The sequence below is a fragment of the Trichocoleus sp. FACHB-90 genome (assembly GCF_014695505.1).
In the GTDB taxonomy this organism is placed as follows: Bacteria; Cyanobacteriota; Cyanobacteriia; order Cyanobacteriales; family FACHB-T130; genus Funiculus; species Funiculus sociatus.
On record NZ_JACJOK010000023.1, the window covers coordinates 54,230 to 111,900 of the forward strand.

The 57,671-nt window shown below is 46.5% G+C and carries 43 protein-coding genes and 1 pseudogene; 26 read left to right on the forward strand and 18 right to left on the reverse strand.

Going from position 1 to position 57,671, the window contains the following annotated elements; translation table 11 throughout:
• Positions 1 to 271: 271 nt before the first annotated feature.
• From H6F74_RS07200 to H6F74_RS07210, 3 genes are all read right to left on the reverse strand, one after another.
• Positions 272 to 1,381 carry an S-(hydroxymethyl)glutathione dehydrogenase/class III alcohol dehydrogenase gene (locus tag H6F74_RS07200; protein WP_190438330.1) on the reverse strand — a complete coding sequence of 370 codons (1,110 nt, stop codon included), beginning with the start codon at positions 1,379 to 1,381 and terminating at the stop codon, positions 272 to 274.
• 110 nt (positions 1,382 to 1,491) lie between these two features.
• Positions 1,492 to 3,036: an NAD(P)/FAD-dependent oxidoreductase gene (locus H6F74_RS07205; protein ID WP_190438332.1), complete on the reverse strand. Its 1,545-nt coding sequence runs from the start codon at positions 3,034 to 3,036 to the stop codon at positions 1,492 to 1,494.
• 141 nt (positions 3,037 to 3,177) lie between these two features.
• Positions 3,178 to 3,747 carry an SRPBCC family protein gene (locus H6F74_RS07210; protein ID WP_190438334.1) on the reverse strand — a complete coding sequence of 190 codons (570 nt, stop codon included), beginning with the start codon at positions 3,745 to 3,747 and terminating at the stop codon, positions 3,178 to 3,180.
• Between the two features lie 306 nt (positions 3,748 to 4,053).
• Here H6F74_RS07210 and H6F74_RS07215 point away from each other — a divergent pair, with 306 nt between their 5' ends.
• The 6 genes from H6F74_RS07215 to H6F74_RS07240 all read left to right on the forward strand — a co-directional run bounded on the left by H6F74_RS07215 (position 4,054) and on the right by H6F74_RS07240 (position 8,567).
• Positions 4,054 to 4,248: a hypothetical protein gene (locus tag H6F74_RS07215; protein WP_190438336.1), complete on the forward strand. Its 195-nt coding sequence runs from the start codon at positions 4,054 to 4,056 to the stop codon at positions 4,246 to 4,248.
• 133 nt (positions 4,249 to 4,381) lie between these two features.
• Positions 4,382 to 5,173 carry a ChaB family protein gene (locus H6F74_RS07220; RefSeq protein WP_190438339.1) on the forward strand — a complete coding sequence of 264 codons (792 nt, stop codon included), beginning with the start codon at positions 4,382 to 4,384 and terminating at the stop codon, positions 5,171 to 5,173.
• A 370-nt stretch (positions 5,174 to 5,543) separates the two neighbouring features.
• On the forward strand, positions 5,544 to 5,705 hold the full coding sequence (gene rd, locus H6F74_RS07225; protein WP_190438342.1) for a rubredoxin: 162 nt from the start codon (positions 5,544 to 5,546) through the stop codon (positions 5,703 to 5,705).
• A 23-nt stretch (positions 5,706 to 5,728) separates the two neighbouring features.
• Positions 5,729 to 6,997: an aminoacetone oxidase family FAD-binding enzyme gene (locus tag H6F74_RS07230; RefSeq protein ID WP_190438345.1), complete on the forward strand. Its 1,269-nt coding sequence runs from the start codon at positions 5,729 to 5,731 to the stop codon at positions 6,995 to 6,997.
• A 56-nt stretch (positions 6,998 to 7,053) separates the two neighbouring features.
• Positions 7,054 to 8,097: a UDP-3-O-(3-hydroxymyristoyl)glucosamine N-acyltransferase gene (gene lpxD / locus H6F74_RS07235; RefSeq protein ID WP_190438348.1), complete on the forward strand. Its 1,044-nt coding sequence runs from the start codon at positions 7,054 to 7,056 to the stop codon at positions 8,095 to 8,097.
• Positions 8,098 to 8,264: 167 nt separating this feature from the next.
• On the forward strand, positions 8,265 to 8,567 hold the full coding sequence (locus H6F74_RS07240; RefSeq protein ID WP_190438352.1) for a WGxxGxxG family protein: 303 nt from the start codon (positions 8,265 to 8,267) through the stop codon (positions 8,565 to 8,567).
• Between the two features lie 137 nt (positions 8,568 to 8,704).
• Here H6F74_RS07240 and H6F74_RS07245 read toward each other — a convergent pair whose 3' ends face one another.
• From H6F74_RS07245 to H6F74_RS07255, 3 genes are all read right to left on the reverse strand, one after another.
• Positions 8,705 to 9,256: a peroxiredoxin gene (locus H6F74_RS07245; RefSeq protein WP_190418402.1), complete on the reverse strand. Its 552-nt coding sequence runs from the start codon at positions 9,254 to 9,256 to the stop codon at positions 8,705 to 8,707.
• A gap of 212 nt (positions 9,257 to 9,468) precedes the next feature.
• The gene (locus H6F74_RS07250; RefSeq protein ID WP_190438356.1) at positions 9,469 to 10,551 is read right to left on the reverse strand and encodes a DUF3474 domain-containing protein; all 1,083 of its coding nucleotides are present in this window, start codon (positions 10,549 to 10,551) and stop codon (positions 9,469 to 9,471) included.
• A 377-nt stretch (positions 10,552 to 10,928) separates the two neighbouring features.
• A complete protein-coding gene (locus H6F74_RS07255) occupies positions 10,929 to 12,368 on the reverse strand; it encodes an RtcB family protein (RefSeq protein ID WP_190438357.1) in 1,440 nt (479 codons plus the stop codon).
• 334 nt (positions 12,369 to 12,702) lie between these two features.
• On the opposite strand from H6F74_RS07255, the gene H6F74_RS07260 reads away from it, so the two are divergent.
• Both H6F74_RS07260 and H6F74_RS07265 read left to right on the forward strand, forming a co-directional pair.
• Positions 12,703 to 13,059, forward strand: a complete 357-nt coding sequence (locus H6F74_RS07260; protein ID WP_190418406.1) for a hypothetical protein — start codon at positions 12,703 to 12,705, stop codon at positions 13,057 to 13,059.
• A gap of 74 nt (positions 13,060 to 13,133) precedes the next feature.
• Positions 13,134 to 14,213 (forward strand): spore photoproduct lyase family protein, encoded by a 1,080-nt coding sequence (locus H6F74_RS07265; protein ID WP_190438360.1) that lies wholly within the window; start codon positions 13,134 to 13,136, stop codon positions 14,211 to 14,213.
• Between the two features lie 260 nt (positions 14,214 to 14,473).
• Here H6F74_RS07265 and H6F74_RS07270 read toward each other — a convergent pair whose 3' ends face one another.
• Positions 14,474 to 15,037: a Uma2 family endonuclease gene (locus tag H6F74_RS07270; RefSeq protein WP_190438363.1), complete on the reverse strand. Its 564-nt coding sequence runs from the start codon at positions 15,035 to 15,037 to the stop codon at positions 14,474 to 14,476.
• A 148-nt stretch (positions 15,038 to 15,185) separates the two neighbouring features.
• Between H6F74_RS07270 and fusA the strand changes: the two genes are divergently transcribed.
• Together fusA and H6F74_RS07280 are read left to right on the forward strand one after the other, a co-directional pair.
• Positions 15,186 to 17,255, forward strand: a complete 2,070-nt coding sequence (gene fusA / locus H6F74_RS07275) for an elongation factor G (RefSeq protein WP_190438365.1) — start codon at positions 15,186 to 15,188, stop codon at positions 17,253 to 17,255.
• Between the two features lie 133 nt (positions 17,256 to 17,388).
• A complete protein-coding gene (locus H6F74_RS07280) occupies positions 17,389 to 17,955 on the forward strand; it encodes a Uma2 family endonuclease (RefSeq protein ID WP_190438367.1) in 567 nt (188 codons plus the stop codon).
• Positions 17,956 to 17,995: 40 nt separating this feature from the next.
• On the opposite strand, the gene clpB is transcribed toward H6F74_RS07280, so the two are convergent.
• Positions 17,996 to 20,617, reverse strand: coding sequence for an ATP-dependent chaperone ClpB (gene clpB / locus H6F74_RS07285; RefSeq protein WP_190438369.1), 2,622 nt, complete (start codon positions 20,615 to 20,617; stop codon positions 17,996 to 17,998).
• A 389-nt stretch (positions 20,618 to 21,006) separates the two neighbouring features.
• Between clpB and H6F74_RS07290 the strand changes: the two genes are divergently transcribed.
• Positions 21,007 to 21,738 (forward strand): hypothetical protein, encoded by a 732-nt coding sequence (locus H6F74_RS07290; protein WP_190438370.1) that lies wholly within the window; start codon positions 21,007 to 21,009, stop codon positions 21,736 to 21,738.
• Between the two features lie 60 nt (positions 21,739 to 21,798).
• Here H6F74_RS07290 and H6F74_RS07295 read toward each other — a convergent pair whose 3' ends face one another.
• Positions 21,799 to 22,563 carry a Uma2 family endonuclease gene (locus H6F74_RS07295; protein WP_190438371.1) on the reverse strand — a complete coding sequence of 255 codons (765 nt, stop codon included), beginning with the start codon at positions 22,561 to 22,563 and terminating at the stop codon, positions 21,799 to 21,801.
• 131 nt (positions 22,564 to 22,694) lie between these two features.
• On the opposite strand from H6F74_RS07295, the gene H6F74_RS07300 reads away from it, so the two are divergent.
• Entirely contained in the window at positions 22,695 to 23,174 is a 480-nt protein-coding gene (locus tag H6F74_RS07300) for a pentapeptide repeat-containing protein (RefSeq protein ID WP_190438372.1), read from the forward strand.
• A gap of 350 nt (positions 23,175 to 23,524) precedes the next feature.
• On the opposite strand, the gene H6F74_RS07305 is transcribed toward H6F74_RS07300, so the two are convergent.
• A complete protein-coding gene (locus H6F74_RS07305) occupies positions 23,525 to 24,151 on the reverse strand; it encodes a D-Ala-D-Ala carboxypeptidase family metallohydrolase (RefSeq protein ID WP_190438373.1) in 627 nt (208 codons plus the stop codon).
• Positions 24,152 to 24,419: 268 nt separating this feature from the next.
• On the opposite strand from H6F74_RS07305, the gene lepB reads away from it, so the two are divergent.
• On the forward strand, positions 24,420 to 24,995 hold the full coding sequence (gene lepB, locus H6F74_RS07310; RefSeq protein ID WP_190438374.1) for a signal peptidase I: 576 nt from the start codon (positions 24,420 to 24,422) through the stop codon (positions 24,993 to 24,995).
• A 103-nt stretch (positions 24,996 to 25,098) separates the two neighbouring features.
• Complete coding sequence (locus H6F74_RS07315; protein ID WP_190438376.1) at positions 25,099 to 25,887, forward strand: Uma2 family endonuclease; 789 nt, start codon at positions 25,099 to 25,101, stop codon at positions 25,885 to 25,887.
• Between the two features lie 309 nt (positions 25,888 to 26,196).
• Here H6F74_RS07315 and H6F74_RS07320 read toward each other — a convergent pair whose 3' ends face one another.
• Complete coding sequence (locus H6F74_RS07320; RefSeq protein WP_190438381.1) at positions 26,197 to 26,970, reverse strand: HAD-IIB family hydrolase; 774 nt, start codon at positions 26,968 to 26,970, stop codon at positions 26,197 to 26,199.
• A 25-nt stretch (positions 26,971 to 26,995) separates the two neighbouring features.
• Here H6F74_RS07320 and H6F74_RS07325 point away from each other — a divergent pair, with 25 nt between their 5' ends.
• The 3 genes from H6F74_RS07325 (at position 26,996) to fghA (ending at position 30,900) form a co-directional block, all read left to right on the forward strand.
• A complete protein-coding gene (locus H6F74_RS07325; RefSeq protein ID WP_242021887.1) occupies positions 26,996 to 28,735 on the forward strand; it encodes a D-Ala-D-Ala carboxypeptidase family metallohydrolase in 1,740 nt (579 codons plus the stop codon).
• Positions 28,736 to 28,827: 92 nt separating this feature from the next.
• Positions 28,828 to 29,634, forward strand: coding sequence for a hypothetical protein (locus tag H6F74_RS07330; RefSeq protein WP_190438384.1), 807 nt, complete (start codon positions 28,828 to 28,830; stop codon positions 29,632 to 29,634).
• 417 nt (positions 29,635 to 30,051) lie between these two features.
• Positions 30,052 to 30,900: an S-formylglutathione hydrolase gene (fghA, locus tag H6F74_RS07335; RefSeq protein ID WP_190438387.1), complete on the forward strand. Its 849-nt coding sequence runs from the start codon at positions 30,052 to 30,054 to the stop codon at positions 30,898 to 30,900.
• 59 nt (positions 30,901 to 30,959) lie between these two features.
• Here the strand turns inward: fghA and H6F74_RS30895 are convergent.
• Positions 30,960 to 31,232, reverse strand: a pseudogene (locus H6F74_RS30895) (DUF6745 domain-containing protein); the annotation flags it as partial.
• Between the two features lie 224 nt (positions 31,233 to 31,456).
• Here H6F74_RS30895 and H6F74_RS07340 point away from each other — a divergent pair.
• Positions 31,457 to 31,756 carry a helix-turn-helix transcriptional regulator gene (locus H6F74_RS07340; RefSeq protein ID WP_190438389.1) on the forward strand — a complete coding sequence of 100 codons (300 nt, stop codon included), beginning with the start codon at positions 31,457 to 31,459 and terminating at the stop codon, positions 31,754 to 31,756.
• Between the two features lie 7 nt (positions 31,757 to 31,763).
• The gene (locus tag H6F74_RS07345) at positions 31,764 to 37,013 is read left to right on the forward strand and encodes an ATP-binding protein (protein WP_190438392.1); all 5,250 of its coding nucleotides are present in this window, start codon (positions 31,764 to 31,766) and stop codon (positions 37,011 to 37,013) included.
• Positions 37,014 to 37,132: 119 nt separating this feature from the next.
• On the opposite strand, the gene H6F74_RS07350 is transcribed toward H6F74_RS07345, so the two are convergent.
• Positions 37,133 to 37,843, reverse strand: a complete 711-nt coding sequence (locus tag H6F74_RS07350; protein ID WP_190438395.1) for a gamma-glutamyl-gamma-aminobutyrate hydrolase family protein — start codon at positions 37,841 to 37,843, stop codon at positions 37,133 to 37,135.
• 167 nt (positions 37,844 to 38,010) lie between these two features.
• On the opposite strand from H6F74_RS07350, the gene H6F74_RS07355 reads away from it, so the two are divergent.
• The 5 genes from H6F74_RS07355 to H6F74_RS07375 all read left to right on the forward strand — a co-directional run bounded on the left by H6F74_RS07355 (position 38,011) and on the right by H6F74_RS07375 (position 41,880).
• A protein-coding gene (locus tag H6F74_RS07355) for an ISKra4 family transposase (RefSeq protein ID WP_190438397.1) occupies positions 38,011 to 39,080 on the forward strand; the annotation gives its coding sequence in 2 pieces (ribosomal slippage) (positions 38,011 to 38,167 and positions 38,167 to 39,080; 1,071 coding nt in all).
• A 213-nt stretch (positions 39,081 to 39,293) separates the two neighbouring features.
• Positions 39,294 to 40,418 (forward strand): RNA-guided endonuclease TnpB family protein, encoded by a 1,125-nt coding sequence (locus H6F74_RS07360; protein WP_190438400.1) that lies wholly within the window; start codon positions 39,294 to 39,296, stop codon positions 40,416 to 40,418.
• 68 nt (positions 40,419 to 40,486) lie between these two features.
• A complete protein-coding gene (locus H6F74_RS07365) occupies positions 40,487 to 40,687 on the forward strand; it encodes a hypothetical protein (protein ID WP_190438401.1) in 201 nt (66 codons plus the stop codon).
• Between the two features lie 149 nt (positions 40,688 to 40,836).
• Positions 40,837 to 41,022: a hypothetical protein gene (locus tag H6F74_RS07370; protein WP_190438404.1), complete on the forward strand. Its 186-nt coding sequence runs from the start codon at positions 40,837 to 40,839 to the stop codon at positions 41,020 to 41,022.
• A gap of 33 nt (positions 41,023 to 41,055) precedes the next feature.
• On the forward strand, positions 41,056 to 41,880 hold the full coding sequence (locus H6F74_RS07375; protein ID WP_190438407.1) for a hypothetical protein: 825 nt from the start codon (positions 41,056 to 41,058) through the stop codon (positions 41,878 to 41,880).
• A gap of 122 nt (positions 41,881 to 42,002) precedes the next feature.
• Here H6F74_RS07375 and H6F74_RS07380 read toward each other — a convergent pair whose 3' ends face one another.
• The 5 genes from H6F74_RS07380 to H6F74_RS07400 all read right to left on the reverse strand — a co-directional run bounded on the left by H6F74_RS07380 (position 42,003) and on the right by H6F74_RS07400 (position 54,215).
• Positions 42,003 to 44,147, reverse strand: a complete 2,145-nt coding sequence (locus H6F74_RS07380; protein WP_190438410.1) for a response regulator — start codon at positions 44,145 to 44,147, stop codon at positions 42,003 to 42,005.
• A gap of 198 nt (positions 44,148 to 44,345) precedes the next feature.
• Entirely contained in the window at positions 44,346 to 44,918 is a 573-nt protein-coding gene (locus tag H6F74_RS07385) for a chemotaxis protein CheB (protein WP_190438413.1), read from the reverse strand.
• 160 nt (positions 44,919 to 45,078) lie between these two features.
• Positions 45,079 to 45,903 (reverse strand): protein-glutamate O-methyltransferase CheR, encoded by an 825-nt coding sequence (locus H6F74_RS07390; protein ID WP_190438481.1) that lies wholly within the window; start codon positions 45,901 to 45,903, stop codon positions 45,079 to 45,081.
• Positions 45,904 to 46,319: 416 nt separating this feature from the next.
• On the reverse strand, positions 46,320 to 53,030 hold the full coding sequence (locus tag H6F74_RS07395) for a HAMP domain-containing protein (protein WP_190438416.1): 6,711 nt from the start codon (positions 53,028 to 53,030) through the stop codon (positions 46,320 to 46,322).
• Positions 53,031 to 53,363: 333 nt separating this feature from the next.
• On the reverse strand, positions 53,364 to 54,215 hold the full coding sequence (locus H6F74_RS07400) for an Npun_R2479 family HD domain-containing metalloprotein (RefSeq protein ID WP_190438419.1): 852 nt from the start codon (positions 54,213 to 54,215) through the stop codon (positions 53,364 to 53,366).
• A gap of 610 nt (positions 54,216 to 54,825) precedes the next feature.
• Here H6F74_RS07400 and H6F74_RS07405 point away from each other — a divergent pair.
• Together H6F74_RS07405 and H6F74_RS07410 are read left to right on the forward strand one after the other, a co-directional pair.
• Complete coding sequence (locus H6F74_RS07405; RefSeq protein ID WP_190438422.1) at positions 54,826 to 56,778, forward strand: AAA-like domain-containing protein; 1,953 nt, start codon at positions 54,826 to 54,828, stop codon at positions 56,776 to 56,778.
• A gap of 43 nt (positions 56,779 to 56,821) precedes the next feature.
• Positions 56,822 to 57,598 carry a DUF4058 family protein gene (locus H6F74_RS07410; RefSeq protein ID WP_190438425.1) on the forward strand — a complete coding sequence of 259 codons (777 nt, stop codon included), beginning with the start codon at positions 56,822 to 56,824 and terminating at the stop codon, positions 57,596 to 57,598.
• Positions 57,599 to 57,671 lie beyond the last annotated feature (73 nt).

The window sequence follows — 57,671 nt, forward strand, 5'->3', positions numbered from 1 at the left end:
AAGAGGATGTCCCAGAAGTGTCAAAACTTAGTTTGATCCCCCCCAGCCCCCCCTTAAAAAAGGGGGAGAATCAAGTCTTAGTCCCCCTTTTTAAGGGGGATTTAGGGGGATCTCCACCCTCTAAGCGTCTCGATTATGACTTTGCAGACATCCTCTAAAAATAGCTTTCACGAACCACTCCAGCCAAAAGAAGATGTAGAGGGAATTTGAGAGAAAAAGGGATAATTTCAGGGGAAATAAGAGTTGGTAGGCAATGCCTACGCTACTAAATCTAAAATGTGACGACGCTGCGGATAGATTCGCCGTGGTGCATCAAATCAAAAGCATCATTGATGCGTTCAATCGGCATAACATGAGTAATTAAGTCGTCAATGTTGATTTTACCTTCCATGTACCAATCAACAATTTTTGGGACATCTGTGCGACCTCTAGCACCACCGAAAGCGGAACCTTTCCAAACGCGCCCGGTGACAAGTTGGAAGGGACGAGTGCTGATTTCTTGTCCAGCAGCAGCAACGCCGATAACAACACTAACTCCCCAACCTTTATGGCAGCATTCTAAAGCTTGGCGCATGATATTAACATTACCAACGCACTCGAAGCTGTAATCTGCACCGCCTTTAGTTAAATCTACCAAGTAAGCAACTAAATCGCCTTCGACTTCTTTGGTATTTACAAAGTGAGTCATGCCGAATTTTTCAGCAAGCGATCGCTTACTCGGATTAATATCAACACCCACAATCATATTAGCGCCAACCAGCCGCGCCCCCTGAATCACATTTAAACCAATGCCGCCCAATCCAAACACTACAACATTGGCTCCCGGTTCTACTTTTGCAGTGTTGATAACTGCGCCAATGCCAGTAGTAACGCCACAACCGATGTAGCAAACTTTATCAAAAGGGGCATCTTCACGGATTTTTGCAACGGCAATTTCCGGCAATACTGTATAGTTGGCGAAGGTCGATGTCCCCATGTAATGATGTATCATTTGACCATCAATAGAAAAGCGACTCGTGCCATCAGGCATTACACCGCGTCCTTGCGTGGTGCGAATAGCTTGACATAAATTAGTTTTTCTGCTTAGACAGTATTCGCACTGACGGCATTCTGGAGTGTAGAGGGGAATTACGCGATCGCCTTCTTTTAAACTACTCACTCCTGCGCCAACTTCCACAACAACGCCAGCGCCCTCATGTCCTAAAATCGCCGGAAACAAACCTTCAGGATCGTTACCAGAAAGCGTGTAAGCGTCCGTATGACACACCCCACTCGCCTTAATTTCTATCAGCACCTCGCCCGCCTTGGGGCCATCCAGCCGTACCGTTTCAATACTTAACGGTTTACCCGCCTCAAATGCTATTGCTGCTTTAACGTCCACGGTCGCGCTCTCCTGTCTAATATCTATAAACACAAAGGTAGCGCTGTCGCGCCGCTTTGCTACCGCAAAGCCTCCCTGCTCATTTGCGATTACCTTAGCGTACCTTTGCTTTAAAAACTAAAGTCTCGCAACACGCGCTGGGCTGAATTATAACCCGCCGCACCAATCACAGAACCAGCGGGGTGACAAGCTGCGCTAGCAGAATAAAGTCCCGGTATCGGTGTATTGTAAGGCAACCTGTCAGCAAAACCAAAAGAGTTATCAACGTGATGAATGTGTCCCCGCGTCAAACCAAAGTGTTGTTCTAGCTTCTGGGGATGGAGAGGAAACACTTCTTGAACTAATTGTGACGTGTTGGGGGCGAAGCGATCGCATATTTCCAGCAAATGACTAATATATCTGCTTTCTTCCTCATCCCAAGTTGTACCCTCTAATTCATAAGGCACCCACTGCACAAACAGCGCTGAATTGTGGTGTTTCTCAGCATCCTGCATAGATGGATCGAGGGTAGTGTGAATATACCACTCAATCGCCGGAAAATCCGGAAGGCGACCAGCTTGCACATCAGCGAAAGTGCTACGCAACTGCTGCATCACTTGTGCCTCATCTGGAAGCAGGTGAATTGTAGTGCCATACTGACCGCAATCTTCAGGCAGACAGGTAAATTTTGGCAATCCTTTGAGACATAAATTCACCTTAAAGGTAGAACCGTCTTTGCGATAATTATCGATTCTGGCGTTGTAATTTGCTGGCAAATTTTCCACACCAATTAAATCGCGCATTCGGAAGGGATCGGCATTCACAATTACAGTATTAGCAGATATTTCCGTATTGTTTTGCAAAACAACGCCTTTAGCAACGCCATTTTCCAGCAGAATTTGCCTCACACCGCATCCCGTTTCTATCTTCGCACCAGCTTTAATTGCTGCATCCGCAAGACGTTGAGTTACTGTACCCATACCGCCTTTAATCATCATCCAAGTGCCGTCACTACCTGGAAGTCTGCACATATTATGAATTAAAAAATTCATCCCCGTACCGGGAGTGTCCCAAGTGCCATAGAGTCCCGAAAAGCCATCAGTCACGGCGTACATTGCTTTTAGCAAATCGCTTTTAAACTCAAAGCGATTGAGATATTCGCCTACTGATTTTCGGCACAAATCAATGAATACCTGACGCAAAGATGGACGCAGGTAGCGTTCTGCTGTCTCTTCAATTGAAAGCGGTTCTTCTAGCCAAGTTGGTGCAATATCTTCCCGAATCTGGGCAATTTCCTCTTGCAACTTCTGGTTAGCTTTCCAGTCAGCTTCAGAGAAGAATTCGGTAAATTGTTGCTGCATCGCCTCTACGTCTGAACCGAACAGCAGATAACGCTTGTCTGTAGTGGGGAGAAAGTAGTGCGGGTCACGGCGGATGAGAGGCAAATCTATATCTAAAATTTGCAGGAGTTCGGGCGGCATTAATCCCAGCAGGTAAGCACCAGTTGAAATGTTTAATTGTGGCGCAGTTTGAAATGGTTTTTCTGTACGACAAGCACCGCCAATAACTGCTTTTTCTTCGACTATTAAAACATCCAATTTTTGGCGTGCTAGTAGTAGTGCTGCTACCAAGCCATTGTGACCGGAACCCACGACGAGGACATCAACTTTTTTCATGAGGTCATTGAATTGGGGATTGTGGATTGGGGATTGGGAATTGGGAATTGGGAATTGAGAATTGGGGATTAGAAAAAAGTCTTACCCAGTCCCCAGCCCCCAGCCCCCAGTCCCCAGCCCCCAGTCCCCAGTCCCCAGCCCCTAACCCCCACAAAGAACCTGCCGCATTTTTCGCATATTAGCAGGCAATTCCAATTGCATTGCCTGTTCAATAAAAAGTGACGGTACTGGGATAGTGGGCGTTGCTTGCACAGCATAGGTGAGCAAAGTTCCATCCGCGTAATCTTGCAGACTTAAATCGGCTGAGAAATCAACAAAACTGCCTTTTTCTAACCGAAACTGAATTTGCTGCTGAACAATTTCAACTACCCTTAAATAAGCCTCAACCTGGATACTGAGAAACAGGAAAGCTTTATTGGCAACTTGATAAAGACGCTTGCAACCTTGATTTAAAGCATCTGGTGGGTGAAGAACCTCCGAACGAATGACATCCGGGAAATAATGCACCCATCGGGGGTAATCTGTTAATTGGGGCCAGATAAGCGATCGCGAAGAAGGCAAATACATTTGGGCTGTGACAGCACCACCCCAAGCAGAATGCTTTCGGGTTTCCAACAAAATCTCGCCTTTTAAAAGCGCCGCTGAGCATCCCCTACTCAGCGGTGAGTCTGAGAAGGCATCCATCGAGTCCGACGGAGAAAGTATACTCATGCTGACTCAGCCACTCCTAGATCAATTTTCCTGAGATTATACTAATTCCATGTCTAGTTAACGTTGCTCTGCCCAAGGGCAATAGTCAAAGCAAATCAGTTTATCTACTGATTATCCCACTCAGTCTCATTTCAGGAGTCAACGAAAGTGAGCCGTCCTAACGCCGGAACGTCAACCGTGTTGTATATTTTTGGCATGGCCAGAGCGATCGCATCCACTATCGTGATTCAAAAGAGCGCCATAAACAACCTGAGCAGACGTTAACTAATCGTATACTCTGTTTTACCATTTATTTTGTCAAGGAAAGTGAGTCGATCTCCTAATTCCGAAAATCTGATTTCTGCTATTTTTGCTGGTGTTCTAGGGCTAACCGTCGCTGTCTATGTGCTGAGGGGCTTTGGCATTCTCACCTTCCTACCAGGCGGCGTAATTTGGATGTTAATCCTGCTTTCGATTGCTACTGGTATTTTCTTTGGAATTGAGAAAACTAGGCGATACTAGCTCAATTTCTTAATTATTATCAGTATCTAAAAGTACAATTTTTTAATCAATCTTGGGGGCCATGCAGCGCGCTGCATCGTTACATAAACTCCTAGAAGACTTAACAAAAGTTAAAAATTCTCAGGAGAAGTGAATGACAGCCATAGACACCACTGCACAGTCAACAGTTTCCACTGTTGAAAAAACTATATCAGCCGTTTTCAAAGAGCGCGAGCAAATTGATAAAGTAATTCCCCGCTTGCTGGATCGTGGGGTTTCCCGTGATGACATTTCAATTATCGGCAAAAACTTTCACTCGGAAACCCGGATTACTGGCTTCCTCACCAAAAAAGATGTAATCTTGGGTGGACTCAAACAAGGCGGAATCTTTGGTTCCTTGTTTGGTTCAGCTCTAGCTTTGCTGACAGGCGTGGGAGTGCTATTCATTCCGTTTGTGGGGCCAGTAGTCGCAGCAGGTCCATTGGGTGCAGCGTTGCTGGGTGCAGCTAGTGGAGCGATCGCAGGAGCAGCTGGTGCTGGCTTAGTCTCAGCTTTAATAGCTGTGGGAATGCCAGAAGAAAAAGCCGCCATCTATCAAACCCGCGTGGAAGCCGGAGACTTTCTGTTAGCTGTGGAAGTCCCCGCCGATAAAAGTGGTGAAATTCAGCTACTACTAGAAAGTGCTGGTGGCGAAGAAGTGCATACCAGCGAAACAACATTACCCCGCAAACGTTCCGGACAACTGGAAAACCCCAGCGATTTGTCCCCGGAAGTTCGCTCTCACCTTTCAGAAGACGCTCAAAGAACATTTATCGCCAATTACAATCAAGCTTTAACTGAATCTGGCGATGAATCTAAGGCAGAACATCATGCTTGGGATGTAGTTTCTGAGCAATTTGAACAAGACGAAAATGGCTATTGGTCGAAAGCAAAAGCCAAGCTGTAATTTTGTAGGTCTTGAATCGATTAACCCTACAGCTAAAATCAGCCCCCCATTTACCCTAGGGTAAATTGCAGAGTGGTTTCATTTATTACAAGAAAATTTTGTAACGTTGATTTTGGTCGGCGGTAGGGGCTTTTGGATTGTCATGCCCCTACAAAATGTCGCAATTGTCGATATTTTCTAAGGGTTGTATGAGCCACCCTGCTGCCTTCAAAAGAGGGGTAAGGCTAATAAAATTGCATAGCAGGTTCAATCTTGCACCAGCATTAATGGAGGCGGGAGCCTCCTGATTAATAATCCTTTGCAATAAGCCTCTGGAGTTCCGACTTCAGGGGCTTTACTATACAGAAGAATTGTGAGGAAAACAGATAAAATGAAAAAGTATCTATGTAAGATTTGCGGATACGTTTACGATCCCGCAGAAGGCGATCCAGATGGAGGTATCCCACCAGGCACACCTTTTGAAAATATACCCGATGACTGGGTGTGTCCTCTGTGCGGTGCCACCAAAGAGGATTTTGAACTAGAAGAATAGTAGTTAGATATTACCTTTTGATTGTGCAACCTTTACGAGTCGTGGTAATTGGCGGTGGGGCAGCAGGGTTTTTTGGTGCCATTACCTGTGCCAAAGCTAATCCCCGCGCCCAAGTTATTTTGTTAGAAGCAGGGAGACAACTTCTGAGCAAAGTTCGCATTTCTGGCGGCGGACGATGCAACGTCACTCATGCTTGCTTCGACCCCGCCGGATTGGTGCAAAATTACCCCAGAGGCGGAAAAGCTCTGCGGGGTGCTTTCAGTCGGTTTCAAGCCAAGGATACAGTAGAGTGGTTTGCTACTCATGGCGTAAAGTTGAAAACTGAGCCGGATGGTAGGATGTTTCCGGTTACAGATAGTTCAGAAACGATTGTGAATTGTTTGATTAAGGCAGCAGACGCAGCTGGGGTCGAAATTCGCACGGGGATACCTGTGGCATCGATTTTACCGTTGAATCCTGTTGATGGAATCGAGGCTGAGGCTGGGAAGGAGGAGGGGGGAGGATTCGAGATAGTGTTGAAGTCAAAAGAGAGAATAAGTTGCGATCGCATTCTCCTCGCAACTGGCAGCAACTTTCAAGGCTACCACTGGGCAAAAGATTTAGGACACACTATAGAACCACCAGTCCCCTCACTATTTACCTTTAACATCCCCGACTCCCGCCTAAAAGATTTGCCTGGAGTCAGCGTAGAAAACGTGCGCCTGCGGTTATTAACTTCTGGTAAAACCCCGCTAGAACAAACAGGGCCATTGCTAATTACCCATTGGGGTGTAAGTGGCCCCGCCGCGTTGAAACTCTCTGCTTGGGCTGCCAGAGTGCTGCACGATTGCAAATATCAGGCGACTTTGCAAATTAACTGGCTTCCCCAGTACAATCCAGAAAGTCTGCGGGAAATGCTATTAGCAGTAAAATCCCAACTACCCCAAAAAGCAGTTTCCACCAGTTGCCCAGTTCCCCTACCGCGTCGCCTGTGGCAAAGTTTAATTGCCGCTGTTGCCATTAGTGCCGAACAACGTTGGGCAGAACTATCCAACAAAACCCTCAACCAGTTAATTCAAGAACTCACCCAAAGTCAATACCAAATTAAAGGCAAAGGAGTCTTTAAAGAAGAATTTGTCACCTGTGGCGGTGTCACCCTCAAAGAAGTAAACTTCAAAACGATGGAAAGCCGCATTTGTCCCGGACTTTACTTTGCCGGAGAAATCCTAGATATCGACGGAGTAACAGGCGGCTTTAACTTCCAAAATGCCTGGACAACAGCTTACATAGCAGGAAATGCGATCGCCTCCTAACCTTTCTCTGTTCCTCTCTTGTCTGTGCGGTTTATTCTCCTAAATCTCTAGCCACAATGCTCAAATTCAGCGAAATCGTCCAAAAACTCAATGCCACCAACACCAGCCTCACATCCCACAGCGATCGCGATCCAGAAATCACCGGAATAGCCGCAGTCGATGAGGCACAATCAGGCACCCTCAGCTACATTGAAGGGGGAAAATTTGCCGCTTTCGTGGAAAAAACTTCAGCCAGCGCCTTAATCTTACCCAAAGATGAAAAATTACAACAGCAAGCCAGCGATCGCAATATTGCCTGGATAGCCGCATCCGATCCGCGATTGGTATTTGCAGGCGCGATCGCACTCTTCTACAAACCCTTTCACCCCGCCCCCGAAATCCATCCTACAGCGGTAATTCATCCCGACGCAGAAATTGGCAAAGACGTTTACATCGGCGGCCATGCAGTAATTCAAGCCGGGGCGAAAATTGGCGATGGGGTAGTGATTCATCCCAACGTTGTAATTTACCCCGATGTGGAAATAGGCGATCGCACCGTCTTACACGCCAACTGTAGCATCCACGAACGCACCCGCATCGGCGCAGATTGCGTAATTCATAGCGGTGCAGTTATTGGTGCCGAAGGCTTCGGTTTTGTCCCCACCGCGACAGGTTGGTTCAAAATGGAGCAGTCTGGCTACACCGTGCTAGAAAATGGTGTCGAAGTTGGCTGCAACAGCACCATCGACCGCCCCGCCGTAGGGGAAACTCGTGTAGCACAAAATACGAAAATTGACAACTTGGTACATATTGGTCACGGCTGCAAAGTGGGGTCTAACTGCGCGATCGCTGGACAAGCGGGCATGGCAGGCGGCGTAACAGTGGGGAATCGGGTGTTGCTGGCAGGACAAGTGGGGATAGCGAATCAAGCGCATATTGGAGATGGCGCGATCGCTACCGCCAAAGCAGGCATCCACAACAACATCGAACCCGGAGCCATTGTTACAGGTACCCCAGCCATTCCCCACAAAGTATTTCTCAAAGCAGCAGCGATTTACCACCGCCTCCCAGAGATGTATCAAACTCTCAAGCAGCTACAGCGATTAGGGGAAAAGAAATAATTAGTAATAAGTATATACTACTAAAGCCGTAGAGTGATATATACTCTAACGGCTTTTTCTATCTCTTGGGCAGTAACAAAGAAGCGGTTTATTTTCCAGCTTCAGATGGAGTTAATTGGAGGTGTGCGATCGCTATTCTTAGTAGTAAGAGAAGAGGAGATTAACACATGAAATTTTCAAACGTTTCCAAATTTGTTAGTGCTAGTGCGATCGCAGCCAGCGTAGCCGTTCTACCCCTAGCCCTACCTGCCGTTTCCCAGACAGCCGATACAACAACTGGCGATACTACTACCACTACTACTGCCCCCACTACAGGCGTTTACGAAACCCAGGAAGATAACAGTTTTGATTGGGGTTGGTTAGGTCTATTAGGCTTACTAGGTTTGGGTGGTCTTGCAGGTCGCAAGAACAGCGAACCAGCCCGTTACCGTGACCCCGAAGAAGTTGGTTCTACAACCTATCGTCGTTAAGGAAAAAAAGCGATTTCTTTTGGGTTATTGAGTGATTAAAACTAGGTTTTAGATTGTAGGTTGCTGGTGAAAGAAAGTTCACCAGCAATTTTGCTATTTGCTAATAGCCATTTCGTTTATTGCCATTCGCCATTAGCTTATGTTGTCTGCAATTCATCCAAGCGAGACAACACCTCGGTACTGTGAATCGCTGGGTTTACTCCGGTAAATGTTTCCCGCAGCATTCCCTGTGGATCGACAATGAAAGTATGGCGCATTGAGACAAAGCCAATCCAAGACCCGTAAGCTTTACTTACTTTGCCATCGATATCAGCTAAAAGCGGAAATTTTAACTTTTCAGAATCGCAGAATTTGGCGTGGGAATCTACAGAATCCGCACTCACACCAATGATTTGAGTATTTTTGTCTAGGTATTTCGGCAAATCCTGCTGAAATCTGCGGGCTTCCAGAGTGCAACCAGAGGTGAAGTCTTTCGGGTAGAAGTAGAGAACCACCCACTTACCCCGGTAGTCCGACAAAGAGAGTTCGCGATCGCCGTTGTTGGTTGGCAGCGTAAACTCTGGAGCAGGTTGATTTACAGAGGGCAGCTTGCCGCCTAGTGCAGATGCAGATGGTGAGATGTTAAACCAGGCAATTAAGGCTAAACAACTGGCTAGTAAAACATTCACAAAGGTGCGACGGGAAATCATAGTGAAAACTAAGGACTTTATTTAACATAAGTTTACAATTTTCCACCACCTCTCTATAAAAAGGCAATACGTTAATACTGTTTTCTCCTTCCCCGTGAGATGCTGGAAATGCCTACGATTCAGGTGCCTGACTCAAAATAGACTTTCAGGCATAAAAAAGGAGGCTCTTCGCCTCCTGCAATACGTTCAGAGTCTCTGACTAGGAACGAGGATTAATTGTCCTTCATTAGTTCCTTTTTGGACTTGTAGTAAACTACTGCGCCTGTATCCGGCACAAAGTGGCAGGAAGGATAGGAACGCAGGAAGGCTTGGAAGACAGACACGTTGGATTTTCGGTAGTAATCCCCCAAAATCGGTTTAAGCGCCTCAGTTGCTGTTTTCAGATTGTAGTGAGGAATGTTTAAAAACAGGTGATGAGCGACATGGGTGCCGATATTGTGGTGAATCCCATTGATAAACCCATAATCGTGGTCAATTGTGGATAAGGCACCTTTGAGAAAATACCAGTCTTTGCCACGATACCAGGGGATATCCGGGTCGCTGTGGTGTAAAAATGTCACAAAATCAAGCCAGGTTATAAAAACCACGTATGGCCCCAAATAGTATTTTACCAGCCACATCCAACCCCACTGATAGGTCAGCAAACCCAGCAAACCTACCATCAATGTCCAGAGGGTGGTGCTAGTAATTACATCCCATTTTTCTGAGGGTTTAAACAGAGGGCTATCGGGGGAAAAGTGGGAGCCTTGCTTCCCTGGAGAACGCTTAAACAGATACAGCGGATAGGCAAGCAGTAAGGCATCGAAGCGGACAAATTTTTCAGCCCACCCCATCTCCTTATACTTGGTTTCCGTTACTGGATACCAGCTTTCATCAGTATCAATGTTGCCAGTATTCTGATGGTGAGTTCGGTGGCTGATGCGCCAAGCGTGATAGGGAACCAGTATGGGAGTATGAGCTATATGACCAATCAGATCGTTTAGCCATTTTTTCCTAGAAAAGGAACCGTGACCGCAGTCGTGTCCGACGACAAACAACGCCCAAAACATCGTTCCCTGCATTAGCCAGAATACTGGCCAGAACCACCAGGAATCAAGGTAGCTGGCAACTGCATAAAGGATGCCAATTATGGATACATCCAGCAAAAAGTAGGAAAGCGATCGCCCAACAGATGGCATAAAGCAATCTGAGGGAATTGCAGCTTTCAATTGTTGCAGGGTGAAGGGGGGTTCTGTGTTACCAGAATATGACTCCTCTTCAACAGGATTATTTAACTTTGCAAGATTCGATTGCACGTAGTTTCCAATTTAACCTGACTTGTAGACCAAAGTGCATTATTCTACAGCCATCCAATAGACGCAATAGCGATCATAAGTGCTGTTTAGTCAACAGTAGCCGGTTGTGTATTCCCAAAACCAAACTTCCGAATTAATACGGTTGCTTATGTACTATTTAATATGTTATAGGATTTTGTATACGCGATCGCGTCCTTATCTTAATTGCTGGAGGAGAGCGATCAAAAATTCCAAAAATGCGATCCCCCTCCCTATCCAGCTTCTACTAACTCAATCAATTTACAGGGGATAGAAGAAAAGCGTGCGATCGCGATCGCATTATTGGATAGCAGTTATCCCATACCGCGATCGCTCCAATCCCTTAGTATTCTTCTTTCCTACGCCTTAAAAGTCAATACAGGTTTCATCGTTGCCACTACGCTAACCATTTTTTCTTCAACTTGGGCATCAATTACAGGCACAATTGGCTTGTAAGCTGCCGGTGCTTCTTCGATTCTGCGTTCTTCGCGCAAAGTGATGCAGTCTACTTCCGTTAAACCCAAAGTTGCTTCAGTTTGGTCTGCACCTTGGCGGGTGAGATCGAAACGCGACCGCATCCTTCCCGCACCATGAGAAGCAGAACTTAAAAATTTTGGGTTTCCCTTGCCAATCAGCAAGTAAGACGCAGCACCCATCGAACCGGGAATAATCACAGGTTGTCCGGGATGCGCTGGACAAGCACCCTTACGAGTTACCCATCCAGCCCCTTCTTTTAGGGTGATATTATGTGGCAAGTCGTAGACTAGGGGAGCCTCAACATTACCGTAAACTTCCCGCAGACGCAGGCGTAACAGTTCCGCCAACAGCAATCGATTAATAAAGGCATAATTCGCAGCAGTCGCCTCAGCTTGCAGGTAACTGGTGACAAGTTCGGGATTTGCGGCAACTGAGAGGGGAAAAAGAGCAGATTCGGGGTATTTTACACCTTTAGCCCATGCTGATTTAGCGCGATCGCGCCACATTCCCCCAATGTACTTCCCCACGTTGCGCGAACCTGAGTGAATCATAAAAGCCAGTTGTCCTTCTCGGACACCCCAGGCGTAAGCTGTCGCTTTGTCTTCTACCCGTTCTACTACCTGAATTTCAACAAAATGGTTCCCACCGCCGATGGTAGCTAGTCCACCATCCCGCACTAACCCGTCTTCTGGAATTAGTTCCTCTGGTGCAAACTTGACATCGCCGTTCATGGAACCGCCTAAGTAGACGCGATCGCATTCCGCCGCCAATTGGTCTAAGTCAGACTTGGTAATACTACCCGTAGGGGAATCTAGCATTGCATCTAGCCAGCCGGGAATCCCGTACTGGAACAAGGCGCGAGCAGTTTTGGCTGTCATGGTGACATCACGGGTTCCGAAGAAATAATCGCCTTTCATCAATTCCACGAAGCGATCGCGCTTTGCCAAAAATTCCTCAAGCGATAAGTCTACAACGTGCGATCGCATCCCGCAGTTGATATCCGAACCGACAGCAGCAGGGATTAGCATCCCTTGAGTTTCCACAATTGAGCCGATAGCAACCCCAGCATCACCAGGATGAAAGTCAGGCGTAGCACAGCACTTGCAAACATGACCGCCGCTAGGATGGCGCACATTAGCTAGATTTGCTAGTTGCTTAAGCGCCTTAGCTTCTACGAGGAAATCTTCGGGAAGCAGAACTTCTGCTGTTGGTGCGTCGAGAGAATTATTTAGGCGAACCGAGTAAGTTCTATTTTCGTAACTTACGTCAAGTCCCTCACGAGTCAAAGCCCGGAGGAGTCTATTCAGATTTTTTGGCTGCATGAATAAGTTCCTTTACGGGTCACACTGTGACCCCAATTTTGTGAAGAGTTTAGGAGACTTCGGTTCAGCAGCCGCAGTCTGGATGCAAAGAAGTTGAAGGCAACATCCTTACCGTAATCTCAAAGTTGCACAGAATTTGTAATTAGTCAAGGTTTAGATAACTATTTTTCATAAACAGATATTTTATCGCCCATGATATCCGTGTCAAAAAGTCGCGCGATCGCCACCGGATACTACTACTCTTAAGAGAGTAAAACCCGCTCCAGTTCTAGGCTTCAAGTCGTTTTGTAGGCGTTTAAAATAGAAGTAAGCGAGAAAATAAGCATTCTTCTAAATGAAACTACAGTCAGCGGTCTTAGTCCATCTTGGATTTGGAAAATACGTGCGTTCCGACCAGGTGACAGCAGTTATCCCCATTGAGGAAGAGCGCGGGCCGGGGCGACGAACCTTCGTTCATCTACAGGGGGAAGCTGACCCCATCGTTGCCTCGAGGGCTGAAGATACCATCGTTCGTGACTTGGTACAAGAACCGCGTGAAGTCACCCAATCACGTCAACAGCAAGAAATTCTCCAAGATTTATTGGTAGATTTGGGCAACGTTAACTCAACTGTGCGTCGGATTAGTCGGGATGAAGGCGGTCTGGATCTGGAACGGTTGGAACGCCGCATCCGCCAAGTTTTAGAGAATTAAGGTCATCGGTAAGGGGTAATCAGGATTACCCCTTACTTAAGCTCCAAGTTGATAAATCCGGAGAACCTGACAGTATGCACGCGATCGCAGACAACATTTCATCTCCTGAAGCGCCATCCACTCGTTTGTGGATGCCGGAGCGAGTTTTATTCACACCAGCTGCCTTAGATGAGTCTTACGGTCAGCAGATACTTTCTCGCGTCCAGGCGCTCAATTTACCTATCGAAGAGTTACCGCGAAACCGCCTGACTGGTTTGCGTGGCGAGAGCGATCGCGATACCTACAACATTGCTAAGCGTACCCTCGCCGTCGTTACTGCACCGCCTAGTTCCTTCAAACTCAGCCCTATCCCTCCATCGGCTGACTGGCAATTTCACCTCGCGGAAGGTTGCCCCGCACACTGCCAATACTGTTATTTAGCAGGTAGTTTATCAGGGCCACCCGTGATTCGCGTCTTTGCGAATTTGCCCCAGATATTGGAGAATCTGGCAGCTTACGAAGGACAAAGTGACGCCACAAGTTTTGAGGTTAGCTGCTACACTGACCCCCTGGGTATCGAGCATTTAACAGGCAGTCTTGCTGAATGTATCCGCTACTTTGGCACGCGGACGAACGGATATCTGCGTTGGGTTTCCAAGTTCGATGCGGTGGATGAATTACTCGACTTGCCCCACAATGGTCACACCCGCTGTCGGATTAGTGTGAATGCCGATCCGGTGTCTCGTCGGTTTGAAGGCGGTACAGCGTCGGTAGCTTCCCGGCTTCAAGCTTTGCGGCGGTTAGCTTTACCTCGATCTTCTGGTGGTGGCGGGTATCCAGTGGGTTTAGTGATTGCGCCCATTATGCCTATCGAGGATTGGGAGATACATTACACTCGTTTGTTTGACTCGATTAGCGAAGCACTCGATTTTGATTGTGATCTAACTTTCGAGTTGATTTCCCACCGCTTCACGCCTGGATCTAAAGAGGTTTTGCAAACTTGGTATCCCCAGTCAAAGCTGGACATGGACGAAGAAACACGCACTGTGAAGCGCAACAAGTTTGGCGGCACCAAGTATGTTTATGACACTGACACGATGAAGACGCTACGGCGCTTTTTTGAGGGTGAGATTACTAAGCGCTTTCCCCAAGGTCGTATTCTCTACTGGACTTAAGATTTCTAGCTAAATCTAATCTTATGAGCTGACCAAATTCTAGGTCAGCTTTTTTATATTTTGAGCGAGTTTGCAAAGGGAGAGAATGCGATCGCTCTGGAGAGCTGATCCAGATAATCCCTATTTTTCGGCGTCTACACACTTTGCTTTAGCCGATACTACGCGATCGCGCTGACTCACTTTATCTGGGACAAAGGGAAGGAAGCGATCGCGCTAATTTTTTTTCAAATTTTTCACTACTTCCTCCATCACTTCTTGTATCAAAAGAATTTAGATACCAAGCAACTAAAATTAGACAATAAAGGTGAACTTATTTCATCATTGCTAAATAATGTTGCTATTAATTGCAACGCTGAGTTACTACGGCGATAAACTTCTATTTTTTGCAAGCGCCAATCAACAATCCAGTATTCTTGTACTCCTCGCACTGAGTATAATTTAAGTTTAGCTTCTCTATCTCGGCGTTCATTTTGCACTCCCGAAGATAATACCTCTACAACTAACTCTGGTGCGCCTGTCAAGTGTCCTGAATCATCTACCAGAGCAGCTAATTTTTCCTGACTAATCCAAATCACATCCGGCTCTACATTATCAGCTTCCGTGAAAATAATGCCCGGATTAATAAACGCCTCCCCCAGTCCAGTGTCTTCTGACCAGTCTTGTAACTTTCGGTACATATTGCCACAAGTGCGTTGATGGCTCAAGTGGGGGGATCTAGACATAAATAACTCTCCATCAATAATCTCGTAGCGCGTACCGTTGTCTGGCAATAGTTCCAAATCTGCGGTAGTCCAGCGTACCCCTTGATTTACTGTTTGACTCATAAAAGCAATCCTTGTGAGTAGCCATATCTTCTACATTACCTGCGCTTCCCACATTCTTGACATTGTTGTATTACAAATGTAGTATAAATATTGCCGCACAAGTGGCAAACGTCTTTTCATGGCTCTGGTAAGGCAGAGTATTTGTCCTATGATTCCCCGAACGCGCATCCGTAATATTGGAATTTCCGCTCACATCGACTCTGGTAAAACCACCCTCAGCGAGCGGATTCTGTACTACACGGGCAAAATTTACAAGATTGGCGAAGTTCGGGGAGGTAGCGATCGCGCTACGTTGGACTACATGGAGTTGGAGCAACAAAAAGGCATTACCATCACTTCAGCAGCGACAACTTGTGTATGGAATGATACGCAGATTAACCTGATTGATACTCCGGGACACGTAGATTTCACGATTGAAGTTGAACGTGCTTTGCGGGTTCTTGATGGTGCGATTATGGTGCTGTGCGCTGTTGCTGGTGTGCAATCACAATCTATCACCGTAGATAGGCAGATGAAGCGCTACCGAGTGCCGCGTATTGCCTTCATTAATAAGATGGATCGGACAGGTGCAAATCCATTCCGAGTCGTGCGATCGCTGCGAGAAAAACTAGGTTTGAACCCGGTACTGCTTCAGTATCCTATCGGCAGCGAGAATAAGTTTGCAGGCGTCATTGATTTGATTGAAATGACGGCAAACTATTTTGCTGGAGAAAAAGGCGAAATTCGCGTCATTGAGTCGATTCCCGAACACTTACGCGAGGAGGCAAAAGAAGCACGAGAAAAGATGCTCGATCAACTCTCTATGTTCTCCGAATCGATGATGGAGATGCTACTTGAGAGCAAAGAAATTCCCAAAGAAATGATTTGGGAAACTCTTCGTCGGGCAACTTTAAGCTTGCAATTAACGCCAGTGCTGATGGGTTCCGCTTTCAAAAATAAGGGGGTTCAGAACTTATTGGATGCTGTTGCTCTTTACTTGCCGTCTCCAGTGGATAGAGAGGTGGTGAAAGCGATCGCGATTTCGACCAATGAGCCGATTCCTGTCTATCCAGACACGGAAGCCGCACTGGTTGCCTTGGCTTTCAAAATTGCCAAAGATGAGTACGGACAACTGACTTATACCCGCATCTATTCCGGGACGCTGCGTGAGGGACAACGCATCTACAACACTCGCACCAACCAACGGGTGCTAGTGAGCCAAATTGTACGGATGCACGCAAACAAACGCGAGGAGGTCGAAAGTGCTGTCGCTGGGGATATTGTAGCTCTGCTGGGTGTTGAGTGTGCTTCTGGCGATACGTTTTGCTCGGAAGGAACTAACCTTTCTTTAGAGGGGATATTTGTACCAGAACCCGTGATGACGCTAGCGATCGCGCCCAAGAAACGGGAAGATGCCGCTCAAATGTCAAAAGCGCTCAATCGCTTTACACGGGAAGATCCCACCTTCCGCGTCAGCATCGATCCGGAGTCCAAGGAAACCCTAATTTCGGGGATGGGGGAACTGCATCTAGAAATCTACATTGAACGCATGAAGCGGGAATACAACGCCGAAGTTAATGTCGGTGCGCCCGCCGTAGCTTACCGCGAAACCTTTACCCAGTCGGCAACCTTCGACTACAGGCTCAAGAAGCAAGGCGGCGGTCCCGGTCAGTATGCTCATGTTATCGGTCGGATTGAACCTTGCGAAGAACCGTTTGCGTTCGAGAATCGGGTGGTTGGGGGTGTGATTCCCAAAGAATTCATCCCCGCTTGCGAGAAAGGTTTCCGCGAAGCGATCGCTAGCGGACATCTCATCGGTTATCCGATTGTTGGTGTCAAAGCGATACTAGAAGCGGGTTCTTACCACACGATTGACTCTTCGGAAATGGCGTTCCGAACTGCGGCGAGTCTTGCACTCAAGCAAGCCTTTGCCAAAGCAGCGCCAGTCATCCTTGAACCGATTATGCTCGTGGAAGTAGAAACACCTAACGAGTTTGTCGGGAGAGTGCAGGGCGATCTTTCGTCTCGTCGCGGCGTCCTGCTAGGTTCTGAGACAATGGAAAATTACGCCGTCATCCGTGCTGAAGTGCCGTTCGTGGAAATGTTCGGTTATTCTGCACAGTTGCGATCGCTTTCTTCCGGTCAAGCTAACTTCTCAATGGAGTTTGCCTCCAACAAGCCGGTACCTGCCAACCTACAACAGCAACTGATGGAAAACGCTGCCCATCTGCGCGGCTAAAACCTTCATCTGAAAATAGGGCTAAGGAGTGTTCGCGTAGCGGCACTCTCTTCGCGGACTGAGGACTGAAAATTCAGTTCTCAGTCTTTTCTTTGCACTAATAAAATGGAGTAACACACTCAAGGAGTGCCTGATGAGCCAAACCACTACCGATCGAGTCCGTTGGACAGTTGCCGATCTGGAGTTGTTGCCAGATAACGGGAATCGCTATGAGATTGTGGATGGAGAATTATTTGTGACACGCGCACCACACTGGGGTCATCAAAGAGTATGTAGCAACATTTGTACAGAGTTGAATTTTTGGTCGCGACAGACTGGTTTAGGAGAATCTGTAAGTGGTGCTGGCATCATTTTTACGGATGCTGATAACGTGATTCCTGACGTGGTTTGGGCAAGCAAGGAACGATTAGCGGCTGTGTTAGATGATGCAGGGCATTTAACCGCAGCACCAGAGTTGGTGGTTGAGGTGCTATCTCCAGGCGAGGAGAATGAACGCAGAGATAGACAGGTGAAACTAAAACTCTACGCATCGCAGGGAGCCAGGGAATACTGGATAGTTGATTGGCGTTTGCAGCAAATTCAGATTTATCGACGAGAGGGGGCAACATTGGTGCTAACAGCGACATTATTTGCCAGCGATGAACTCACCTCACCCTTGCTTCCCGGTTTTACTTGTCCTGTCGCGCGGTTGTTTAATTAATAAAAAAATAGGGTGGGAAGAAACCCACCCTACCTAATACTTAATGTGCAGTTACTAACTCAGCTGGTAAGCGCTTGAAAGCAAGACGCTCATTTTCCACATCGACAAAGATGGTGTCGCCGTCGTTAAATTCGCCGCGTAGAATACCCTTGGCGATTTGGGTTTCCAGTTCCCGTTGAATGGCACGCTTTAAGGGACGTGCGCCGAAAACTGGGTCGTATCCAACTTCTGCCAAAAAGTCAAGAGAAGCTTCGGAAAGTTTGAGAGACATCTTGCGATCGCTTAACCGTTTTTCCAATCGCTTGACTTGGATTTGGACAATCTGCCGCAGTTCCGACTTCTGCAAGCCGTGGAAAATGATAATTTCGTCAATTCGGTTCAGGAACTCTGGACGGAAGCTAGTACGCATCGCCTCCATCACCCGGCTACGCATCTCATCGTAGTGGCTATCGTCACCAGCCAAATCTAAGATGAACTGGGAACCGATGTTGCTGGTCATGATGATGATACTATTCTTGAAGTCTACCGTGTGACCTTGAGAATCGGTAACGCGACCATCATCAAGAATTTGCAACATGATGTTGAAAACATCTGGGTGAGCTTTTTCGATTTCGTCGAACAGCACCACTGCGTAAGGACGACGACGGATAGATTCAGTTAATTGTCCGCCTTCGTCATAACCGACATATCCGGGAGGCGCACCAATAAGCCTGGAAACGCTGTGCTTCTCCATGTATTCCGACATATCAATTCGCACCAAAGCTTCTTCGGTGTCGAATAGATAAGCGGCGAGGGCTTTTCCGAGTTCCGTCTTGCCAACACCAGTGGGGCCAAGGAAAATAAAGCTAGCAGTCGGACGATTTGGATCGGCAAGACCAGCACGCGATCGCTGAATCGCATCAGCTACAGCTGTCACCGCTTCATCCTGACCGATGACGCGCTTATGCAGTTCGTCTTCCAGCTGCAAGAGTTTTTCTTTCTCTGATTCCACTAACTTGCTGATCGGAATCCCAGTCCACTTAGAAATGATTTCAGCAATATCAGATTCCGTGACTTCTTCCCGAAGTAGCGATCGCCCACTATTTTGAGTTTGCGCTAGTTGCGTTTCCGTCTCTTCTAACTGACGTTGCAAGTCGGTCAACTTGCCATATTTCAATTCAGCAGCTTTGTTAAGATCGTACTCTCTCTCAGCTTGTTGAATCTCAATATTTACCCGATCTATTTCTTCTTTTAAGGTTTTACGACGTTCGAGAACATCCTTCTCAGCTTGCCATTGAGCATTCAGCGTCCGTTGTTTTTCCTCAAGATCGGCAAGTTCTTTATCCAACCTTTCCAGTCGTTCTCTAGAAGGTGCATCGCTTTCTTTTTGTAGCGACAAACGCTCCATTTTTAGCTGGATAATTTTGCGGTCGATTTCGTCAAGTTCCTCTGGTTTAGAGGTACTTTCCATCTTCAAGCGGGCGGCGGCTTCATCTACTAAGTCAATCGCTTTGTCTGGGAGGAAGCGATCGCTAATATATCTAGTAGACAAAGTAGCCGCAGCCACTAACGCGCTATCAGAGATTTTCACGTTATGGTGCGTTTCGTAGCGATCTTTCAAACCCCGCAGAATGGAAACAGTATCTTCCACGCTCGGCTGATCGATATAAACTTGTTGGAAACGCCGTTCTAAAGCTGCATCTTTCTCGATGTACTTGCGGTATTCATCCAGAGTTGTCGCACCGATACAACGCAACTCACCTCTTGCTAACATTGGTTTGAGCAAGTTGCCAGCATCCATCGCGCCTTGAGTTGCACCAGCACCAACAACGGTGTGAATTTCATCTATAAATAGGATGAGTTGTCCTTTGGAATCGGTAACTTCCTTGAGAACAGCTTTCAAGCGTTCTTCAAATTCACCCCTGTATTTGGCACCAGCAATCAAAGCACCCATATCGAGAGCGATAAGTTTGCGATCGCGCAACGACTCAGGAACATCACCACTGACAATTCGCTGCGCCAAACCTTCAGCGATCGCAGTTTTACCTACCCCAGGTTCACCAATCAGCACCGGGTTATTCTTAGTGCGACGAGACAGAATTTGGATCGTGCGGCGAATCTCATCATCGCGCCCAATCACCGGATCTAACTTCCCTTCACGGGCGAATGCTGTCAAATCGCGCCCATATTTTTCCAAAGATTCATACTTGCCTTCTGGATTTTGGTCAGTCACTTTTTGGCTCCCGCGAACTTGGGCGATGATAGTTCTTAGCTTGTTTTCATCCAGTTTAAATTCTTGAAACAAAGCCTTACCAAAGCGATCGTCTTTGGGATAAGCCAGCATCAAGTGTTCGATAGAGATGAAGTCGTCTCCAAACTCTTTGCGAAAAGCTTCAGCCCTATCTAGCAAAGTATCAAGACTGCGCCCTACATAAACAGAGGTGCCACTACCAGAAACCTTGGGCTGACGCTTAATAAAGTCTTCCGTGCGTTCTCTAAATCGCTGCACGTTCGCCCCAGCTTTGTTGAGAATGCTGGTGGCGAGTCCTTCTTGATCCAGCAGCGCTTTCATCAAGTGTTCGCTTTCCAGTTGTTGCTGCTGGGCAGATTTAACAATATCTGGGGTGCGAGTGATGGCTTCCCAAGCTTTTTCTGTAAATTGGTTCGGATTAGTTGGTTGCATGATAACTACTGATTAACAAACCACTCCAGACACCCATAACACAGAAAAATCAGCATTACATCTGGCTTATGGCTGCCTCTATGGTCATTGTAAGTAGCCTTGTGCAATGCCAGGATCGGTATTTACGTATCCCCGGTTGGGTATTACCGTCCCAAAAGCGTCCCATCTTTAACAAATCCTTAACAAACTGCGATCTCTTTCATCAATCCTTTATATAATACTTTTAATCATTTGTTAATCTGAAGTTAATCAAATACTGCTGATTAGCTAAATCATCAGTTAAAAGCTTAGCCCGATTCCGCATCAGCAACCGCAGTGCTGTAATTTTTCAGGGGAAAACAAATAAAGATTCATTTTCCCAGCAATTTATCGTTAAAAGTGTCAGCAAGATGAAACAACAGCAATTAAAGATTGAACCAACCTCCATTAATTTAACTCGCTTTAAAAATTTACTACCAATCCTGCTGTTAGCATATATACCCACTGCTGTTATTTTAATTATAATTAACTTACAAAAGGTAATACCTGTTACGCATCTGACCAGAGATCCATTAGCAATTATGCAGCAACCATTTTACTTAGGAATCATCTCTAACCTAGGTATGTTGTTGTGGTGTTCTGCGGCAGCTATCTGCTTTTTTACTTTTGCAGTTCTCCGCAAAGATTCTGAGCAAAGAATCCCGAAGTCATTTTTGCTGTTTTCTGGACTCGTCACCTCGGTTCTTTTGTTTGATGATTTCTTCCTTTTGCATGAAGATTTTTTTCCTAATTATTTATTTATCCCTGAAAAAATTGTGTATCTGGGATATGGAATAATGCTATCCCTCTACCTAATATGCTTCAGAAAAGTGATACTGAAAACCGAATTTATTCCCCTGCTCTTGGCTATTGGGTGGTTCGGATTTTCAGTGTTAGTGGATTCTGGGAAAATTCCTCTACCCTTATCTATACAGGGAGGAGAAGGACAATTCCTGCTTGAAGATGGAGCAAAGCTATTAGGAATAGTCAGTTGGTTTGTTTATTACACAATGGTATGTATCAAGCAGGTAAAACGCTCCAGAATTCCACAAACCGGAGTGAATTATAAAGATAGGGAATTTCACTCAAGAACAGCACGTTAATTCCAGTGCTGGCGACATACTCTCAACCCTATCTCCGTAGAGGTTTTGTTCGGGAGTATGTCACGCTTCCGGTTCAATTCCCATAGCTCTTAATTGTGCGGCTAATCGCTCAGCGCGTTTGCGCTCAGCTTCCGCCCGCTGGCGCTCAGTTTCAGCGCGTTGGCTTTCCTGTTGAGCGCGTTCATCACCAGTCAACAACAAATTACCTTGTGCATCCCACCAACGCAACCAAGGTAATTCTGTATTTTGATACTGTCCTTGCCAAATTCCCAACTCCACTCCAAGCGGTGAAATTGGATAGTGTCCGCGCTCATTTGCAGCTATGAGTTCATAGCGATTTTCTATCATGTGATAGACCTCAACACTGGCTTTATTTACTTCATAAATTCCGTAGAATGCTGGACGAATCACCTGTTCATAAACCCAAAATTTGCCAGTCATGGGTGTGGTGTCGCGTTCTTCTTCTCCATCCCCAGATACAAATTCCAACACAATCAATGGTGCAATATGTTCTTGCCACATGACATAAGAACGCCGAATTTGACCATTGAATGTAGGCGGGACATTTGGCACATAAAACCAGTCTGGTGCTTCTGCGCCTCGTTCTGGTGGTTCAGTAATGCGCCAGTAAATGCCTAAATCCTGTCCAATACAATAGTTTTCATCGGGATGACGTTGCTCTAGGATAGGTAGAATCGCGCCAGTCAGTAAGATGCTTTGGGGATGCTCTTGCCAATTTTTCACAAACGTGCCATCTGACTCTGGTAATTGTGTATGGTCAGGTAAGAGTAAGCCTAACTCTGATTGTGTAGTAACGGAAGTCATAGCAGCATTGTTAACTCTGATATAAGCTCATTGTAGGCAGCTATTAGCAAAGTGAGGCTACTCGCCCTATTCCCTCTGCGGTTCGTTCCCTCTAAACAGCGCCATAATAAGATTAGAATGCTACAAATACTATGAAACTCAAAACGCTAGTTGCTGCGCTATCAGTGCTGTGCTTAACAACACCCGTACAAGCTGCAAATCCGGGACACGTAGATCGTTTACTAAAAACCAAAGAATGTTTAGGTTGCGATCTCAGCGGTGCTGATTTAAGCGGCGCTGACTTGAGAGACGCAAACCTGCAACGGGCAAACTTGACAAAAGCTAACTTGACAAAAGCAAATCTTGCTGGTGCTAATTTGTACGTAGCTAATTTAGATCGCGCCCAACTCAAGCAAGCTAACTTGCAAAATTCCTTTCTGAGATTTACTAACTTGCGCGGTGCCAATTTAGAAGGTGCTGACTTGCAACAGGCAGATATGAGATTTGCTAACTTAGCATACGCCAAGATGATAGATGCAAACTTGGTTGGTGTTAATCTGCAAAATGCTAATTTATACCTGGCCCAGCTAAAGGGAACTATCCTGCAAGGTGTATTGGGAATTAATTACTAAAATTGGGGATTGGGATTGGGAATTAAAGTTAGTTAAAAGTTACTAATTACTGGCTCCTCACTTCCTAACTTTTCACTCTCCCATTAACGATTAGCTTCCCCGATGTTAAGATGTAGATTGTCGAATTGATTCCCGCTCTAAAGAGCGCATTTGTTGATATAGCAGTCCTAAACGAGTTATGAAATATTTTTTCCTGTGTAGCGCTCTCGCCTGAGACTTGCTCTCCTGCCTGTTCTACAGGTTACAAATGCAATAGGACTGCTATAACTTTCGTACTATCTCGGACTAAAGGAGTTTTGAGTGTTAAGTTGGAATTGAAGGCTCTTTTAACTCATAACTCATAACTCTTCCTAACGCGGATATGGTGCTTGCCAACGGCGACGGGAGCCAATATCTAGATGAACCATGTAGGGTACATAAAGGTACGTACCTAAACCGCCCTCCCACCAATCCAACATCTGAGCCAGTTGAGGACCAGTGTAGCCCTCTACCCAGAAATCAACAGCTCCTCCCATGACATACTCTTTCTTCGACGCTCCATTGAGCTTAAAACCGAAGGGTTGATGATGATACCAGCTGGTGATGCGGAAAGGCTTGCCAATTTGGTCTCTAATAACTTGTAGCTGCTCAGCTAGGGCGATAATATTTTGGACGATTTCTTTGTTTTCGGGGAGGTGGCGATCGCCATTAGGAATCGCTTCTGCCCAAGTAATATCGCCCCCTGGAATAATCGGATCGTTTAAACTAATTTTATCCGAGTAGCTTGCTAGATCAAGCATTTCACTGGTTTGTTGTTTGGGTAAGGCGATCGCTTCCGCGTGAATTTCCGGGGTAGGCCCACTTAGCAAGGCTTGGTGAAATTTCTCTAACTCCTCTGGGTGCTTATCATGCAACCATTTTTCTAGCTCATCAATGGCTTGATTTTGATGATCTAAATTTTGATAAAACTTAAAGGCGTTCCTTAACTTGAATTCCATATCGGTCGATCCCTCCAGCGGGCAATTCCCTAATACCAGCCTACCGCGCTACCGTACCAGTATCTTCAGGTAAATGTGAAAATAGCGATCGCATTCCCAACCCACTTGTCGAGACGCATTCCCAACCCACTTGTCGAGAGACGTTGTAGACATGGGCAATCTGCTTTACAGCCCTTTACATTCCACAAAATGGCACAATCACCTCAGCTTAGCGTCTTCAAGGCTTAGCGAAGTAAACTAAAGCAACACTATATCAAGGGGGGCAAAAATGACAGATAAACATCAGCAGATGAAAGTTAATAATGTTTGGCTTGAGGGTTTTAAAACAGTTGGACTAAGCCTAATTTTTGCCTTTGGGTTTCGCACCTTTGTTGCCGAAAGCCGCTATGTTGCTTCCGGATCTATGTTGCCTACCCTGGAAGTTAACGATCGCGTGATGGCGGATAAGGTAAGTTATCACTTTGAAAATCCTCAGCGTGGCGACATTGTGTTGTTTTCACCCACAGAAAAGCTACAACAACAAAATTTCCACGATACATTTATTAAACGTGCGATCGGATTGCCGGGAGAAAAAGTAGAAATTAAAGCCGGAAGAGTTTATATAAATGATAAACTTTTGCGGGAAAACTATATTGGAGATACTAAGGGGGAAGATTGGGGCCCTGTTATTGTACCGGCTAATTCTTATTTAGTATTGGGTGACAACCGCAAAGATAGTTATGATGGTCGCTACTGGGGTTTTGTACCACGCGATCGCATCATCGGTAAAGCATTTGTGCGCTTCTGGCCTTTCGACCGTTTGGGCAAATTGAAGCCAAATTTTACTAATAATTCTACTAGGTGAAATCAGACGCGATCGCTCCAGTAAGGAAACGCTTTATTGCCAGGCAGAAAACCCTGATTACTTTGCTAAAATGCAAGCAATCAGGATAAAAGAGAAGTCTTATATGATACAGTACAATCCGTTGCAGTACCTTCCCACAGAGGAGGATCTGCCCAACTCGGACAATACCCCTGTGGATAACGAATTTCAACTTTTGATTCCTCATCTGCTGCGCGTCATCCTATGTCTATTATGGGCAAACCGCACGGACTGGTTTTTTGGGATCAATATGGGAGTTTATTATGACCCCCAACAGCCAGCAATTGTACCGGATGGTTTCTTAAGTTTAGGAGTACCGCGACACAAGAGTAACCGAGGAAGACTCAGCTATTTAATTTGGCAAGAACAGGTTGTCCCCCAGTTTGTCTTAGAATATGTTTCCCAAACAAAAGGCGGGGAATATGAGGACAAAATGGCCAAATATGCCAGCATCGGGGCGCTGTATTACGTTATCTACAACCCTGATTACTGGCGGCGGGACAAGCACGATCCTTTTGAAGTTTATCAGTTAGAAAATGGGGTTTATATCCGACAGTTTGGCAACCCAGTATGGATACCAGAAATTGATTTAGGCATTGGGTACGAGTCGGGGACGCATCATGGTTGGACTCGTGATTGGCTCTACTGGTATGACCAGGACGGAAACCGCTTCCCTGCTCCTGAGAATGTCATTGAACAGGAACGCCAACGCGCTGAAACTGAACGCCAACGCGCTGAAACTGAACGCCAACGTGCTGAAACTGAACGTCAACGTGCTGAAACTGAACGCGAACGTGCTGAGGGCGTTCAACAGCAGCTTGCAGACTTAATGGCTAAGTTACAAGAACGGGGAATTAATCCCGATGACCTTTAGATAGCGCGATCGCGTTGCTACTCCGTAACGAATGCGATCGCTTTTTAGTAATTGGTGCCAGTTAAGTATTAACTCGTTATGTTATTCGTCTGAATTACAATTAACTTCAATTAGAGTGTTATGCGCTCACTTGACATTCAGCATAACTTAATGTATTCCAAACATCACTAATTTGAATTATTTCTGAACAAAAGTTAAGGGCGAACCAACTAAGCCTGGGTAGGCTGGCTTTTAAGACTGAAAGGGAGGTTTTTGTAAGCGTTTGCCCGAAGATAATAGGAATGCAGACTATAAAAAATCCATCCCACTCTATTTTAAAAGTAATTTTGCTAATTCACAAAATCCTTCGCCTTCAGCAAACGTGGTAATGTAAGCGGGTTGATGAGTTAACTGATTCGCATACTCTAAAACATTTGCCACACCAACAGAAACGGGAAAATATTGAGGATTAAATAAACTTTCATCGTTGGGACTGTCGCCAACTGTGACAACTTGTTCTGGTGTGTATTGAGGAAAGTGATCGGTTAATACTTTCAGCAACCCAATTGCTTTATCTTGTTGCTTTGGTTTGATGTGACACTGTATGGAACTATAGGTGAAACTCCAGCCCAATTCTTGACAGAATGTGTTTATAGTTTGCAGATCATCGGGTGTCAGTTCGCGATTATCAAATGTCCAATCCGTGATGCGAAAACGATTGTCACCAGATTCTTGAATATGAGGAAATTTAGATTTGAGTTGGTCAAAAATATGATAAAGCTGTTGTCTGTGGGCGACAATATCGGGAATGGGGGTTAAAGTTACTGGGGTTTCGGTGCCAGATGCGTAGAATAAACCGCCGTTTTCTGCTAATGCACCCGCAATTGGCAATATCGCGCTTAAACCACTCATCCAGCCAGCGGAACGCCCGGTGACAATCAGCACGGGAATGCTGGCATCTGCTAAATTTTCTAAAGCTTGGAGTAAACTTGCGGTAAACTTGCCTTGGCTCGTCAAGGTGCCATCCATGTCGGTTGCAACTAGACGAACATTTTTCAAGTAATTCTTCATATTAGCTTGATGAAGCGGTAGGAAAGTCATCATAAAGTGGTTTTAGTGGGAAAAAAAAATGGCTATGCCAACACTGACACCAAACCAGCGCAATTACTACTATCTTTTAGAAGCGGAACGCACGGGCATCCACAAGCCGATTTTGGCGGCGCTTTATCAAGTACACTCTTCACCGTCGCTATCGGACACAGAAAAGGGGCTGGGGATCTCCCCGGCTAACCGGATTCCTTTGGAAGAGGTGGATTCTTTTCCCAAACAGGTGCAATATGCGGCTAATACTATTGGAAGTCTGTGCAACAGTTTAGTTGCTCAGGGGTGGAAAGGTGCCGAAATGTGGGATTTGGAAAAAGGTCGTTATAGCGATCGCTTCCTTCAATCTGTCGCTGCTGGTTATGTACCATCTGCCAGCGAACCCACGGCGGCGCTTTTGGAAGCAAGTAACGCTGATGCGCTACTGCAAGCTTACCTGAAAGACATGGCTATAGATTTTTCGGTGGCAGGCTTGCCGGAAAATCTTGCTTATCTGGATCAGGCGTTACTAAGTTTGGTGGAACGTGTTGCTGATTATTATATAGGCTTGCCTCAACAACGGGATGCGGCGCTGGAAGCGTTGCGGATATGGCATCACTTGGATACCAGGGAAGATGCGATCGCAAAGCTTTCCGTAGCATCTTTGCAGAAGATCCCCCCAACCCCCGTTGAAAATGGGGACTTTTCTCCCCCCTTGGAAAGGGGGGTTAGGGGGGATCAAGCCTTAGCTGAAGACAACTTCGATGAATCGGCGCTAGATATTCCCCTGAAGCAATTTATCCAGCAAGTTGCCCAAAATTACTCTGGTTATCCGTATCAACGGGAAGCACTGCTGCGCCTAACTCAGCTGTGGCGACAACTCCAGTCGCGGGAAGATGCGATCGCATCTTTGAACAACACGTCCGCCGAAACTGGAATCAAAATAATTGATCCCGCACTGATTGCCTTTGTGCAGTTTATCCCCCAGTATTATCAAGGAACGGGAACCCAACGCCATGCCCTCACCGAGTTATTGCGACTCTGGCGGAAATTAGACTCGCGTGCGGCGGCGCTGGCGGCTTTGGGCATCGATCCCCAAATGTTGAGTAGCAGTACCGCAGATCGCACTACCTTGTCTCATCTTGCCGTCCAGTTGGACAATGAATTACTAGAGTTTGTCCGCCGTTTGCCTATTGAATATAAAGAACTCGATTACCAACGGGAAGCTTTAATTCGTCTGGTTCAACTTTGGCGCAATGTGACTAGAGATCAAGCCATCCGTTCCCTGTTCGACGATCTCAAACGCATAGATAAGGCGCGGAAAGATTCCCCGGATTCTCCACCCAAGCCAATGCCAGTTATCTTTAAAGAGCGTCCCGAACACTGGACGCTAGAAAATATTCAACTGTCGGCTGCGATTGTGCCGGATGGCAACTTTACCTGGGCAGAAGCTACCTCTGGAGGTATCTGGATGCCACCCAATCAAGAGACTTTAGATGCGATCGTCCGGATTGCTAAAATGGCACAGAAAGCACGCGATCGCATTGGACGGCCAATCTTAGTCGCCAGCTGGTATCGACCACCAGCCATTAATCGAGCGCTTGGTGGCGCATTATACAGCCGTCATATTGTTGGGGATGCAATAGACTTCACCTGCGAGGGGCTTTCTGGCGCTCAACTTTATTGGTTCCTCGACCCCTGGTGGTCTGGTGGCTTGGGCCGCTACACCCGATTTCCAAACCTATGCCATATTGATGCGCGATGTCACCGCACACGGTGGCAAAACTAAATCAATAAAAATGGAAAATTAAATTATTTTTCATTTTTAACTTTTACTTTGGGCATCCTGATAATAGACATCAATTTCTAGCCGTAGCCTATATGTCCACTCCCATCATTTTTGTAGACTCTCTTTTAGCTCAAACCCCTGCTAAGAAGACTCAGCTCCCAGCCAAAAAAACTCAAACCGCACAACAAGCAGCCGCAGCTGCTAACCCTCAACCACCGTCAATCTGGATGTTCACCACCGGAGGACTGGCTTTACTGCTGGTTGCTGGGGGAGTATTTGTCAAGATCAAATCTAATGAGATAGCAAAGAGAACCAAGTTACAAGATTTTAAAATCAAAGACCTCCAGAAAAAGTTAAAGTTGGCGCTTGATTCTATTCATAGAATGGAAAGCAATCCTGACTTGGTTAACTCGCGGGAGTTCAACTTAGACTACCTGAGAATGCGAATGGATGAGGAGGTGTTTCACTTTGCGGTCGTCAATCAAATTAAAGTTAGAGTTAAAGAACTAATCACCTTAGCTCTCCGTCCGACTCAAGCATCGCAAGCAGCGGTTGGAATTGCTAGTACGCAAGCTCGTCAAGTGGATGAAATCTTTGATGTTTCTTATGAGACGGGAGACGGTACGAAGCGCTCTAAACGGGTGCTTTTCCGCATCCAAATTAAGTTAATGAAATTACCGACTCAGGCTACTTCTGCTACGATTAGCCAAATTATTGACTGTATCGAAACATTCCTCTCTCCAGCAGACGATCACGATACTTGGCAACCAACAATTCAAGGGCGCATTGTAAAACTAAATTGGGATCAGAAGGCAAAGCCAACACCTCTGTTGGTGCTAGAGCAATTAAGCGATGGGGTGAATGTGAGTTTTCGCACGAAGCGCGCTGCTGGTACTTAATTTTCCTCGTTAAGAGGCTCAGCCTGAGAATGCTATTACTGAGGTGCCTCATGTGTCGGGGAAACAGAAGAGCGATCGCTCTAGTTATTAATAGTAGGGAATAGTTAAGTGATGCAACCCAACAAAATCCTGATAAAGTTGGGTAACGCGCACCTCAACCATTTCCTACAATTAACCAAACATTTTATGATAGACGGGGTACTACAATTATTTTTAACTGAACCGTATTGTGCTATATATGCAATAGTTTCTAATCCAAAATTGGATTAGCTCAGCTTAGTTATCGAGCGCTCCGCTCAAGACTTTAGTCTGGCGTTACATAAACAAAGCCTGTATAATCAAGCCTGCCAACGCTACGGCTTCGTTTGCGGAGCATCAACCGCAAAGGAGTGTGGGCATACTATTGGATGAACCCTTATGTCAGCGTTTCCCAAACTGGTTTCTGAACATCTTTGTTTTGGCGGTAAAGTTGGTTTTTACAGCCATGTTTCTGATACTTGTAACAGCGAAATGCGATTTTCTGTCTATCAGCCGCCGCAAGCAAAATCAGCACCAGTACCAGTTCTTTATTTCCTCTCAGGTTTGACTTGCACTGAAGAAAACTTTATGGGTAAGTCTGGCGCACAACAATTTGCTGCTAAGTACGGGATAATGCTCGTTGTACCAGATACCAGCCCTCGCAATACGGGAATTGAAGGTGAAGATAAAGATTGGGATTTTGGTACAGGTGCGGGATTTTACGTTGATGCTACTCAGGAAAAGTGGCGATCGCATTATCAAATGTACAGCTATGTTGTTCGCGAATTACCCGCTCTAATTGCCGATAATTTCCCGGTACAACCTGAAAATATGGGGATTTTCGGGCATTCGATGGGCGGACACGGAGCTTTAGTATGTGCTTTAAGAAACCCTGATATTTATAAATCGGTTTCAGCTTTTGCACCCATTGCCGCACCGATGCGCTGTCCTTGGGGTCAGAAAGCTTTCAGTAACTACCTTGGCGCAGATAAGGAAAGCTGGCGCGACTACGATGCAAGCGAATTGGTACTGAGTGCCAAATTTAACCGCAGCATTCTCATCGACCAAGGCACAGCAGATCAGTTTCTCGCCGAACAACTGCTTCCAGAGGCGTTTGAAAAAGCGTGTGCAGAAGCGGGACAACCGCTAACTTTGCGCTACCAAGAAGGCTACAACCACAGTTACTACTTTATCGCTACTTTCATTGAAGACCACATCCGCCACCATGCGATCGCGCTGTGTAGCTAAATTTTTCCTTCCCAGGCTGCGGACTGGGAAGGAGGAAAAGTGGTTTTGAGGAAGCATTTTCATGTTTGCACGGAAAATTCTTCAGAATCGATTCCCCAATTCACCCAGCGAATTGCTTTTCTAGCTCAATTAACATCAGACGGCACACGCAAGGCGTGAATGAATCCAGTGTTAGGGCGAGTCATTTTTAACAGGTAAACTGGCTCGGCATCGACATTATTATCTATTTTTAATAAGGTGTATTCTTGCCAAGTATCTAACGCAGTCGCTTGTAATTCTTGGCAGATTCGGTCGTAGCCAATCCCTTGAATTAATACTCGCTTCAGTTCCGCTTGAACCGCTTCTTTAGCTTTTTAGCGATTAATTAGTCCTTTGGAGAAAACAATTGCTCTCCATTTTTCACGGATTACCGGAATCAGTGCTTCTTGTTTAGGAGTAAGATTTTTAAGCTTAGTTTTTGCCATATAACTCCACATTTATCTATAAGGGCAGAACATTGCTTTTTTCTACTCTATGATGGATAAGAACTCTAACATTTGTTACGTGTACCACTTTTATGGGCTTTCCTAAAAAGGTAGCAGTCAACACCACATCTGTGCTGGAGCAGCCTGAAGTTGGCAAATTAATTGATGAACTAAGGCAGACCAACCTGGCTCAGGCGCAGCTTGCAGAGACACTGGGTGTTGCTTACGCGGTTATCAATCGGTGGGGAAACGGGCATATTCAGTTTTCACCTCTGGCAATAAAACAGCTTCGCGTACTAGCACTAATTGATCAACTGAGCCAGTCTTCTTCAGAAACGCTTCGAGCCGGAATCCAACGGCTGCTAACGCAGCACTTCTCACACGAAGGATAGGCGTGTCATGGGTGAAGTCAGCACATTATCTGAGAATTTGTTTGTGGGTGGTGGCGAGATGGGTGCGTTGATGCGATCGCACAACTGGTCGCAAACGCCGCTGGGGGCGATCGAAACCTGGCCTCAAAGCTTACGCACCATTGTGCCTTTAGTGTTGAACTCCCGCTTCCCAATGGTCATTTGGTGGGGCAAAGAATTAGTGTTGCTCTACAACGATGCTTGGCAACCCATCCTGGGGACTAAACACCCAAAGGCACTAGGACGACCCGGACAAGAGGTTTGGTCAGAAATTTGGGACATTATTGGCGTGCAGCTTAATAGCGTACTGGAAACAGCACAGGCAACTTGGTCTAACGATATGCTGCTGCTAGTCGATCGCTACGGGTACACCGAGGAAACCTTTTTCACCTACTCCTACAGCCCAATTTTTCTAGAAACAGGCGAGGTGGGAGGGGCGTTTACGGCTGTGACTGAAACAACCCGACGGGTGATTGGTGAGCGGCGGCTCAGAACGTTACGAGAACTCGCCGCTAGTACCCCAGAAGCCAAGTCGGTTGAGGAGACCTATCGCGTTGTTAGCGCCACTCTTGCGAACAATCCTTACGACATTCCCTTTGCCTTGCTGTACCTGGTCGAACAGGATGAGAAGGCTCGACTGGTGGGAACGGTCAGGATAGACGCTGGGACACCCGCCAGCCCTGAGCAGGTTGACTTGACTCAAGCAACTGATTGCTGGAAGTTCGCCCAGGTTAAGAAGACTGGGGATGCTGAGATTGTTGATGTAATGTCCCGGTTTGGGATGCTCTCTGGCGGAGCCTGGGATGAACCCTCGAAGGAGGCGATCGTCTTGCCAATCGCTCAGGCGGGTCAAAAGCATCAGTTAACAGGGTTTCTGGTTATTGGAGTTAGCCCTCGACGTGCTTTTGATGATGAATACCGGGGCTTTGTTGACCTGGTTGCCAGCAATATTGCCACCGCGATCGCGAATGCCCAAGCCTATGAAGCAGAACGCAAACGCGCGGAAGCACTGGCAGAACTCGATCGCGCTAAAACTACTTTCTTCAGCAATGTGTCGCACGAATTCCGCACGCCGCTGACCTTAATGCTGGCTCCCTTAGAAGACACGATCGCGAATTTGAAGGGAACCATTCCACCTCAAGAACACGAACAATTACTACTGGTGCAGCGCAATGGAATGCGACTGCTCAAACTCGTTAATAGCTTGCTCGATTTCTCACGCATCGAAGCAGGTCGAGTCCAAGCAGCTTATGAACCTCTAGATTTGGCAACTTATACGGCGGAACTTGCCAGCACGTTTCGCTCGCTAATTGAACGGGCGGAAATGTCGCTGATTGTTGATTGTCTACCCTTGCCCGAAGCGATTTATGTCGATCGCGAAATGTGGGAAAAAATCGTTCTCAATCTTTTATCAAATGCCTTTAAGTTTACGTTATCTGGCTCAATTACTGTTCGATTGCAGTGGGTAGATTCTCAAGTTAAATTATCGGTTGCGGATACAGGAGTCGGTATTCCGCCTGAAGAATTACCACAATTATTTGAGCGATTTCATCGGGTCGAAAATTCTCAAGGACGGAGTTTTGAAGGCTCTGGTATCGGGCTATCACTGGTGCAAGAACTCGTCAAACTACATGGGGGAGGGATCGCGGTTTCCAGCACCTTCGGGCAGGGAAGTTGCTTTACGGTGACGATTCCCACCGGAACAGCTCATCTGGAGCCGGAGCAAATTGGTGCCAGTTGCACGTTAGCATCAACGGCGTTAGGGGCAATACCCTATGTTGAAGAAGCTCAACGGTGGTTGCCAGAAGGCGATTTTAGATTGCCGATTTTGGATTTTGAATTAGACAATAATTCTACTAACTTAAATCTGGCACCAGCCAATCAGGTCGCTCAATCAAAAATCTTATTGGCAGATGATAACGCTGATATGCGCGATTATATTCGACGGCTCCTGAGCCGTTCTTATATTGTTCAAACCGTCGCCGATGGCGTTGCTGCTTTGAGTGCCATTGAGAACAATCCACCCGATTTGGTGTTAAGCGATGTGATGATGCCGGGGATGGATGGGTTTGAGTTGTTGCGAAGTCTTCGTTCTAATCCCGCAACCCAAGACATTCCCATCATTCTCTTATCAGCCCGCGCCGGCGAAGAAGCCCGCATTGAAGGACTCGAAGCCGGAGCCGACGACTATCTGATTAAACCGTTCTCGGCGCGTGAACTGCTGGTAAAGGTAGAAGCAAGTATGAAACTGGCACGGCTGCGACAGGAAGCAACAGTGCGAGAGCGAACCATTCTGGGGCGCGTAACCGATGCGTTTATGGCAATGGATCTCGACTTTCGCATTACCTACGCCAACCCAGCCGCACAACGAGTGTCGCGAACTCCCTTAGAAGCAATTCTGGGCAAAACGATGTGGGAAGCCTTCCCAGGCACGATCGGCAATCAGTTTGAATTCCAGTATCGCCGATCGCTCAGCGAGCAGGTCGCGGTGGAATTTGAGGAATATTATGGGCCGTTTGATTTGTGGGTTGAGGTTCACGTTTATCCTTCACCAACTGGGCTGTCTCTTTTCTTCCGGGATATCAACGAGCGCAAAAAAGTTGAGCAGGAACGGGAACGGTTTCTTGCCGTCGGTTCAGATTTGCAAGTGATTACGGGCATAAACGGCTATTTCCACTGGCTCAGCCCAACCTTTGAACGAACCCTCGGCTGGACATCGGACGAAATGACATCCCGCCCCTGGACTGAGTTTGTCCACCCGGACGACCTCAGCGCCTCCATTGCAGAAACCGACAGTCTGTTCTCCGGCCACGAAACCTTTACGTTTGAAAACCGTTATCGACACAAAGACGGCTCCTATCGCTGGTTGCTCTGGAATGCCCAGCCATACCCAGAAGAACAAGTGATTTACGGCGTTGCCGTTGACATCACCGATCGTAAGCAGGCTGAGGCGACACTGGGCGAGAGTGAGGCGCGGCTGCGATTTATGTTAGATGCCTCCCAAATTGGCGATTGGGATCTCGATCTCACGACGCAGCCTTACACTGCTCATCGATCGCTCAGACACGATCAAATCTTTGGCTATGAGTCGCTGCTGCCGGAATGGGGCTACGACATTTTCTTAACCCACGTTCATCCCGACGATCGCGCCTCTGTGAATGAGAAGTTTCAACAAACCCTCTCAGTCAATACCAACTGGAACTTTGAATGTCGAATCATCCACGCCGATCAAAGCGTGCATTGGATTTGGGTACGCAGCAGTGTTTATTGTGACTCCAGTGGTACGCCGACTCGGTTGTTAGGAATAGTGGTGGATATCACCGATCGCAAACGGGCGGAACAAGCCTTGAGTGAAAGCGAGGAGCAGAGCCGGAATATTATAGAGAGCATTGGTGAAGCATTCTTTGCCGCGGATGAGAACTGGCGACTCACCTATATCAATCAATTTGCCCAAACATTGCTCGATCGCACTCCGGGTGATTTGATTGGCAAGAATTTATGGGAAGAATACCCAGGACTGATTGGTAGCGAGTTTGAGCTGGTCTATTGGAGCGCCATGCGCGGCGTGGCTGCCTCACTGACGGCGTTTTATCCCGACCACGATCGTTGGTACGAAGCCCGCACCTACCCTGCCGCACAGGGAATCACCGTTTATTTCAGGAATGTCACCGATCAAATTCAAGCGGAAGCAGCCCTGCGCCAATCGGAGGAACGCTATCGAACGCTGTTTGAGTCGATCGATGAAGGCTTTTGCATCATTGAGATGCTGTTTGATGCCAATGACACGCCGATCGACTACCGCTTCTTAGAAATCAATCCTGCCTTCGAGCAGCAAACAGGACTTCAACAAGCCGTTGGTAAAACGGTGCGTCAGTTAATTCCAGATATTGAAGACCACTGGATTAAGATTTACGGACAAGTTGCCCTGACGGGTGAATCCGTTCGTTTTGAGAATGGCTCCGAAGCGATGAACCGTTGGTTTGACGTTTATGCTTGTCGCACCGGGCAGCCAGAAGCCCGAAAAGTTGCGCTCGTGTTCAAAGATATTAGCGATCGCAAGCGGATCGAAGCTGAACGCGAACAAATCCTACAACGCGAACAAACTGCACGAGAAGCCGCCGAACGTGCCAACCGCATTAAAGACGAGTTTCTGGCAGTGCTGTCTCATGAGTTGCGATCGCCGCTCAATCCGATTCTCGGCTGGTCGAACTTGTTACAGCGAGGGAATCTGGACGCTACAAAAACGGCTACCGCCCTTGCCACGATCGAACGCAACGCCCGACTCCAGTCACAACTGATTGATGACCTGCTCGACATCTCCCGCATTCTGAGCGGCAAACTGAGTTTGAAGGCGATGTCCGTTGACTTGAATATGGTGATCTCGGCCGCTTTAGAAACCGTTCGACTAGCCGCCGAAGCCAAGTCACTGCAAATTAAAACCACCTTTTCACCTTCCCAGGGAATGGTAATTGGCGATTCCGGGCGTTTGCAGCAAGTAATCTGGAATCTTTTATCCAATGCCGTGAAATTCACCCCTCAAGGCGGGCAAATTACTGTTAGGTTAACCCAAACTAGAACTCATGCCCAGATTCAAGTCACCGATACTGGAAAAGGCATCAATCCTGACTTTCTGCCTTATGTGTTTGAGCATTTTCGGCAAGAGGATGGAGCCACAACTCGTAAATTTGGGGGTTTGGGATTGGGGCTGGCGATCGCGCGGCAAGTTGTTGAGATGCACGGTGGTACGGTTACAGTAGACAGTCCAGGTATTGGGCTAGGTGCGACATTCACAGTTCAAATTCCCTTAGCACCTCGGTTAATTGAATCACCAACCTTAGATCCATCACCCGTTAGAGATAGTGATTTGAGCGGTATTCACATCTTAGTCGTCGATGACGAAACGGACTCAAGAGAGTTTGTGGCTTTTGTTTTAGAACAAGCTGGTGCGATCGTTACCAGCGTTGCCTCTGGAATTAACGCACTACAAGCTTTCTCCCAATCCGTTCCTAACATCATCATCAGCGATATTGGAATGCCAGTGATGGATGGCTATATGCTGATGCGTCAAATTCGCGCACTTCCGGAGGGGAAACAAATTCCTGCGATCGCCCTGACTGCCTATGCCGGAGAAGTCGATCGACAGCAAGCGGAGGCAGCAGGCTTTCAACGTCACGTTGCAAAACCCATTGATCCAGAGGTCGTGGTGGCGATGGTCGTCGAATTAGTATCATTACCATAAATCAGGCAAAACCCTCGCCACCTTACAGTCAAATCTTGCCCGTTTGACTGCTGTGTGAAGAAGCTCCAATCAAAACTTTTGATATCCTTCAGGCGATCGCATCCTCTATTTCTTGAAAATTAGATCATGCGATCGCGTGCTGTTTCGACTAGCGACTGGAAGATGCGTTGCTGATGCGGATCGTGGGGTGCCATTTCTGGATGCCATTGGAGAGCGATCGCCCAAGGATGCGTTTCATGCTCTAATGCTTCAATAACACCATCACCAGCTTTTGCCGTGACGCGCCATCCCGCCGGAACTGTCCGCACAGCTTGATGATGCCAAGATACTATATGCGCCTCTGTGATGCCAATCGTAGATGCGAGGCGACTTTGGGGGCAAATTTTTACAGTATGCTCAGAATGGCGAGACTGATGAGAACGGTGCGCGATCGCTTCCCCAAATTCATCTGGCAAATGTGGCACCAAATTGCCGCCAGTTGCTACCACCAGCACTTCTAAACCGCGACAAATACCCAAAACTGGAATGTCTGTAGCCAGCACCAACTTTGCTAAAGCTAACTCAAAGCGATCGCGTTGCTGATCTACGTTATAAACTGTCGGATGCGATGAACCATTGTAAAGGGTCGGCTCAATATCACCCCCGCCAGATAAAATTAAACCATCCACTCGATCTAAAATGGCACCTGGATCGGGTTCTCCCGGCGGTAATAAGATGGGTAAGCCACCTGCTAGTCTCACTGCGTCTACATATTCGCCCCGCACGCAGAACAGACTCGTTCCCAACTGTCCGGCGGTCGTGATTCCAATAAGTGGCGGTTTAGATTTCATTTTCAAATTTTAGCAGTTGATATATTGTTCTAATTCTCAGGCTGTTACCGAAAAATTGGGTCTAAAATCCGGGAGCAACCCAGTTTTTATTCTGCCAAAAAAGGTAAATAAAGCATGAGAAGGTATAAAGAATAATCCACGTACTCGTGATTGGAAAGGGAACTGTGATGACAGAAGAAGAAAACCAACTGTTACTCGAACACGCTCGTGCAATAGCGAAAATACTCTATAAAAACGCTCCAGTGGAGGAACTGACAAGCTTAGGCAAGATTGAAGAAGTAGTACGCTCTCAAATGCAGGAACATGTCATGCCAACAGTAGGGGTTTTTTTATCAAAAATGTCACAGGAGAAAGTACAGGACACAAACGAGAAATAAAAAGTATCATTGGAAAACTAACAGTGACAAGTTCTCAAGCACAAAAGCTAGAACTCAAACCACATAGCCAATTAAGCCCATATTTAGAAGCATGCTGCTTAAGGACGAGTGCTTCAGTATCATACGAACGTGCAGCCGAAGACGTTAGATATGCGACCGGGATAGAAGTACCTAGAAGTGTGCAGCAACGACTTGTGCACCGTCAAGATTTTGAATTCCCCAAAGTAGAAACAACAGTAAAAGAATTGAGTGTTGATGGGGGAAATATACGCACCCGCACACAACAGGGTTTTCCCTGTGACTGGAAAGGTTACAAAGCAGTACGGTTACACAATGTACCAGCGATAGCCGCTTCATTTCAAGAGAATAATCTTGTAATTGATTGGGTGAACAAGCAACCCTTAGCTCCTATCCTCACATGTATTGGGGATGGACATGACGGAATTTGGAATATTGTCCGTAAGTTCAAACCCGAACAAGAGCGACGTGAAATACTTGATTGGTTCCATCTGATGGAAAACCTTTATAAAGTTGGCGGTTCGATGCAAAGAATAAACACCGTTAAAGCACTTTTGTGGACAGGTAAAGTGGATGATGCAATTGCCGCCTTTGCTAATTGCACGCTTAAACAAGCTCTTAATTTTCGTGTTTACCTTGAGAAACATCGACACCGTATTGTCAATTACCAGTATTACCAAGCCGAGCAAATTTGCTCGATTGGCTCTGGTGCCATTGAGTCTACTGTTAAACAAATTGACCGTCGAACTAAAATTTCTGGCGCACAGTGGAAAATTGAGAATGTTCCTCAAGTCATTGCTCACCGTTGTGCCTATCTTAATGGATTAATCTTTGCTCGCTAAATAAAAAGTGGGATGCTCCCTAAAATCCCGCCCTTTTATGGCGGCTTTCTCTTCGTCTTTAATCTCTTAATTAACTCTCTCAAAACATCTAATTTAGCTCTTCCAATCGCCTCGCAATATGACTCTAGATTTGTGAACTCTTCGTCCGTCAATCTTAAAAAAAAACGCTCTTTTTCATGGCATTTATATATCTGGAAGATATACAATAATAACATGAAAACCCTAAAGTTTAAGCTATACAGTCACAAGCGGAATAGATACCTCAAGCGGATGATTAACGCTTCTGGGGTAATCTACAACCATTGTATTGCTCTCCACAAACGATATTATCGAATGTGGGGTAAGCATTTGAACTGCGCTAAACTTCAGGCTCATATTGCCAAACTGCGGAAACGCAAAGAGTTCTGGCAATTAGTCGGTTCTCAAGCAGTCCAAGATATATGTCAACGCATTGAGAAAGCCTACCAACTGTTTTTTAAGCATCATAAAAAAGGAGTTAGACCACCGGGATTTAAAAAAGTTAAAAAATACAAGTCTTTCACACTGAAGCAAGCTGGTTATAAGTTTTTGGGTGGTAATCGGATAAAAATTGGGAACAAAGTCTATCAGTATTGGAACTCTAAGGAGATACAGGGAACGGTTAAAACTTTGACCATCAAGCGAACGCCATTAGGGGAGTTGTTTATGGTTGTAGTTGTTGACAGTGTTGATGAACTAGGAATCAAATCAAGCACAGGTAAAATTGGTGGGTTTGACTTCGGTTTAAAAACATTCCTCACTTGCTCTAACGGTTCTAAGATTGAGTCACCCCAGTTTTTTAAGACTTCACTCAACCATATCCGTAAAGCTTCAAAGCAGCATTCTACAAAGCTAAAAGGCTCAGCTAACCGAGAACGAGCCAGGAAACACCTAGTCCGCAGACATGAAGACGTTGTAAACCGTAGACGTGACTGGTTTTGGAAACAAGCTCACGACCTTACAGATAAATTTGATGTTTTGTGTTTCGAGACGTTGAACCTCAAGGGAATGCAGCGTCTTTGGGGGCGCAAAATTTCTGATTTAGCGTTAGGAGAGTTTCTTCAAATCCTAGAATGGGTTGCCAAGAAAAAAGGCAAGTTTGTTATCTACATTGACCGTTGGTATCCCAGCTCTAAAACCTGCTCTTGTTGCGGACATATTTTGGATGAACTGGACTTAGATACAAGAAGATGGCGTTGTCCGTCGTGCCATTCGGTGAACGACCGGGATGAGAACGCCGCCAAGAATATTCAAGCAGTCGGGGCATCGACTGTCCAGTTAGGTGATGTTAGACAGTCTCAGACTGCAATCACTGTTTGAGCTGAGAATCCCCGCTCATAAGAGGACGGGGAGTATGTCAAGAAGTAGAAATTTCCTGTCGTCTGGAATTGTTTGGGAATATTGCCCATGTTTTTAGTACATTTGATGCCCGCTACAAGGCAGACGATCCGACACCCCTGGCGCGTGGCATCAATAGTATTCAACTGCTCAAAAATGGCGATCGCTGGTTGGTTATCTCCCTATTATGGGACGAGGAGCGCAGCGATCGCCCAATTCCAGCCGAGTACCTTCCTGAAGGCATCGCTTGAACCGAAAGCGCCCAAGTTTTACACCAGCACAAATTTGTCGTGATTTTTTGCCGGATTTGCCTGGGGAATGGCGAGTATTAGATTAAAGGAATTGGGCGATCCTCTATCTATCTGAAGGAACATACTGCTCTACAAAAGCGTCTCAGAATTTGGCAGAACTGCAAGCAAAAGGAATTCTCCAACAGCAGCGCCAATCGGAAGCAAAAATTAAAGCGCTAACGGGTACAGTACCTCCAACAGGAGAGAAGGCATGGCGAACTGATGTGAGTAAATCTCCTTTCGTAGGTATCCCCTTAGGGGAAAGTTTTGCTTTTATTAGGCTCTTTGAAAAGTAAAGCAGCAAATTTTAAACTTCGAGGTAAAGAGAAATGCTCAACAGATTCAAACCAGTTCTTTTAACAGCGCTCCTCGTTGCCGTTGCCAGCCCTACTATAATTCCCCAACAGGTACAGGCGCAAAGCCTGGATCGCCGCTACTACGGGCAAATTGAGCAACTTTTAGAGCGGATAGAAACGAGAACAGATAGTTTTCGCAATCTCATCGACCAAGCGCTAGATCGCAGCCGTATGGATGGTTCCAGCAGAGAAGATAACATCAACGAGTACATCAGAAATTTTGAAGAAGCGACAAATCGGCTGCGCGATCGCTACAACAGACGACAAGTTGCTTCCAGTGATGTTCGGGAAGTGCTAAACAGGGCAGCTAGAATAGATGAATTTATGCAGCGCAGACGTTTGGGAGGTGACGCTGAACGCGAGTGGGCGAGCCTGCGTCGGGACTTGGCGCAACTAGATCGCATCGCCCCAGGAACGACCACACCAGGAGGCGATCGTCGATCCTACAATGGGCAAGTGCAGCAACTGGTAAACAACATAGAAAGAAACGCCAATCGGTTTCGCAATAGCCTCGACCAAGCACTAGACCGCACTCGTCTGGATGGTTCCAACCGCGAAGACCAAATTAACCAGTATGCCAAAAATTTTGAAAGTGCGACAAATCGGCTGCGCGATCGCTACAACGATCGTCAAGCTGCTACCTCTGATGTCCAGCAAGTGCTAACTAGCGCATATCAAATAAATACTTTCATGCAGCGCCGACGTTTGGGCGGTCAGGCGGAAAGCGACTGGGCAATGTTGCGCCGAGACTTGAATGAACTAGAGCGGGTTTATTTCAACAGAAGCGGAAGGTTTTAAAAAGGCAATTAGCTAATAGCTAATAGCTAATGGCTAATGGCTAATGGCTAATGGCTAATGGCTAATTGTTAAAAGCTAATGGCTAATTATTAAAAGCCATTAGCTATTAGCAAAAAACCTAATTAAGTATTAGTCTCCGAACGCTCCAAATCCGAGATATTTTCTCTTTGGGCAAGTTGGGCAACCATTGCGATTAATTCAGCTGGCTGCACTGGTTTAGGTAGATGCGTCTGAAAGCCAGCTTCTAGCGATCGCGATCGCTCTTCACCCTTAGCATACCCAGACAGAGCGATCGCTGGAATCGTCTCCCCATGCTCTGCCTCCAAGGATCTGACTTTGCGGATCAACCCATAACCGTCCTCCATCGGCATCCCAATATCGCTCACCAGTACATCTGGTTTCAAATGTTCAAGTGCCTGGAGTGCCTCCTGCACCGATGCCACAGCCGTCACTTGCACCTGATATTCTTCTAGCACTGTAGTCAGAAAATCGCGAGTATCAGTATCGTCATCCACCACCAGTACCTGCAACCCTGTGAGGGAGTGATGGGAGGATGGGGTTATCGGATGCTCGGAATTAGGAGTGGGGGACAAGGTAACTTCCTGTCCCAAGTCTCCCTTGTCTTCCGAAACAACTTCCTTACTTCCAGGGAGTGGCAGATTTACAATAAACGTCGCCCCCTGATCCTCTCCTTCACTCTGGGCAAATACAGTACCGCCTTGCAGTTCCACCAAGTGGCGGACAATCGCCAACCCCAGTCCCAGACCGCCATATCGCCTTGTTGTTGTGCTATCAGCCTGACGGAAGCGATCAAAAATATACGGCAGAAAGTCTGCGCTAATGCCAACGCCGGTGTCGCTTACTTTGATTTGGGCATAGCTGTCTGTTGGCGTTTCCACATTCCAACTTGACAATTTCCTGACGACTGACAGTTCAACTTCGACACGTCCTCCCGCAGGTGTGAACTTAATCGCATTTGAGAGAAGATTCCAGACAACTTGCTGCAAGCGGCTGGGATCGCCGGAGACAATCAGGGGTGTTCTCGATAAATTGTCCCCCTCCTTTAAAGAGCAATCCATTTCAAAATCTAGTTGAATCTCCTTATCAACAGCTGCCAGACGCAACGTATCTATCGCCGCCTCAATAATTGGTATCAGGTTGATTTGGCAAATATTGAGATTCAGTTTGCCTCGAATAATCCGCGAGACATCCAAAATATCCTCGATGAGTTGCGCCTGCAACTTCGCGTTGCGCTCAATCGTTTCCAAAGCACGAGCCGTAGTCTTTTCATCAAATTTCCGACTCCGGAGCAGTTGCGTCCAGCCCAGCATTGAGTTCAGGGGGGTGCGGAGTTCGTGGGAAAGGGTTGCTAAGAACTCGTCTTTTACCCGGTTTGCCGCCTCTGCTTCCTGTCGTGCCACCTGTTCGCGAATAATTTGAGCGCGTGCTTCTTCTGCGGCTTTGCGCTCGGTGATGTCTTCTACTGTGCCAACATAACCGATAAGTTCGCCTTGAGCGGAGAGCATTGGGGATGAGCGGGCATTAACCCAACGCACTATGCCGTCATGAGGCGTTTGTACGCGAAACTCGTTCGAGTATTCCCTGCCTTCATTGGCGCAGGCATACCAACTGCTAAAGACCACCTCGCGGTCATCGGGATGAATTGCGGTAGCCCAACCTTCTCCTAAGCTATCCTCAAGGGTGATGCCATAAATAGCTTGGTAGCGTGGGTTGGTGTAGGTACAGTTACCTTCGATATCTGTTAAGAAAATACCAACAGGCGAGCAAGCACTCAAAGAACGAAATTGCTCTTCACTTTGTCTCAGGTTTGCATTGACGGCTGCAAGTTGTGTAGCTTGTCGTTTTACCTCCTCTGTCTTTTTAAACAGGTCAACAAACACCGCCACCTTGGATAATAATATTTCCGGCTCTAGAGGCTTCAGCAGGTAGTCCACCGCACCAAGAGAATAACCTTTAAACACAAAATTGTCGCTGGTGCTGAATGCTGTTAGGAAAATAATGGGGGTGTAGCGCGACGCTGGGCGTTGTCTAATCAACGTCGCTGTCTCAAATCCATCCATTCCTGGCATCTGGACATCGAGCAAAATCACAGCAAAATCTTGATTTAGTAGACACCTCAAGGCTTGTTCGCCCGATGTGGCTCTTACCAAATTTTGGCCGAGGCTGCCCAGTATTGCCTCTAAAGCCAACAGATTTTCTGGATGATCGTCCACTAAAAGGACATTAACTTTATCTTTGGGCTGCATTTTATAGCGGTGCGTTAAACAAAGGCGGAATTGATAAAATCGCGGTTCTTCTGAGACTGGCAGTATTTAGCATTGGATACCACTATCCAAGGTTACAAACTTCAGGCACAGGAATCCAGAATGTAGAAATAAGAGTTTTACAGTTCTACATTTTTAAATGCAACGCCCTGATACTGTTAGGTGTAGCAAGCCTGCTATTTACTGGACTGCTGGTTGACAAAGTTTGATTAAACACGGGGCAATGTCGTGTATCTGCAAAATCCAGTCTACCTCTACAGATGCGATCGCTGCTTCTGGCATAATACGACTTTCTGCTGTTTCCGGGTCTTGAACTATAGCTAATCCGCCGTGTGCTTTGATTTTCAGCAGTCCCCAAACACCATCCCGACTTGCTCCCGTCAAAATCACCCCGATAACGCGATCGCCATAAGCATCAGCTGCTGACTCAAACAATACATCAATAGACGGTCTTGCATGGGTGACAGGAGCCTCAGTGGAGAGAGCAAAGTGACCTGCTTCCACCAGCAAATGATAATCGGCGGGAGCCAAATATACCCTTCTTGGCTGAATTTCTTGTTTATCTTCCGCCTCTGTCAGCGGCAGAGGGCTATATTGCTGTAGAACGCTGCACAAGGCGTTGTTGGGGTCTTTATGGCGGTGTTGTGCCACAACCACAGCACAGGGGAAATTTTTTGGCAGACCTGCTAGAAGGCAGCTGAGGGCATCTAAACCACCCAACGACGTACCGATGACGACAATTTCAACTGCCATAACTCTTTTCTCGTCTCTGAATTTCCAGCCTTCTAACTGGCAATGCTAAAGTTGCGGCAACTGCCGCAACTTTTATAATTTCTGTCCGCAGGGGGAGGCAGAACCTCCTATAGTTTCATTCCCAGCTAGACACTGGGAACGAGAAGTTACTTTTGCCTTTTCACCGTATCCGTCTGTAAAGCTTCTCATTGCCTTCCAACTCTTCATAGTGTCTTTCGTGAGGAGTTGCTTTGAGTGATTCTTGCCGTCCTAATCCCAAAATTCCAAATCTACCGAGGCTTTCATACAAAAGATTGTGAACCCGCTCTTGAAGCAATTGATTAAAATAAATCAGAACATTTCGGCACAATATAACATTAAATTCATTGAACGAACCATCAATAGCCAGATTATGTTGGGAAAAGATGACATTTTCCTTCAGGGACGAGTTAAAAATAGCGTTATCATAAGCGGCAGTGTAATACTCAGAAAAAGACTTTTTACCGCCAGCATTAATATATTGCTGGGTATATTCTTGCATCATTTGCAAGGGAAAGATTCCAACTTTAGCTTTTCTTAATACCATTTCGTTCATGTCGGTAGCGTAGATTCGGCACCGATGATAAAGCCCTTCTTCTTGCAGCATAATTGCCATAGAATAGACTTCTTCGCCAGTGGAACATCCTGCACACCATATCCGAATAAATGGATAGGTTCGCAATAGCGGTACAACCTTGTGCCTAAATGCTAAATAAAAAGTGGGGTCGCGAAACATAGCAGTAACATTGACGGAGAGATTGAGCAGAAATCTCTCCATACATCCTGGATTGTGGAGTACCTTTTCCTGAAGTGCGGATACGCTAGTTAACTCTTCCTCTCGAATGGTGTTCCAAATACGGCGTTTCAGTGAGGCTGGGGCATAATTTCTGAAATCAAAACCGTAGTACTGATACACACCTTCTAATAGCAACTGAATTTCTATGTCTTCTAGTTCAGTTTGTTTCATGGAGACAAGGCGATCAGCAAGTTGCATAAGGCTAGTATTCCACCTCCTTTATTTTTATAAATGCAAGGATTTCGAGAAAGTCGTTTTTAAGAAAACAACTTTCTCGAAATTATTAAAGTCTAAGTATGGCAGACTCCTAGAAAATAGGTATCTTCCTTAATCCCTAATCCCTTAGCAATAGTAGTTTGCCCACTTATATCCACTGTTCGGGCAATTAGTGGGTATGCGTGGGCAAACATAATCTAATTGCTAGTCCCTTAGAGGATGTTTGAATTATCTATGTGACGCTGAAATCTTGGAGATCCCCCCTAGTCCCCTTTTTAAGGGGTGGAAATCTTCAAAGTCCCCAATTTATCGGGGGATTTAGGGGTATCTCTAACCCATAGCGTTTGAAAAAGCACTTTTCAAACATCCTCTTAGCGATAGAGCCAAACTCGCAGCAGCGAAAGTAATTGCTCCGTATCGACAGGTTTGGTGATGTAGTCGGAGGCGCCTGCTTCGATACACTTCTCGCGATCGCCTTTCATAGCTTTGGCGGTGAGGGCGATCATCGGTAGCGATGCGAATTGGGCGATCTCGCGAATGGCTTTCATCGTCTCGTAACCGTCCATTTCCGGCATCATCACGTCCATGAGAACGATATCAATGTCGGGGGTTTCTTGCAACTTAGCGATACCATCTCTACCGTTTTCAGCATACAAAACCTGCATTTGCTGCTGCTCTAGCATACTTGTCAAGGCGAAGATGTTACGCACATCGTCGTCTACAATCAGGACTTTTTTGCCAGCAAGTACGGGATCGTTCTGATGCAACTGTTCGAGCATTTGGCGCTTGGTTTGAGGCAAGTTAGCCTGGACTCGGTGCAGGAACAAAGCTGTTTCATTAAGGAGACGTTCAGGCGATCGCACGTCTTTGATGATAATTGTATCTGCGATGCGCTTGAGTTCGGTTTCTTGCGCCCTGGTAAGCTCTCTGCCTGTATAAACAATGATTGGCAGCCGATTCATGTTTGGCTCTTGCTTAATCCGTTCAATCAGTTCAAAGCCAGTCATGTCGGGCAATCCCAAATCTAAAACGAGACAGTCAAAGTGTCCGTTTCTCAAGGTTTCCAGCGCTTCCTCACCCGTACCCACAGCAGTTGTAACAACATCACTGTTGCCGATTAACTCTACAATGCTGTGGCGTTGATTTTCGTCGTCTTCTACGACGAGCAAGTTCTTGACTGGACGCTCAACAAAACCTTTAATTTCAGTCAGCGCCTTAGTTATGGCTTCGCTGGACACAGGTTTTTTCAGATAAGCGATCGCTCCCTGTTGCAAACTGCGCTGTTGTCCTTCCTCAACGGAGAGGATATGTACCGGGATGTGCCGAGTTGCCGGATCGTGCTTCAAACGGTCTAGCACCGTCCAGCCATCCATGATTGGCAACCGGATATCCAGCATAATCGCGTCTGGCTGATAGTGTCGCACCATTGCCAGACCTGTATCGCTTCGCAAGGCTACCAGACCTTTGAAACCTTGCTCTCGTGCCATATCTAACATGATCCGCGCAAAGTTGACATCATCTTCGATGATTAGCAGGATGCGATCGCCTTGTTCAATATTCTCTCGGTCATCAGCGATCGCTGACGGCGACTGCACATAAGCCCTGCCTTCGTCAATAGGCATCGGGTTAGAGACAATAGAACCGTCCTGTTGAGACGAGGCTGGGGGAACCGGGCTTGCTGGTATGGCAGGCAATGAAATCCGACTTGGCGCTGCGTTAAGCATAATAGCTGGCGCTTGCCTACTCGTACTGCTGCCGTCTTCTGCGTTGCCGTGGTAAGTTTGGGGTAAATATAGAGTAAACGTGCTTCCCTGACCGGGACTGCTTACCAGGCGAATTTCTCCGCCCAGCAGTCGGGCAATTTCTCGGCTGATAGATAAGCCTAGTCCCGTACCGCCGTATTTGCGGCTGGTGGTGCCATCAGCTTGCTGAAACGCCTCAAAAATTATTTTCTGCTTACCCGGCTCAATGCCAATGCCCGTATCCCTGACTGCAAAAGCGATCACAGCTTGAGCGCGGTTTAATTCTACTTGGTCTTTATTCCATCCACCTGTCGCCACCTGCACTTGCAATCGTACTTCCCCTCTGTCGGTAAATTTAAAGGCATTGGAAAGCAGATTTTTCAGGACTTGTTGTAAACGTTTCGCGTCGGTATACATCGCCCTTGGCAGAGCTGACTCAAAGTCTAAGACAAAATCGAGTCCTTTGTCGTGGGCTACTTGCCCGAATGTGCGTTCCATCTGGCTTCGTAATTCGGCAAATAACATCTGGTCAACATCAACTGACATAGTTCCAGATTCAATTTTTGCCAGATCCAGAATGTCATTAATCAGACCTAATAAATCAGTACCTGCTGAATGAATTGTACGGCTGTATTCAACTTGCTTGCCTGTCAAGTTGCCGTCACTGTTATCAGAAAGCAGTCTGGCTAATATCAACAAACTATTGAGTGGTGTCCGCAGTTCGTGGGACATATTTGCCAGAAACTCTGATTTATATTTGGAAGTAAGCGCCAGTTGTTCAGCTTTCTCCTCCACAGACTGCCTTGCTTGTTCAATCTCCTGATTTTTGCGTTCAACTTCTCGGTTTTGGCGTGCCAACAAGCGCGATCGCTCTTCCAACTCCTCATTAGTTTGTTGCAACTGTTCCTGCTGTCTTTTCAGCAGTTCTTCCGATGCTTGCAGCGATTTCGCTTGTTGTTCCAGTCGCTTATTAGTATCAGTTAGTTCTTTTTGCTGAGTTTGCAGTTCTTCTGCCAGAGATTGCGATTGTTTGAGCAATTCTTCTGTTCTCATCGAAGCAGCGATCGTGTTCAACACAATGGCAATACTTTCAGTGAGTTGATCGAAGAAAGTCAGGTGAATTTCGCTAAATCTTCGGAAAGAGGCAAGTTCAATAACTGCTGTAACTTGTCCTTCAAACAAAACTGGTAAAACAACGACATTAATTGGGGTAGATTCCCCTAAGCCAGAGCTAATCTTGATGTAATTGTCTGGTACTTCGGTGAGCAGAATCCGTTCTTTTTCTATGGCGCATTGTCCCACCAAACCTTCACCCAGATGGAAACGATTTGCTAGATGCTTGCGTTCCCGGTAGGCGTAGGTACTCAGAAGTTTTAGATAAATCTGATGGTCGATAGATCCTTCCATCAAGTAAAATACGCCGTGTTGCGCGGAAACCAAAGGTGCGAGTTCCGACAAAATCAGTTTGGAGACAGTCTCCAAATCTCGCTGACCTTGTAACATTCGGGTAAACTTGGCTAAGTTGGTCTTCAACCAATCTTGCTCAGTATTTTTCTGCGTAGTCTCCCGCAGGTTAGCGATCATCTGGTTGATGTTATCTTTGAGGACTGCCACCTCGCCTTCCGCTTGGACGTTAATCGTGCGGGTCAAATCTCCCTTAGTCACGGCGGTAGCAATTTCAGCAATTGTCCGGATCTGGGTTGTCAGATTCGCCGCCAGTTCGTTCACGTTATCTGTCAGCGCCCGCCAAGTGCCAGCAGCCCCCGGAACCTTCGCCTGACCTCCCAGTTTACCTTCAATTCCCACCTCACGCGCCACGGTGGTAACTTGCTCAGCAAAGGTTGCCAGGGTGTCGATCATCTCGTTGATCGTATCAGCTAAGGTTTCAATTTCTCCCTTCGCCTCTAGCATCAGTTTTCGCTTCAAGTCGCCATTGGCTACCGCCGTCACGACTTTGGCAATACCGCGCACCTGCGCGGTTAAGTTACCCGCCATTGAGTTTACGTTGTCGGTCAAGTCTTTCCAGGTTCCAGCAACGCCGCGCACCTCTGCTTGACCGCCTAATTTCCCTTCCGTTCCCACCTCACGCGCCACTCTGGTGACTTCTGAGGCGAAGGACGAAAGCTGATCCACCATCACGTTGATCGTGTCTTTGAGATCCAAAATCTCGCCTTTGACATCAACAGTGATTTTCTTGGAAAGGTCGCCGTTAGCAACAGCTTTGGTAACTTCGGCAATATTTCGCACTTGCGCTGTCAAGTTACCCGCCATTGAGTTTACGTTGTCGGTTAAATCTTTCCAAGTTCCGGCGACACCCCGGACGTAAGCTTGTACTCCTAATTTACCTTCCGAACCGACTTCGCGGGCAACCCGCGTTACTTCACTAGCAAAAGAGTTGAGTTGATCCACCATTGTATTAATGGTGTTTTTCAACTCTAAAATTTCGCCTTTGACATCTACGGTAATTTTTTTGGAAAGGTCGCCATTAGCAACAGCTGTGGTAACTTCGGCGATATTTCGCACCTGCGCTGTCAAACTTCCCGCCATGAAGTTCACGCTGTCGGTCAAGTCCTTCCAAGTTCCGGCGACACCACGCACTTCGGCTTGTACGCCTAACTTACCTTCAGTTCCCACCTCTCGCGCCACCCGCGTTACTTCCGAGGCGAAGGAGTTGAGTTGATCCACCATCGTGTTGACGGTGTTTTTCAGTTCTAAAATTTCACCTTTGACATCTACGGTGATTTTCTTCGACAAGTCGCCGTTAGCTACCGCCGTCGTGACGGCGGCGATGTTCCGCACTTGCGCTGTCAAACTTCCCGCCATGAAGTTCACGCTGTCGGTTAAATCTTTCCAGGTTCCCGCTACACCCCGGACATCAGCTTGGACACCCAGTTTACCTTCTGAACCCACCTCACGGGCAACTCTGGTGACTTCCGAGGCAAAAGACGAAAGCTGATCCACCATGATATTAATGGTGTTTTTCAGTTCTAGAATTTCGCCTTTAACTTGGACAGTAATTTTTTTAGAGAGGTCGCCGTTAGCGATCGCAGTCGCCACTTCCGCAATATTTCGCACTTGTTCCGTCAGGTTCCCCGCCATCGAGTTCACGCTGTCGGTCAAGTCTTTCCAGGTTCCCGCTACACCGCGCACTTCTGCTTGTACGCCCAGCTTACCTTCCGAACCCACCTCACGGGCAACTCTGGTGACTTCCGAGGCAAAGGACGAAAGTTGATCCACCATGATATTAATGGTGTTTTTCAGCTCTAAAATTTCGCCTTTGACATCTACGGTAATTTTCTTCGACAAGTCGCCATTCGCCACCGCCGTCGTCACTTCGGCAATATTCCGCACCTGCGCTGTCAAGTTACCCGCCATCGAGTTAACACTGTCGGTCAAGTCCTTCCAAGTTCCCGCCACACCGCGCACTTCTGCTTGTACGCCTAACTTACCTTCCGTTCCCACCTCTCGCGCCACTCTGGTGACTTCCGAGGCGAAGGAATTGAGTTGATCCACCATCGTATTGACGGTGTTTTTTAACTCCAGAATTTCCCCGCGCACATCGACGGTAATTTTCTTGGAAAGGTCGCCATTAGCAACAGCTGTGGTAACTTCGGCAATATTTCGCACCTGCGCTGTCAAACTTCCCGCCATGAAGTTCACACTGTCGGTCAAGTCCTTCCAAGTTCCTGCTACACCCTTGACTTCAGCTTGACCTCCCAGCTTCCCGTCTGCGCCTACCTCTCGCGCCACCCGCGTTACTTCCGAGGCAAAAGACGAAAGCTGATCCACCATGATGTTAACGGTGTTTTTCAGCTCTAAAATTTCACCTTTGACATCTACAGTAATTTTCTTAGAAAGGTCGCCATTAGCAACAGCCGTGGTAACTTCGGCAATATTTCGCACCTGCGCTGTCAAGTTCCCCGCCATCAAGTTTACAGAGTCGGTAAGATCCTTCCAGGTGCCAGCAACTCCACCAACTTCGGCTTGTACGCCTAACTTACCTTCCGTTCCCACCTCTCGCGCCACTCTGGTGACTTCCGAGGCAAAGGAATTGAGTTGATCCACCATCGTATTGACGGTGTTTTTCAACTCCAAAATTTCGCCTTTGACATCTACGGTGATTTTCTTGGAAAGGTCGCCATTAGCAACAGCTGTAGTAACTTCGGCAATATTCCGCACCTGCGCTGTCAAACTTCCCGCCATGAAGTTCACGCTGTCGGTCAAGTCCTTCCAAGTTCCGGCTACACCTCTAACTTCTGCCTGACCGCCCAGTTTCCCGTCTGCACCTACCTCTCGCGCCACCCGCGTCACTTCCGAGGCAAAGGAATTCAACTGATCCACCATCACGTTGATGGTGTCTTTCAAATCCAAAATTTCGCCTTTGACATCTACGGTAATTTTCTTGGAAAGGTCGCCATTAGCAACAGCCGTGGTAACTTCGGCAATGTTCCGCACCTGCGCTGTCAAGTTACCCGCCATTAAGTTCACCGAGTCCGTCAAATCCTTCCAGGTTCCGGCTACACCTCTAACTTCTGCCTGACCGCCTAGTTTACCTTCCGTTCCTACTTCTCGCGCCACCCGCGTTACTTCACTAGCAAAGGAGTTTAGCTGATCCACCATGACGTTGACGGTGTTTTTCAGTTCTAAAATTTCCCCTTTCACATCTACGGTGATTTTCTTGGAAAGGTCGCCGTTAGCAACAGCTGTGGTAACTTCGGCAATATTCCGCACCTGCGCTGTCAAGTTACCCGCCATTAAGTTTACGTTGTCGGTTAAATCCTTCCAAGTTCCGGCAACGCCCTTAACTTCTGCTTGAACGCCCAGCTTACCTTCTGTCCCCACCTCACGCGCCACCCGCGTTACTTCCGAGGCGAAGGACGAAAGCTGATCCACCATCGTGTTGACGACTTGCGCGGTTTGCAGAAATTCACCCTTGAGGGGTCTGTTTTCAATTTCCGTCGCTATTCTCTGAGATAGGTCGCCATTGGCAACTGCCCGGATCACACGAGCAGTTTCAGCTGTAGGTTGAACTAAATCTGTAATCAGTGTATTGACCGATTCAACACTCTTCTCCCAGGAACCGCCTGCGCTTCCCAAGGAGGCACGTTCGGAGATTTTGCCTTCTTTCCCCACAATGGTGCTAATTCGCTCTAATTCGGCTGCCATCCTCTGGTTCAGCTCAATAACGTCGTTGAGGGTATCGGCTATTTTCCCGGCTATGCCAGTCTGGTCGATAGGCATCCGAACAGAAAAGTCACCTTTTTTTACAGCTGCTAGGGTTTTGAGTAGTTGTCTTTCGTCGAGATTATCTGTATCGGTGGGTGCCTGTGCAGTTGGCATAGCTTTATTCTTTAAAGGATGTTTACTAATTGCGGTAGCCGAATATTAAGTCGCAGGTGCTGTCATCTCAATGATGATTCTGCCTTATAGAGACATCTGTTGACATCTTTTCTTTTGTGTTTCCCCACAGAACTTAACCCCCAACCCCTTCCTTTGCACTTGGTGGGTTAGGAAGCCAGCGCCTTGCGGGGGTTCACCCTGGTATGGCGATTGGCGTGGAGGAGTCAGAGTGTAGTGCATCAAACTGATTTTTTATATAAGTGACGACCGCCTCACTTGTATAGCATTCCCTGCTCTGACCTGGGAACGAGAGATGGTACGATGAGCGATCGCTTAACGCTTGTGAGCTACGGGGGATTCGTACTCGACCCGAAACACGTTCGCGTAGAGGTTCGCCAAAATCTGCTTTCCCTCTTGCGTCACGTCCAAGAAATCCAACCCTGTTTGAATGTAGGGAAAAACAACATTCCAATAAAACTTTGGGTAGTTTCTCCGCAAGTCGCCTGGGTTGCAGTAGCCTAAGTCTTTGTTCACTCCTGTTTCTTCAAATTCGTAGAACAAGGCACTAATTTTTTGCAAGTAGCGCGGATCGCTCATTTGCCCGATTAAATCGGCGGCGCGAATTAATCCGGGAAAGTTTGTTGTGTCTTGATGATCTTCGTCTGCTGGCACAGGAAAACGGGTTAATTCGATATTGCGCTTAATCACTTCGGCATCAATTAGTTTGTGACCGCCAAAGCGCTCTTCAATAAACTGTTTTCCCCGATCCACATGGTAAGGTGTGAGGCTGGCATCGGTTAAACCTGGAGGTAGGGAAACCATTGTGCCGTTTACACCTGTGGCATACAGTCTTTCACTGTTTCGGTCAGCCAGACAAACGCCTTTAACGTACCCGATATCGTGGCACAACAAAGAAATGATGGCGTGCAACCAATCTTCGCAGTACACTCTACCTTCGCGAATTTGCTTCCCCCGCAAAACTTCCTGTCCCACTAATGTGACGTAAATTGTGTGTTCGACGTTGTGATAAAGGGCATCGCTGTTGGCAATGTTTTCCAGCGCCATGTTTCCAGCCCAAGCGATGATGTCGGCGTAGTCTGGTTTGAGTCCGCCGTAAGTGCGGCGGTAGCCAGCCCGCAGGCATTCAACGAAGGTATCAATCATCACTGTGGTGGGATTAAACATCTCTATTACCCTGACAAAAATTCTGCGAAGTAATAAATAAAATTAATGAAGTCAGTTGTGATAATTCTAATTTGACAATCATAATTATTTGGATAAATACATTATATTAATTATGTATTATTTCTAAAAGTAAAACCGGGTGAATTGGAAACTTATATCAGTAGTTTCACTTATGTTTCATTAGATAGCAACCAGGAAAGCTCAGAAATTTTGAGTATTTTTTCTAAGTTGAGCTGACGACAAGTAACTATGCGCGATCGCTTATTCTTGTGTGCAAAGTACGCGATCGCTCTCTAATATGCCCTTCTAGCTGCCGAAAACCCCAGTAAAGCTCAGAAAAACTCCGTAAAAATTCTCTTCTATCAGAAATGTATGATACATAGGGTACAGGGGAAACAGAAAGACAGGGACAGAGGAAGAAAAGAGATTTTTCTTCCCGGCTGGGGAGCGATACTCTTGCCTGCTATCCTAATCATGGCAAGCATTTTACCTGTCTTCCCAGACGGAATATCGGCGGACTGGAACAGTTGCATTTTGTATAATATAGGCTACTACTTAGTTAAACTTTGAAAAAATACTTGATTTTTTCAAACAAAAATTTACACAACCTATGGATGTTAAAGAGGCATTAGAGTTTACAGATAGCTTAATTTGTGCTAGTAACGGAAAATATCTAAATGACCTCGAACGGCAAGTATTTACAGGGTCTTGGGAAGGTAAAACTTATGAAGATATTTACCCTCTTCACCCTCAGTATATAGAAAAAGATGTTGGCTATAAGTTATGGAAAAAGCTGTCAAATGCCTTAGATGAAAAAGTTACAAAAAAGAACTTTAAAGGAGCAATAGAACGCGCCGTTAAGCAGCAGTCACAATCTACAGAAGCGTCAGTAATCATTAACCAAAAATCACCCTCACAAGAAGCAGCGCCTAATTTAAGAGTTTTTATTTCCTATTCGGCTGTTGAGCCTGATCGGAGCCTTGCGGCTCAGTTTTATGAAGCTATAAATGCTGCTGGACACACAGCATTTATGGCTACTGTAGACGCAAATAATTTGGGTAAGTCCTCTGATTTCCCAGAAAATTCACTAGATCGCATTGATACTGAATTGCAACACTGCGACTATTTTTTGTTGCTACTTTCTCCCCAAGCTGCGGTTAGTGAAATGGCACTCGAAGAGTTACGACGGGCTAAAGAGTTGAGTTTTATTCATCATAAGCCAGTTGTGCTACCTATTCGCGTTAATTGTCCCTTAAATTCGTCTTTAAACCACGATTTACGCGGCTATTTGCAGGGAATTGGGCAACTTGAGTGGGAATCCCCGGCTGATACTGCAATTGTGCAAGAAGTCCTGAACCTTTTAGCAAGTAAGGGGGAATGGGGAATGGGAGATTCGGGGGATGGGAGGGCAAAGTATAGAGACATTGCATACAACGTCTCTACAATCCAAAATCACGCGATGTTTTGGGAAGAATCAATCTCCCCAAAAATCGCTTCACAATCGACAATCCCCTCCCCTTTACCAGTAGCAGAACCAGAGTTACCAAGCGGTCAAGTACGTTTGGCTTCGGCTTTTTATGTGGAAAGAGTTCCCTATGAAGCTCAGTGTTACAAGGAAATTTTGCAACCAGGGGCGCTGATTAGGATTAAAGCACCGAGACAGATGGGGAAAACTTCCCTGATGGCGAGGATTTTGTATCAGGCAAAAGAGCAGGGATATCGCACAGTTCCGTTGAGTTTTCAACACGCAGATACAGCAGTTTTTACAAATTTGAATCAACTATTAAAGTGGTTTTGCGCGAGAATTTCTCGAAAGCTGCGGCTACCACATCAAGTTGATGATTATTGGTCTGATACTTATGGCAGTAAGGATAATTGTACTGCTTATTTTGAAGATTGTTTGTTGTCAGGAACCGAGAGTCCCCTGGTGTTAGGTTTGGATGAGGTAGATCGGGTTTTTCAATATCCGAAAATTGCCGATGACTTTTTTGGGTTGCTACGTGCTTGGTATGAGGAAGCTGGATATGGTGGAGGCGATAGCGATCGCTGGCAACAATTGCGCCTAGTTGTAGTACACTCAACGGAAGTTTATATCCCTCTGAATGTCAATCAATCGCCGTTTAACGTAGGATTGCCAATTGAGTTGCCAGATTTTAGCCCGGAACAGGTGCAAGATTTAACTCAGCGTCATGGACTGAATGGGAATGCAAGCCAGATTAAACAATTGATGACGCTGGTGGGCGGACATCCCTATCTAGTGCGGCTGGCTCTTTATCATATCGCGCAGCAGACGATTACGATGGAGCAATTGTTAGAAACTGCTCCCACAGAGGCGGGACTTTATGATGACCATTTGCGAAGACATTTGTGGAATTTGCAACAACATAGAGAGTTAGCTGCTGCTTTCGCTAAGGTGGTGACAGCTGATGTACCCGTAGAATTGGAGTCAGTGACAGCATTTAAGTTGCACAGTATGGGGCTAGTACAATTGCAGGGTAACTATGTCACGCCACGCTTCGATTTATATCGGCAATATTTTAGCGATCGCTTGGGAAAATTTTAGATACTAGAGAGAACTTGACACAATTGTTGCTAGAGGTCAGAAAATGCCTTCTCCATTTCCAGGGGTAGATCCATACTTAGAAAATCCTGAATTGTGGGCTGAGGTACATCATCGGTTAATTACTGCGATCGCTGATGCTATAGCACCCTCTCTCCGTCCTAAATATCGAGTAGCAATTGAAAAGCGAATTTATTTAAGCGATGTAAAAGATAGCGACTTGGTAATGATTCCTGATGTGACGGTATTCTCTAACCCAAATGCCACCCAATCTCAATCAACCGCAACGCTTACCTCCCCCCGCGAACCAATAACAGTAACAGTACCAATTCCCGAAGAAACCAGGGAAGGCTACCTAGAAATTAGAGAAGTAAAAACGGGTGACGTAATCACGGTTATAGAAATCCTTTCCCCTAAAAATAAAGGTGCAGGAGTTGGGCGAAAAGTGTATGAAGCTAAGCGACAACAAGTTTTAACAAGTGCCTCCCATTTAGTAGAAATTGATCTACTTAGAAGAGGAAAACCTATGCCTATCGAGAGTCATATTCAGGCGGATTATCGAATTTTAGTGAGTCAAGCGCATAGACGTCCTGTAGCTCATTTGTATGCCTTTAGTGTACAAGAAGAAATTCCGTCATTCCCCTTACCCTTGCAGTCTGGTGATGCAGAAGTGCAACTGGAATTACAAACTTTGTTAAGCGGCGTATATGACCGGGCGGGATTTGATTTAACAGTGGATTATACTCAGCCTGCGATACCACCTTTAAAGGGAGAGAATGCTGTTTGGGCTGATGCGTTGTTGCGAGAAAAAGGATTGCGGTGATGAAGATATGGTGAGCGAACCGACAGGTCGGCGCTAGGCTAACGCCTCGCTTCGCTAACGCTATGGCACTGCG

Bases quoted from the DNA above. Each gene is read 5' to 3' on its own strand.
- H6F74_RS07375 (WP_190438407.1), top strand. From the start codon at position 41,056: ATGCTCAACAGATTCAAACCAGTTCTTTTAACAGCGCTCCTCGTTGCC.
- H6F74_RS07290 (WP_190438370.1), top strand. From the start codon at position 21,007: ATGAAACAACAGCAATTAAAGATTGAACCAACCTCCATTAATTTAACT.
- lepB (WP_190438374.1), top strand. From the start codon at position 24,420: ATGACAGATAAACATCAGCAGATGAAAGTTAATAATGTTTGGCTTGAG.
- H6F74_RS07330 (WP_190438384.1), top strand. From the start codon at position 28,828: ATGTCCACTCCCATCATTTTTGTAGACTCTCTTTTAGCTCAAACCCCT.
- H6F74_RS07395 (WP_190438416.1), bottom strand. From the start codon at position 53,030: ATGCCAACTGCACAGGCACCCACCGATACAGATAATCTCGACGAAAGA.
- H6F74_RS07300 (WP_190438372.1), top strand. From the start codon at position 22,695: ATGAAACTCAAAACGCTAGTTGCTGCGCTATCAGTGCTGTGCTTAACA.
- H6F74_RS07345 (WP_190438392.1), top strand. From the start codon at position 31,764: ATGGGTGAAGTCAGCACATTATCTGAGAATTTGTTTGTGGGTGGTGGC.
- H6F74_RS07265 (WP_190438360.1), top strand. From the start codon at position 13,134: ATGCACGCGATCGCAGACAACATTTCATCTCCTGAAGCGCCATCCACT.
- H6F74_RS07220 (WP_190438339.1), top strand. From the start codon at position 4,382: ATGACAGCCATAGACACCACTGCACAGTCAACAGTTTCCACTGTTGAA.
- H6F74_RS07315 (WP_190438376.1), top strand. From the start codon at position 25,099: ATGATACAGTACAATCCGTTGCAGTACCTTCCCACAGAGGAGGATCTG.
- H6F74_RS07305 (WP_190438373.1), bottom strand. From the start codon at position 24,151: ATGGAATTCAAGTTAAGGAACGCCTTTAAGTTTTATCAAAATTTAGAT.
- H6F74_RS07390 (WP_190438481.1), bottom strand. From the start codon at position 45,903: ATGAAACAAACTGAACTAGAAGACATAGAAATTCAGTTGCTATTAGAA.
- H6F74_RS07350 (WP_190438395.1), bottom strand. From the start codon at position 37,843: ATGAAATCTAAACCGCCACTTATTGGAATCACGACCGCCGGACAGTTG.
- H6F74_RS07295 (WP_190438371.1), bottom strand. From the start codon at position 22,563: ATGACTTCCGTTACTACACAATCAGAGTTAGGCTTACTCTTACCTGAC.
- fghA (WP_190438387.1), top strand. From the start codon at position 30,052: ATGTCAGCGTTTCCCAAACTGGTTTCTGAACATCTTTGTTTTGGCGGT.
- H6F74_RS07240 (WP_190438352.1), top strand. From the start codon at position 8,265: ATGAAATTTTCAAACGTTTCCAAATTTGTTAGTGCTAGTGCGATCGCA.
- lpxD (WP_190438348.1), top strand. From the start codon at position 7,054: ATGCTCAAATTCAGCGAAATCGTCCAAAAACTCAATGCCACCAACACC.
- H6F74_RS07260 (WP_190418406.1), top strand. From the start codon at position 12,703: ATGAAACTACAGTCAGCGGTCTTAGTCCATCTTGGATTTGGAAAATAC.
- H6F74_RS07255 (WP_190438357.1), bottom strand. From the start codon at position 12,368: ATGCAGCCAAAAAATCTGAATAGACTCCTCCGGGCTTTGACTCGTGAG.
- H6F74_RS07380 (WP_190438410.1), bottom strand. From the start codon at position 44,147: ATGCAGCCCAAAGATAAAGTTAATGTCCTTTTAGTGGACGATCATCCA.
- H6F74_RS07280 (WP_190438367.1), top strand. From the start codon at position 17,389: ATGAGCCAAACCACTACCGATCGAGTCCGTTGGACAGTTGCCGATCTG.
- H6F74_RS07270 (WP_190438363.1), bottom strand. From the start codon at position 15,037: ATGAGTCAAACAGTAAATCAAGGGGTACGCTGGACTACCGCAGATTTG.
- H6F74_RS07205 (WP_190438332.1), bottom strand. From the start codon at position 3,036: ATGAAAAAAGTTGATGTCCTCGTCGTGGGTTCCGGTCACAATGGCTTG.
- H6F74_RS07400 (WP_190438419.1), bottom strand. From the start codon at position 54,215: ATGTTTAATCCCACCACAGTGATGATTGATACCTTCGTTGAATGCCTG.
- H6F74_RS07385 (WP_190438413.1), bottom strand. From the start codon at position 44,918: ATGGCAGTTGAAATTGTCGTCATCGGTACGTCGTTGGGTGGTTTAGAT.
- H6F74_RS07405 (WP_190438422.1), top strand. From the start codon at position 54,826: ATGGATGTTAAAGAGGCATTAGAGTTTACAGATAGCTTAATTTGTGCT.
- H6F74_RS07210 (WP_190438334.1), bottom strand. From the start codon at position 3,747: ATGAGTATACTTTCTCCGTCGGACTCGATGGATGCCTTCTCAGACTCA.
- H6F74_RS07360 (WP_190438400.1), top strand. From the start codon at position 39,294: ATGAAAACCCTAAAGTTTAAGCTATACAGTCACAAGCGGAATAGATAC.
- H6F74_RS07325 (WP_242021887.1), top strand. From the start codon at position 26,996: ATGGCTATGCCAACACTGACACCAAACCAGCGCAATTACTACTATCTT.
- H6F74_RS07320 (WP_190438381.1), bottom strand. From the start codon at position 26,970: ATGATGACTTTCCTACCGCTTCATCAAGCTAATATGAAGAATTACTTG.
- rd (WP_190438342.1), top strand. From the start codon at position 5,544: ATGAAAAAGTATCTATGTAAGATTTGCGGATACGTTTACGATCCCGCA.
- H6F74_RS07245 (WP_190418402.1), bottom strand. From the start codon at position 9,256: ATGATTTCCCGTCGCACCTTTGTGAATGTTTTACTAGCCAGTTGTTTA.
- H6F74_RS07340 (WP_190438389.1), top strand. From the start codon at position 31,457: ATGGGCTTTCCTAAAAAGGTAGCAGTCAACACCACATCTGTGCTGGAG.
- H6F74_RS07410 (WP_190438425.1), top strand. From the start codon at position 56,822: ATGCCTTCTCCATTTCCAGGGGTAGATCCATACTTAGAAAATCCTGAA.
- fusA (WP_190438365.1), top strand. From the start codon at position 15,186: ATGATTCCCCGAACGCGCATCCGTAATATTGGAATTTCCGCTCACATC.
- clpB (WP_190438369.1), bottom strand. From the start codon at position 20,617: ATGCAACCAACTAATCCGAACCAATTTACAGAAAAAGCTTGGGAAGCC.